This window comes from Croceitalea rosinachiae (assembly GCF_031846445.1).
Classification (GTDB): domain Bacteria; phylum Bacteroidota; class Bacteroidia; order Flavobacteriales; family Flavobacteriaceae; genus Croceitalea; species Croceitalea rosinachiae.
Genome location: NZ_JAVRHR010000001.1, coordinates 346,029 through 403,699, shown reverse-complemented (window position 1 = coordinate 403,699; position 57,671 = coordinate 346,029). Strand labels below are relative to the sequence as shown.

Here is a 57,671-nt window from a genome sequence, read left to right as displayed (position 1 = left end):
AAAGAAAATGAGAAAGTCTGAAGAAAAAGTTTCGGTTTAAAAACCTTGAATCTATATTTTTAAAAGGAGGGCGAAATTCGTCTTCCTTTTTTTATGAATCTTTGATAATGGATTTTAAAACAAATCAAGAATTATTTGATAAAGCTTATGAGAATGGGCTTTATGATAAACTGTTAATCCAAATTCAAAAAGACTTTAATCGTGCCAATATTGAACTTGAATTAAGTAGGCAAATTACTACCCATGAAATCACGCAATTAATTCAAGAGAAACTATATGTTTTACTACTAGAAAAATTTGATGACTACCTCAATGTATTATATGTAATTGACATTCCTGAAAAAAGTTTAAGGAGAATTAAAAGTTCTGATGTGGTTGAGGTTTCAAAAGAGGTTACTTTTTTAATTCTAAACAGAGAATTTCAAAAAGTATGCTACAAAAACCAGTTTGAATAAGGTTTTAGCTCTCAAAAATAAAATCGAATAAATGGCATTAAAGGGTCTATATAAATACTTCGTTCATCATCATAAATGATATCATAACGGAGTCCGACCGTTACATTTCGAGAGGTGTATCCTATGCCCAAAAATAAGGCGGTTGTCCAATAATTTTCCGATATATCTGCACCATCAAGTCCAATATTAGAATTCACTCGCCATTGCTCCAGTTCTGCTGATAACTGTATTTGGGGTATCAGGTTAAAAAAGTTCATAAAACTGCCGCCATAGGCAGTAAAAGTATCGTTATTGAATTTGGTGTAATTAAAATTGAGTCCCAAACCCGTTGCAAAATTTTCATTCACTTGATAAATTCCACTAGGGGATAGAGCTACATTAAACCCTCCATTTGTGAAACCAAGTCCCAAACCACCACCAAAGCGCACATTTTGCCAAAAATCACTTTTAGATAATTGCTGCGAATAGACATTTTGAATACTGCAAAAAACAAGTGACAAAAGGGCTATTGATAAAAAAGATTGACTTTTTGAATTCATCGTAAAAGTTTCAAGGTTTTCAATTACAATATAAGGCGATGTAGGTGATTTGTTGTATTTTTGATTAAATTTTGTCGCACCTTTTGGTAAAGCACAATGATGGATAAATATTCCTTTTTAAACGCTGCACATACCGCCTTTTTTGCGGAATTATACTATAAATACACAAAAAGTCCCGATAGCATTGAGCCTAGTTGGCGTGCTTTTTTTCAAGGTTTCGATTTTGGTCTCGAAAGTTCACTTGATGAGTTGGATATTGATATGCTTTCCAATGGTGAGTCGGTTCTAGCGAATGGTCAACAAATAGCGATTCCTGAATCACTACAAAAAGAATTTCAGGTAGTGCGACTTATTAATGGGTATCGTTCGAGAGGTCATTTGTTTACGCAAACCAATCCTGTAAGAGAAAGAAGGCAATATCACCCTTCGTTAGCTCTAGAAAATTTTGGACTTTCACAAAGCGATTTAGACACTAAATTCGATGCAGGCAGCATTATTGGCATAGGTGCAAGTTCCTTGCGCGATATAGTTAATAATTTAGAAAGAATATATTGTGATGCCATTGGTGTTGAATACATGTACATACGCACACCTGACCGTATTCAATGGATTCAAGATTGGTTGAATATTAATGATAATCATCCTAGCTTTTCTGTTGACGAAAAGAAAAATATTCTTCGAAAATTAAACGAGGCGGTTTCTTTTGAGAGTTTTTTACATACCAAATATGTAGGTCAAAAGAGATTTTCTTTAGAGGGGGGTGAATCTTTGATTCCTGCTTTGGATGTCATCATAGAAAAAGCCGCTGATGCCGGAGTTAAGCAATTTGTAATGGGGATGGCCCACCGTGGTCGATTATCTGTATTGACCAATATTTTTGGTAAATCACCTAAGGATATCTTCAGCGAATTTGACGGTAAAGATTATGAAGAAACCATTTTTGATGGTGATGTAAAATACCATTTGGGTTGGACATCAATGCGCGAGACCGATTCAGGTAAGATGGTCAATATGAACATTGCCCCTAATCCATCACATTTAGAAACGGTAAATGGAATAGTAGAAGGAATTGCAAGGGCAAAACAAGATAATAGCCACCCAGATAATGTATCGGAAGTTTTACCAATTTTGGTGCACGGTGATGCAGCATTTGCCGGTCAGGGCGTGGCCTATGAGATTATTCAAATGGCCCGTCTGGATGGTTATCATACTGGAGGAACCATTCATATTGTAGTAAATAACCAAATTGGTTTTACAACAAACTATTTAGATGCTAGATCGTCTACTTATTGTACGGATGTCGGTAAGGTCACACTTTCGCCCGTGCTGCATGTAAATGCTGATGATGCTGAGGCTGTAGTGCATGCTGCTACCTTTGCTTTGGAATATCGTATGCGTTTTAAACGTGATGTATTTTTAGATTTATTAGGCTATCGTAAGTATGGTCATAATGAAGGAGATGAACCAAAATTCACACAACCTTTATTGTATAAGTCCATATCAAAACATGCAAACCCTAGAGACATTTATGCACAAAAGTTGATTGATCAAGGAATCATTGGCAAAGACTATGTGAAGGAGTTGGAAGTAGAATACAAGAAAAATCTTGAAGAAGATTTGATGGATTCTAGAAAGATAGAAAAGACACGCATTACTCCATTTATGCAAGATGAATGGGAAGGTTTTAAGCAACAGACAGAAGATGCCATGTTGAAACCTATCAACACGTCATATGATATTAAAAAACTCGATAAGGTAGCCACAGAAATTACAAAGCTTCCAGAAGGAAAGAAATTCTTACGCAAGCTGGAGCGATTGGTGCAAGGTCGCAACAAAATGTACTTTGATGACAATCAGCTAGATTGGGCAATGGGCGAACTATTGGCGTATGGTTCACTAATTGAAGAAGGTTTTGATGTTCGCATGACAGGTCAAGATGTAGAACGTGGTACTTTTTCTCATCGCCATGCAGTAATCAAGACTGAGATGCACGAAGAAGAAGTTACCTTGCTGAATCAAATGGGAGATTTGCAGAATGGTAAATTTTATATTTACAATTCACTATTATCGGAGTATGCAGTAATGGCTTTTGATTACGGTTATGCGATGGCAAGCCCTAGTACTTTGACCATTTGGGAAGCGCAATTTGGTGATTTCAGTAATGGGGCACAGATTGTTATAGATCAGTATTTGTCATCAGCTGAAGATAAGTGGAAATTACAAAACGGTCTTGTTCTTTTATTGCCACATGGTTACGAGGGTCAAGGCGCAGAGCATTCTTCCGCTAGAATGGAACGCTATCTGCAACTTTGCGCAAAAGATAATATGTATGTTGCAGATGTGACTACACCGGCGAATATGTTTCATTTGTTGCGACGTCAGATGAAAGCTAAATTTAGAAAACCGCTTGTGGTATTTACACCAAAAAGTTTATTGCGTCATCCTAAAGTGCTTTCTACAAAAGAAGAACTGGCCAATGGTAGTTTTCAAGAGCTGATTGATGATTCAAATGCAAAATTGGATAAGGTCAAAACCTTGGTTTTCTGTACGGGCAAGTTCTATTATGATTTATTGGCCAAGCAAGAAGAATCTAAACGTGAAGATCTAGCTTTAGTACGTTTAGAGCAATTATTTCCGTTACCGGCAAAAGCAATGAGAGATGTAATTAAAAAGTATAGCAATGCTGAGGAAGTGGTTTGGGCGCAAGAAGAACCTAGAAACATGGGGGCTTGGGGTCACTTATTAATGCATTTTGATGAGGCTAAGACCTTTAGGGTCGCTTCAAGAAGGTTTTATGGAGCACCCGCGGCAGGTAGTGCTGTACGCTCCAAAAGAAGGCATGAAGAAGTAATTGAATATGTTTTCGACAAAACCAAAGATAATTTTGTAAGAAGCCGATAATCGGTATTTAAGTAAAGAATAACAAACGCGAATAAAGTTAGAAACGATGATTCTAGAAATGAAAGTCCCGTCACCGGGAGAGTCAATAACTGAAGTTGAGATAGCGGAATGGTTGGTACAAGATGGTGATTATGTGGAAAAAGACCAGGCGATAGCCGAAGTTGATTCTGATAAGGCAACTTTAGAACTTCCTGCTGAAGAAAGCGGAACCATAACTTTAAAAGCTGAAGAGGGTGACGCTGTTGCCGTTGGCGAGGTAGTTTGTTTGATTGATACAAGCGCTGAAAAGCCAAAAGGTGATGCTGCGCGTGCTGCGAAAGAAGAGGTTAAGGAAGAACCTAAAAAAGAAGAGAGCGCCAAACCTATTGAGGCTAAAAAGAAAACATACGCATCGGGAACGCCTTCCCCTGCGGCTAAAAAAATATTAGATGAAAAAGGGGTCGTTCCAGCAACGGTTTCCGGAACAGGGCGTGACGGTCGTATTACTAAAGAAGATGCTGTAAAAGCAGTGCCTTCAATGGGCACACCAACTGGTGGGAATAGAGGGGAATCGCGTTCTAAGCTATCTATGCTTCGTAGAAAAGTTGCTGAAAGATTGGTATCCGCAAAGAATGAAACGGCCATGTTGACCACTTTCAACGAAGCTGATATGTCGGCAATATTTGCATTGCGAAAAGAATACAAAGAAACTTTTAAAGAAAAGCATGGAGTAAGCTTGGGCTTTATGTCATTCTTTACCAAAGCTGTGATTCGTGCTTTGCAGATGTATCCCGCTGTAAATTCCATGATAGATGGCAAAGAGATGATTTCATATGATTTTTGCGATATCAGTATTGCCGTTTCCGGACCTAAAGGTTTAATGGTTCCTGTAATTAGAAATGCGGAGAATTTAACTTTTAGAGGTGTTGAAGCTGAGGTAAAACGCTTAGCTATTCGCGCCCGTGATGGAGAAATTACAGTTGATGAAATGACTGGTGGCACCTTTACCATTTCTAATGGAGGCGTATTTGGTTCTATGCTCTCAACGCCGATTATTAACCCTCCACAAAGCGGTATTTTGGGCATGCACAATATTATTGAAAGACCAATAGTAAAAGATGGTCAAATTGTTGCCGCGCCAATGATGTACCTAGCATTGTCTTATGATCATAGGATCATTGATGGTAAAGAATCAGTGGGGTTCTTGGTGGCCATTAAGGAAGCCCTTGAAAACCCTGAAGAATTATTGATGGATAGTAATGTTGAGAAGGCATTGGAGTTGTAAAGTGAGTTATTAAAAAAGCTTAAGAAGGGTCTGTTTTAAACGGCCCCTTCTTTATTTATTCCTCAAATACAAACACCTCTTGTCGTAGTCAATAACAGCCTTTCCTTTTTTAAGAATATCTGCTCCGATAATACCATCGACGGGTAATGCCTTATGAGCTGTTAATGCTTCATTAACATGAACCAAGTCAAATAAGACTATTTTTTGCTTCTTTTTACTCCAATGACCAAGCTGTACCCTGTTTTTATTAGAAACTAAAGTTTCCATCTCGGTGGCGCCAGCACCTGCAGCTTTAACCTCCGATGCTTCTGAAATTAGATTGAAAAACTCGATTTTGTCTATTCCTATACAAGTGTTTGATGCGCCAGTATCTAAAATGAATCGTCCCGAAACACCATTTATTTTTGCAGAAACTTCAAAATGATTGGTTTCGGTTAGTACCAGGGGAATTCTTGTGAAGTTTTTTGATAAAAGAAACTTTTTTAGTGATTTCATAATTTATTCATTGCTCTCTTGAACGGGTTTAAGCACTATTATTGATAAAGATAAACCTATTTTTGTAGCATGATTATAACCGATACCCATACTCATTTATATAGTGAAGCTTTTGATGAGGATAGGAACGAAGTCATTTCAAAAGCGATTGATTTAGGAATTGAACGATTTTTTATTCCCGCCATTGATTCTACATATACACGGTCTATGTATGATTTGGAAGAAAATTTTCCTGAAAATATATTTTTAATGATGGGCTTGCACCCTACTCATGTGAAAGAAAATTATTTTGAAGAATTAAAGCACGTTAAGGAGCAATTGGCCACTAGAAAGTTTTACGCCATTGGTGAAATCGGAATTGATTTGTATTGGGATAAATCATTTCTAAAACAACAGCAAGAGGCTTTTGTTTATCAAATTCAATTGGCAAAAAAATATAAACTTCCTATTGTAATTCATTGTAGAGATGCTTTTGATGAAATCTTTGAGATTTTAAAGCAAGAAAAGAGCGATGATTTATTTGGAATTTTTCATTGTTTTACTGGAACATTAGAACAAGCTCAGCTAGCAATTTCATACCAGATGAAACTGGGCATTGGGGGGGTGGCTACTTTTAAGAATGGAAAAATAGATCAATTTTTAAGTCAAATTGATTTAAAGCATCTGGTTTTAGAAACTGATTCCCCTTATTTAGCTCCCGTTCCATATCGGGGTAAAAGAAATGAAAGTGCATATATAATTAAGGTTTTAGAAAGATTAGAATCCATATATAGCATGGATACAACATTGATTGCAGAAATCACTACGGAAAACTCGAAACAAGTCTTCGGAATATAAGTTAAGTATAACTATGCAAAAGAAAGCTAATATTCTATTAATCTATACAGGGGGAACCATAGGTATGGTTAAAGATTATGAAACAGGTGCCTTAAAAGCTTTTAATTTTGAAGAATTATTAAGGCATATACCTGAGTTAACCCAGTTAGACTGCAATATTCAAAGTGTATCATTCGATACTCCGATCGATTCTTCTAATATGAATTTGGAGTATTGGGCAGAAATAGTAACTATTATAAAGTCTAATTACGAAAAGCATGATGGCTTTGTAGTACTTCATGGCAGCGATACAATGAGTTACTCAGCCTCTGCTTTAAGTTTTATGTTGGAGAACTTATCTAAGCCAGTAATTTTCACGGGTTCTCAACTACCTATCGGTGATTTGCGGACGGACGCTAAAGAGAATTTAATAACCTCTATCCAAATTGCATCATTACAAGAAAATGGAAGGCCAGTCATTCAAGAAGTTGGATTATATTTTGAATACAAATTGTATCGTGGTAACAGAACTACAAAAATTAATGCGGAGCATTTTGAAGCATTTAATTCTCCGAACCATCCTCCATTGATAGAATCAGGTGTTAATTTGAAAGTGCATTACCCATATTTACTTCAGCTATCAAAGAACAAGTCTAAGCTAAATGTCCACAAAAAGATGGATGAGAATGTAGCTATATTAAAATTATTTCCGGGTATTAGCGAAAGTTTAGTGACCGCTGTATTGCGAACACCTAATTTGAAAGTGTTGATTTTAGAAACCTATGGTGCCGGGAACGCCCCTACAGAAATATGGTTTATTGATTTGTTGGAAAATGCCATAAAAAATGGCTTACATATTATTAATGTGACTCAATGCTCTGGGGGCAGTGTTATTATGGGGCATTATGAAACGAGTAAAAAATTATCACAGATACAATTGATTGATGGTAAAGATATCACAACAGAAGCCGCTTTAACCAAGGCGATGTATCTTCTTGGTAGTAATATTTCAGGCACTTTATTTAAAACGGTATTTGAAACTTCGCTGCGGGGAGAAATGCATTAAATTAACGTGTTAAATTTTATTAACTAATTATTTTTTTGTTTATTGAGCAGCCTAACTATTTAAAAATAGAGAGGTGGCCGAGTGGTCGAAGGCGCACGCCTGGAAAGTGTGTATACACCAAAAGTGTATCGAGGGTTCGAATCCCTTCCTCTCTGCTGTTTTTTTAAATTTGTTAATTGCGAAATTTTTATATCTTTAACATTATTAACTAACTAATTTTAAGTTTGAACACGATGAAAAAAATATCCTTTACTCTGGCTACTGCCGGAATGTTTATTTTAGGTACTAGCACAGCTTCAGCTGCAATGATACAAGATGCACCAGAAGCAAGCAAAGGTTTTACCCAGGTTTTAAAAGAGCAGTTCATTCAAGGTGGGCCAGCATTTATGGGTATCGTATTGTTATGTTTGATTTTAGGCCTAGCAGTTGCTATTGAGCGTATTATATACCTTAATATGGCAAGCACAAATTCAGGTAAATTGAAACAACAAGTCGAAGATGCTTTGGCATCAGGTGGTGTGGAAGCTGCTAAAGAAGTTTGTAGAAATACAAAGGGTCCTGTTGCATCAATTTTTTATCAAGGTCTTGATCGTATCGGTGAAGGGCTAGAATCTGCTGAAAAAGCTGTTGTGGCTTATGGAGGTGTTCAAATGGGCCAATTAGAGAAAAACGTTTCTTGGTTATCTCTGTTTATCGCTATTGCACCGATGCTTGGTTTCATGGGTACGGTAATTGGTATGATTGCTGCCTTCCAAAAGATTGCTGCGGTTGGTAACCTAAGTGCATCACTTATTGCTGGTGATATTCAAGTAGCGTTATTGACAACAGTATTTGGTTTGATTACTGCAATTATTCTTCAAATTTTCTATAACTACATTATTGCTAAGATTGATAGTATTGTGAATGATATGGAAGACTCATCAATCTCTTTGATTGATATGTTGGCTGCCCATAAGAAGTAATTGATAACATTTAAAACTATCGAATCATGCAAAAAATATTAAAGATTGTATTAATTGTTATCGGAGTTATCGCTGCGGCATTGAGTTTTTTCTTCATGCCATCGGGTGATGATCCAGAAGCAATTAATAGTGGATCAATTGATCTAATGTTTTTGTTAACATGGCTATTATTAATAGCTGCCTCAGTATTGGCATTGTTTTTTGGACTTAAAAAAATGATGACTACTCCTGGAGGTCTTAAAAAGGCATTGTTTGCGATTGGAGGTCTTGCTGTATTATTTATAATAGGCTATGCGCTATCTAGCGGTGATGAAGCGCAAGCAGTGGTAGATGTATTTGCAGGTAAGGAAATTCAACCTGAGGTTGGAACCGTCAAGACTATTGGAATGATGTTAAACGTCTTTTTTGGAATGACGTTAGTTGCTGTATTGCTTATGATATGGCCAGGAATTAAGAAATTAATCGGAAGATAAAAACAGATTATTATGCCTAGAAGAAAAGGAGCGCCAGAAGTTAATGCGGGTTCTATGGCAGATATTGCTTTCTTACTACTTATCTTTTTCTTGGTAACTACTACCATAGAAACAGATGCAGGGTTAGATAGAATGCTGCCTCCCATTGAACCACCTGATACAGACGTAGTTATTAAGCAGAAGAATATTTTCACTGTTAATATCAATAAAAATGGCCAACTGCTAGCTGACGAAGCTTTGATGGATATCAAAGATTTGAGAAAAGCTGCGATGGAATTTTTAGATAACGGGGGAGACGGTTCTTGTGATTTTTGTAAAGGAAAAAGGGATGCCAGTTCTTCTGATAACCCTTCAAAGGCAATTATCTCGCTTAAGAACGATAGGGAAACCAAGTATGCAACATATATCACAGTTCAAAACGAATTGGTTGGAGCCTATAATGATTTGAGAAATCGTGAAGCTCAGCGTTTGTACAATCGTGATTTTGTTCAAATGGAATCTGAATATTTGAATCCAGAGACACCAAGTAGTGTTAGAGATGAGCTCAAAGATAAGGTGAAGAGGATTCAAGAGCTTTTCCCACAAAAATTATCTGAGGCAGAAACCTCGACCAGTAACTAATAAAAACGAATTGAATGTCTAAGTTTGCTAAGAAAAAAGATGGTGATTTGCCTGCAGTATCGACTGCCTCATTACCCGATATTGTTTTCATGTTATTGTTTTTCTTTATGACCGTTACGGTAATGAAGGACAGTTCTATTATGGTGGAAAACACACTACCTAATGCTACTGAAATCAAAAAACTAGAAAAAAAGGATAGAGTAATCTATGTATTTGCTGGTAAACCTACACGTGAATACGAAAGTGTTTATGGTACGGAAACTAGAATTCAGTTGAACGATAAGTTTGCTAGTGTTGGTGAGGTCGGATCTTATATTTTGGCTGAGCGTGCTAAAAAGCCTCAAGAAATTCAAAATGTGTTGACAACAGCATTGAAAGTAGATAAAGAGGCCAATATGGGATTAATATCTGATATTAAGCAAGAATTACGAAAGGTAAATGCCTTAAAAGTTAACTATACAACCTTTGAAGGAGATGCCTTCAATAATTTACAGTAGTAAAAGTTAGCTAAAATTATATTTATGGAGCCTTGAACTTTAGTTCAAGGCTTTTTTGTTTGTATTCATAGGACGGTTTACTCATTGAACATACTCGTTTACTCATTCTACCTTGAATTATTGATTTGACCATAGTTACTTGTAATTAGTTATTCACTAGCTATTAAAAGCTTTAAACTACAAACCAATGGCAATAAAAAGGGAAACACCAGAAGTTAATGCCGGTTCCATGGCGGATATTGCATTTTTATTACTCATATTTTTCTTGGTAACGACCACTTTGGAAACTGATGCAGGTCTTAGCAGAAAATTACCTACCACCAATGATCCTTCAAAAATAAAAGAGAGGAATTTATTTAGAGTCAACCTAAATGGTAGTAATCAGCTTTTGGTTGAAGGCCAAGTATTGGACATTAAAGATTTGCGAGAGGAGGCCATAGCCTTTCTAGATAATGGGAGGTTATATTCTGGAGATGGATACTGTTCATACTGCAAGGGCAATAGGGACGACCTCTCCTCGGATAATCCGCAAAAGGCAATCATTTCACTATCCAACACTCGAGAAACCAACTATGGTCATTATATAACAGTTCAAAATGAATTGGTTGGGGCATATAATGCACTGCGCAACCGGGAAGCTATGCGCATATATCGAGTTTCGTATGAAGATTTAATGGCTGATTATGAAGATGGAAAATTGTCACAAGAGGATAAAGCGGTATTTAAAGCAAAAATCGAAAAGATTAGGGAGCTATTTCCCAAAAATTTATCTGAAGCGGAATTAAACTCTAAATAATAGAATGATGTATATAATGCGAAAAAACAAAAACAAATTACCTCAAGTTTCCACGGCCTCTTTACCAGATATTGTTTTCATTCTATTGTTCTTTTTTATGACCGTAACCGTAATGAAAAATAACGCCCTGTTGGTGGAGAATACATTGCCCAACGCCCAAGAAATTGAAAAGTTGGATAAACAAGATAGAGTCATAGATGTTGTTGTTGGCCCGCCGGTTAAAAAATACAAAAGTGTTCTAGGGAGTGAGTCTAGAATTCAGTTAAATGGAAATTTTGCCGGTGTCAACGAGGTAGGATTCCATGTATTCTCTGAACTTAAAAAAATGCCCGAACAGCTTCAAAAAGTAGCGATAGTTTCCCTTAAAATTGATAAAAGAACACAAATGGGTATCGTTAATGATATAAAAGAAGAATTAAAGGAAATAGGTGCTTTGAAGATTAACTATACCACTTTTGAAGGTGATGCTTTAAGTAATTTACCCTAAAACTTGATTTAAATACGGTTGGAGTATAGTCACTACTGGGTTTTGTTTTATTTTTAATCCATGCAAAAGCGTAATGGTATTTTACTTTTTATGGTATGTTCCTCCCTATTGGTAACTAATCTTATACACGGGCAAGACAGCATAGCAGTATCAACAACTATTGATGCCAAGTATTTAGAAGATCAGTTTTATGCTGGAATAGCGTATAATTTTCTGACAGATTTGCCTGAAGATGGTATTCAAAGAAATTTATCTTATAATATTGGGTTTGGTTTTATTAGGGATATACCTATGAATAGAAGTAGAAATTTTGGTTTTGGACTAGGAGTGGGGTATGCCACAAATTCTTACTATAGCAATATTATTGCAGAGGAATCTCTAAATGACATTGTATATCAATTTTCGGTATCTAGCGATGTTTTAAGAAGAAGTAAATTTGAAACTCATGGTATAACATTTCCATTTGAAATACGATGGCGTACATCAAATGCTGTTGATTACAATTTTTGGCGTATTTATACGGGTATTAAAGCAGAATATCTTTTTTCAAGACGTTCAATCTCTAGATTTGAGGGAGATAGAGATGATTTAAATTTTAGCAATAATGATATCTCTGAATGGCAATACGGATTGACCTTGAACTTTGGTTATAATACCTGGAACATTCATTTATATTACAGTTTGAATCCACTTTTAGAAAATTCTGCATTATTAAATGGCGAGCGAATTAGAATAAGACCTTTAAGAGTTGGAGTTATTTTTTACATTTTATAGCCAATACTTAAACATGAAAAGTTGGGAGCATATTCCCACTAAAAAGCCTACCAATAACTCTGCCTTAGAATGCGCTTTCATAAATAAGCGTGAGGTTGCTACTAAACCTGTGCAAACTGTAAAAATTGCGATTGCAAAGGTGATGTTTGTTTCAAAATGTATGCTTAAACCAATCAGAAAAAGCAGAATACTGCCCATTCCTAGAAGGTGAATACTTGCTTTTACTTTTAAGAAGAGAAGGATTAAGAGCGTTACAGAAGAAATTACAAGACCTACAAAAAAGAAATAAAGTTCGTTGATATAATTTTGCGGTATCACTTTATATAAAATCATCATATATAGTATAATACTTATGTATAAAGGGTACTTACGCTCTGCAATACTTGGTGCAAAAATGGAATGAATCATGCCTAGATTCTTAAGAATGAAAAAGAATATAATGGGTATGATTACGGTTAAAATAAAAATAGGTAGAATATTTCCACTCTGTAATTCGAGAGAGCTATACTTAGGTGTCACTATAAAATAAGAGATGGTGCCAACTATTGGTATGAACAGGGGGTGAAATAGATAAGAGAAAGATTTGAAAAAGATTTTCATCAGATCTGTTTTCTTAGTCTGGCTACTGGTATGCCCAATTGCTCTCTATATTTTGCAACTGTCCTACGCGCGATAGGATAACCTTTTTCTTTTAATATTTTTGCTAATTTGTCATCAGTAAGAGGCTTTTTCTTTTCTTCTTCACCAATAACCGTTTCCAATATTTTTTTGATTTCTCTTGTTGAAACATCTTCTCCTTGTTCATTTTTCATAGATTCAGAGAAAAATTCCTTTATCAATTTTGTACCATAGGGTGTATCAACATATTTACTGTTTGCCACCCTAGAAACTGTTGATACATCCATATTGATTTGGTCCGCAATATCTTTAAGAATCATAGGGCGTAGCTTTCGTTCATCACCTGTTAAAAAGTATTCTTTTTGATAATGCATAATAGAATTCATGGTAACAAATAATGTTTGTTGCCTTTGCTTAATGGCGTCAATGAACCATTTAGCAGCATCTAATTTTTGCTTGATGAATAATACAGTGTCTTTTTGTGACTTCGACTTTTCTTTTGAATCTTTATATCCCTGAAGCATGTTATTGTAATCTTTAGATACATGAAGCTCGGGTGCATTACGACCGTTCAAAGTCAGTTCTAACTCTCCGTCTACTATTTTGATAGAAAAATCTGGTACTACATGTTCTATCATTCGCGTATTCCCCGAATATGAACCACCAGGTTTAGGGTTTAATTTTTCAATTTCGTTGATAGCATCTTTCAACTCGTCTTCAGAAATGTTGTGCTTTAAGATTAGTTTTTTGTAATGCTTTTTTGTGAATTGATCAAATGATTTTTTCAAAATTGAAGTGGCAAGTTCAATAGCTGGATGGGTTTCTTTCCGCTGCAATTGAATGATAAGGCACTCATCTAAATTTCTAGCTGCTACTCCGGGCGGATCTAATGACTGGACCACCTTCAAGACTTTTTCTATAACTTCTTCTTCGGTATAGATATTTTGAGTGAAAGCCAAATCATCCATAATATCGGTTAATGGCCTTCTGATGTAACCACTTTCATCCACACTACCTACCAAAAACTCGGCAATAGCCCATTCCTCATCAGTTAAATAAACCGTATTGAGTTGATTTAATAAATATTGATTGAAAGAAATACCTGCAGCATAAGGAACACTTTTTTCATCATCATCAGCACTATAGTTATTAACTTGTGTACGATAATCAGGAACTTCATCATCACTCAAATAATCATCAATGTTTATATCATCAGCGGAAATGGTTTCAGTGTCTCCTAGTTCATCAAAGGCATCTTCGTATGGATCATCTAAAACTTCACTTTCTTCTTTACCACTTTCCAATGCCGGGTTTTCTTCCAATTCTTGTTTCAAACGTTGCTCAAATGCCTGCGTGGGCAATTGTATCAACTTCATCAATTGAATCTGCTGCGGAGAAAGTTTTTGGGAAAGTTTAAATTGTAAGTGTTGTTTTAGCATATAGGTTTATTCCTTATCCTTAAAGTTAAAGAAATCAATTTAAAAGGCAGCGTTTTGAGGTGTTCTAGGAAAAGGGATAACATCACGTATATTTCCCATGCCTGTTGCAAACTGAACCAAGCGTTCAAATCCTAAGCCAAAGCCACTATGTACTGCGGTTCCAAACTTACGTAAATCTAAATACCACCAAAGCTCTTCTTCTTCAATGCCTAAATCTGCCATTTTTTGTTGTAGTACGTCAAGACGTTCTTCGCGCTGTGAACCGCCAACAATTTCACCAATTCCTGGAAAAAGTACATCCATAGCTCGAACTGTCTTTCCATCTTCATTAAGTCTCATATAAAACGCTTTTATGTTGGCAGGGTAATCAAAAAGGATTACTGGACATTTGAAGTGCTTTTCAACCAAAAAGCGTTCATGTTCACTTTGCAAATCGGCACCCCATTCTTCAATCACAAACTCAAACTTCTTTTTCTTGTTTGGTTTGCAGTTTCGTAATATATCGATAGCTTCTGTATACGATACCCTTTTGAAATTATTGTCAGCTACAAATCTGAGTTTTTCTATCAATGGCATTTCACTTCTTTCCGCCTGAGGTTTAGATTTTTCTTCATCCAGCAAACGGTGTTCTAAAAATTTCAGGTCTTCTTCACAGTTATCCAATACATATTGTAGTACCCATTTGATAAAATCTTCAGCCAAGTCCATATTAGCATCAAGATCGTAAAAGGCCATTTCTGGCTCAATCATCCAAAATTCTGCCAAATGACGCGAGGTATTTGAGTTTTCAGCTCTAAATGTTGGGCCAAATGTATATACCTTGCCCAAAGCCATTGCATATGCCTCTGCTTCTAACTGACCAGATACGGTTAAATTGGTTTCCTTGCCAAAAAAATCTTCTTTATAATTTACTTCTCCAGTGTCGGTCAAAGGAGGGGTTTTTGCATCTAAAGCCGTAACCCTGAACATTTCACCTGCCCCTTCTGCATCAGAGCCAGTTATTATTGGGGCATGAAAGTAGTAGAACCCGTTTTTTTGAAAATAGGTATGCACAGCATAAGAAAGTGCCGAACGTAAACGCATTACTGCCGAAAAGGTATTTGTGCGCACTCGCAGGTGAGCTTTTTCTCTTAAGAATTCCAAAGAATGTTTTTTGGGCTGAATGGGATATGTGTCTGCATCAGCAGTGCCGTGAATAAATAAATCATTAACCCGAATTTCAACATTTTGTCCGCGTCCTTGACTTTCAACTAAATTCCCTTTCACTTTTATTGCTGCACCAGTCGAAATTGACTTTATTAGCGAGTCTTCAAATTTTTCAAAATCTACAACACATTGAATGTTATTGATGGTAGAGCCGTCATTTAAGGCAATAAATCGATTACTTCTAAATGTTTTTACCCAACCATTTACTTCAATTTCTTGTTGTAATGGCGCTGTGCTCAATAATTCTTTCACGGAAATACGTTCCATTTTTCTTTCGTCTAAATTAAGAGGCAAAGATAGGTTTTTGTCAAAAAAATAGACTTATCTAAATGCTATTTCCCATTAGCACTTTCGTCTCCTTTGGGTAAGATATCAATCTGGGGTTTTTTAAGCACCGTTTTATTTGCGATACTGCGTTCTAATGACAATAGTAAGGAGGGTAACAAGATTAAATTGGCAAGCATAGCAAATAGTAGCGTTGCAGAAACTAATCCTCCTAATGCCTTGGTTCCGCCAAAACTTGAGATTATAAAGACTGAGAAGCCAAAAAAGAGAACGATTGAAGTATAGAACATACTTACTCCAGTTTCTCTTAAGGCATTATAAACTGATTTTTTGATTTGCCATTTATTCGCCATTAATTCTTGTCGATATTTAGCCAGAAAATGAATGGTGTCATCAACTGAAATTCCGAATGCAATGCTAAATACTAATATGGTTGAAGGTTTTATAGGAACACCTAAAAAACCCATTAGACCTGCTGTAATTACCAAGGGCAGTAGATTGGGTACTAATGATATTATGATCATTCTAAAAGACCTGAAAAGGTAGGCCATAAAAATAGAGATTAGGCCAATGGCAAAAGCTAGTGATAGCAATAGATTCTTAGTCAAATATTTGGTGCCCTTTAAAAACAACAGGGCTTTTCCGGTCATATAAACATTATAACGCTCTGAAGGGAAAATTTTCGCAATTGATTCTTTTAAATCTTCTTCAATTTCTTCCATGCGCGTTGTTTTTACATCTCGCATAAAAGTGGTCATTCTTGCAGTTTGACCTGTAGTATCAACAAAGCTCTGTAATAGATTACCATTTTCCGATGATTTACGGGCAACGTCCATGATAAAAGTATTCTCTTGCGATGTGGGTAATTGGTAATACTTTGGAATTCCGTTATAAAAAGCCTGTTTGGAGTATTTGACCAAGTTTACTGCAGATACTGGTTTAGATAGTTCAGGTGTTTCCTCAATTTCGTTTGATAGTTGGTTCATTCGCCTAAGTGTAGCTGGTTTTAAAACACCATTTTTTTGTTTGGTATCTACAACTACTTCTACTGGCATGATACCATCAAACTCCTCTTCAAAAAAGCGAATGTCTTTAAAGAATTTGGCATCTTTTGGTAAATCTTCAATACGGCTTCCTGTAATCTGAATTTGATAAATACCAATAATACTTGTCACCAAAACTAGTACTGAAGTAATATAAACTGCTATTCTGTGATTGCGCACCACATGTTCCATCCAGCTTACAAAACGGTCAATCCATTTCTTTTTTAAATGTTTCAAATGCTTATCCTGGGGTATAGGCATGAAACTGTACACAATGGGAATAATTAAAAGCGATAATAAGAAAATGCAAAGAATATTGATAGAGGCCACAATACCAAACTCTTTGAGTAAGTCGCTATCCAAAATGATAAAAGTAGCAAAACCAAGAGCTGTAGTGCAATTGGTCATTAATGTAGCATTACCCACTTTTGAAACTACCCTTTGTAAGGACAAGGCTTGGTTGCCATGTTTTTTAACCTCTTGTTGGTATTTGTTTATTAAGAAAATACAATTGGGAATTCCAATTACAATAATCAGTGGTGGAATAAGGGCTGTTAGGATTGTTATTTCATATTGAAAAAGCCCTAATATTCCAAAGGCCCACATAACGCCAATGATAACAACACACATTGAAATAAATGTTGCTCTGAAACTTCGAAAGAAAAAGAAGAAGATAATTGAGGTCACCGCTAAAGCAGCTAATATGAAGTTTCCAATTTCATCAATTATGATTTTGGAATTCCATGTTTTAATGTAGGGCATTCCAGAGACTCTAACATCTAAATCGGTCTCAGTTTCAAAATTATCAATCAGATTTTCTAGGTCATTCAATATAAATTCATTTCGCACCGAAGTGTTCAAAATATCCTTGTCCATGTAAATGACAGTTCGTATAGTACCACTCTCCTTATTGAAAATTAAATTTTCGTAAAAGGGCATGTTCTCAAATAAATGATTCTTGATTTGTACTATCTCTTCTTTTGTATTCGGGACAGATTTTATTAGAGGCCGCAGTACGAACTCTTGTCTTTCATTATCTTTTACAAGTTCTTGAAGATTATCTGTTGAGATTACAAAATCAATTTCTGGAACTGCTTGAAATTGTTTACTTAGTTTATTCCAACGGTTAAAATTTTCAGGTGAAAACAATAAGCTGTCCCTAACGGCAAGAACTATAGCATTATCTTCTTGACCAAATAAATCTACAAAAGCATTGTATTGAATGGTCTCTGGGTGGTCATCTGGTAATACGTTAGCTTCTGTATTCGAAAATCGCATATGTTTCCACTGAAAACCGAGAAAAACGGTAGCAGCTAAAACAAGAAGGAGGATAAGTATTCTGTTTCTGAGGATAATACGAGCAAGTCCTGCCCAAAATCCTTGAAAAAGTTCTTTTAACATTTTCGTGTTCTTGCGTGCAAAGGTAGAAAATGATTGGTAGTGTACCTAAATAATGAAAGTGTAAAGGAACTAGACTTTCATTATTTCCGCTTCTTTAACATCAAAAACTGAATCTACATTTTTAATGTACTTGTCGGTAAGTTCTTGCACATCTACTTCGGCATTTCCCAAAAGGTCTTCAGAAAGTTCTAGTTTCTTCAACTCTTTGTTGGCATCTTGTCTAGCACTTCGAATACTAACTTTAGCATCTTCCGCCTCGGCTTTTGCTTGTTTCACCAAATCGCGTCGACGTTCTTCTGTCAAAGGAGGTACATTAATAATGACCATTTCACCATTGTTCATCGGATTGAATCCAATATTGGCATTCATAATGGCTGTTTCTATATCGTGAAGAATACTTTTTTCCCACGGCTGAACTGATATGGTACGTGCATCGGGAGTATTGATATTGGCAACTTGAGATAAGGGTGTTGGTGAACCGTAATACTCTACTTTAACTGTAGAGAGCATCATGGGGCTAGCTTTGCCCGCTCTAATTTTTATAAAAGCTTTTTCTAGATGCATCATTGCCGCATCCATGCTTTCTTGGGTTGTATCAAGTACAAATGTTACTTCTTCGTTCATGTGTAAAATTTCAATTTTAGAATCAACTACTATGCCAGTACTAATTATTGACCACCGTACCAATATTTTCTCCTGATACTAGTTTCATGAGATTTCCTCTCGTGTTCATATCAAAAACAACTATAGGTAATTCATTTTCTTGACTCAATGTAAAGGCGGTCGTGTCCATTACTTTAAGTCCTTTTGTTAAAACATCCTCAAATGAAATGCTATCAAATTTAGTCGCGTTCTTATCTTTTTCAGGATCAGCAGTATAAATACCATCTACCCGAGTACCTTTTAAAATGACATCTGCTTTAATTTCGATAGCTCTTAAAACTGCTGCAGAGTCAGTTGTGAAGTACGGATTACCTGTGCCGCCACCAAAAATGACCACTCTTCCCTTTTCTAAGTGTCGCATCGCCCTTCTTCTGATAAAAGGTTCGGCCACTTCGTTTATTTTAATGGCGGACTGCACCCTTGTTTCTACACCTGCAATTTCTAAAGCACTTTGTAAGGCTAGACTATTAATTACCGTGGCAAGCATACCCATATGGTCACCTTGCACTCTGTCCATACCTTCACTTGCCCCTTTAAGACCTCTGAAAATATTACCGCCACCAATTACTATGGCAATTTGAACCCCTTTTTCGATAACAGCTTTAATATCTTCAGCATATTCTGTTAGCCTATTGGCATCTATACCATATTGCTGCTCGCCCATTAAAGCCTCACCGCTAAGTTTTAAAAGAATTCTTTTGTATTGCATCTAGGTTTTTTTGAAGTCCGAACAAAAATAATCAAAATTATTTTTGAGCTAATGCAATGATTACAGCTAAGTTTTTCTAAAAAGAATAAAAAAAGCAATACATTTTGTAACTTTTTTTAAAACAAACAGTATACCCTTTTGACAACTAAATAGCAATGCACGAACTAACCGATAATGCACTTATGCTCAAAGTTAAATCTGGCGATTTAAATAAGATGGGGCTATTGTATGAAAGACATAAGAAAAGGATGTTTGGCTTTTTTTACAATATGAATGGCGATGCTATGACGAGTGAAGATTTGGTTCAAAATGTATTTGTAAGAATGCTGAAATACAAGCATACTTATACAGGAGAAGGGTCTTTTTTGGCGTGGATGTTTAGAACAGCTCGTAATGTTAATAATGATCATTTTAAAAAAAATAAGCAAAACTATAATCAGTACGATATCGCTTCAGTGGAATACAAGCTCGAAGCTGAAGATACTATAGGAAGGGTTTCAGACAAAAAAGATAATATCAATTACTTAAAAATAGCGCTTCAAAAACTGTCACCTGAAAAACGAGAAGTTTTGGTTTTAAGTAAGTTGAAAGAAATGAAGTTCAGTGAAATCGGAGCTGTGATGGGTTGCTCAGAAGGAGCCGCAAAGGTTAAAGCTCATCGCGCTTTAAAAGATTTAAAACTGGTTTTTCATCAAATGCAAATTAGATAGAAAATGGATAGTAAAAGATTTGAAATATTAGCAATGGAGTTCTTGAAAGGGGAAATTAATCAGGAAGATAGAGTTCTTTTTGAAACTTTTTTAAGTAAAAACCCTACTTACAGCTCCGATTTTGATATGCTTCAGTCTTCTTGGTCAGATTTGGATTCTATGGAAATTTTTGAACCGTCTGAAGAAATGGATAAACACTTTTTTCAAATGTTGAGTTCAGAAGTTAAGAAAAAAGAAAAATCAAATTGGGGTGAAAAATTACAAAATGCACTATCAAGCATTTTTAAGCCTCAATTGGCATATGGAGTACTTGTATTGGTAATTGGTCTAACTGCGGGTTATTTTTTGAAACAAGACAATCTTAATCAGGCTATTGCGCCAAAAATAGCTTCAACTAATGAAACCGAGCAAGTTCGTGAAAGATTGGTGCTTACTTTATTGAAACAACCCTCGGCCAATAAGAGGTTAGAAGGTGTAAGTGAAGCTAATAAACTCGGAAATGTGGATGAAACCGTTATCAGGGCTTTATTGAAAACCCTGAATAACGATGAGAATGTAAATGTGCGATTGGCAGCAATAGAATCATTAACAAATTATATTGATAACCCTATAGTAAGACGGGGGTTGATACAGTCCATACCAAATCAAAAGTCACCAATTGTGCAAGTAACCTTGGCTAATCTAATGTTAGCTTTAGAAGAGAAAAAGTCTATCGAGCCTTTTAAGCAACTTTTAAAGGAAAAGGAATTGGATACTACAGTTAAGAAGAAAATAGAGAATACCATAGAAGCAATTATATAGGGTTTATTCATTAACTGCCCTAATTGGCGCAATCAAATTACGAACGGTTGGCTTAATCGGCCAAATAAATTTTAGAAATCATGAGAAAAACAATTATTTGCCTAGCTCTGACCGCAATCTTTCTTCCAAAGAAAGCTGAGGCTCAAAAAAAGAGCTTTAAGGAAGTCATTGAAAAGGAAGTTTCTTTTACATCTTCTTCCTCTGAAAATACCTTAGTCATTCAAAATATTTTTGGGCCGATTGAAGTTGAGGGATATTCTGGAAGTAAGGTGTCAATAGAAGTGGAGAGAGCGGTTTTTGCTGATAATACTGTCGATTTAGAATTAGGGAAAAAAGAACTTCAGATTAAAATTCTGGAATTGGAAAATAGAATAGTTCTACATCCGGACGCACCTTATATTTCCTATAATGAAAAGGGATTGAAATTTGATTGGTGCAATAATAATGAAGAACCGGTTTATGAGCATAAACTGAGCTTTAGGGTTAAGGTACCCAAAGGTATAAATCTAGATGTGGCAACTGTTAATGAAGGAGATATTAGCATAACCAATACTCAAGGTGACAAACTAAAAGTGAACAATATCAATGGTGGAATCGATTTGGTAAATGTTCAGGGGCAAACTAATGTGCATTGCATTAATGGAGGGGTTAATATTTCTTATACAAAGAATCCAGGTCTAGCTTCAAAGTACTATTCCTTAAATGGGGATATTAATGTCACCTATCAAGAATCACTATCTGCCGATGTTTCCTTTAAAAGTATGAATGGTGAACTGTACACAGACTTTGATATTGCTAAACAATTTAATAGAACCAATAAAGAATCCAATCCTAAAGGAAAGGCAAAATATAAATATGAATCTACCCCAGTAGTTCAAATTGGAAGTGGGGGAGTTGATTTTAAGTTTGAAACTTTAAACGGTAATGTATTCATCAAAAAAATATAACATCATGAAATTATTTAAATCAATTATTATAACAGCTATCATGTTATTAAGTGTCAATGCAATGGCACAGGAAGAAAGTGTCGATTTGTTTTCTGTGCCTTTGAGCAATCCAAACCAGCCAGGTAAACTGATTGTTAATCAATTAACAGGTTCTATTGATGTAGTCGCCTATGAAGGAAAAGAGGTGGTCGTTAAAGCCGTAATTGGGCAAGATGACGATTGTGATAGCTGCCATAAAAAAGGATCAAATAGTAATGGCATGAAGAAGATCTCCAATGCTAGCCTCAACATTGGTGCTGAAGAAAAGGATAATGTTATAGAAATTGAGAATGAACTCTGGAATAGAAAAACTGATTTGTCCATTAAGGTACCAAAAAACTTTTCTTTAAAATTGTCTACTGTTAATCATGGTGACATAAATGTTTCTGGTGTAAATGGAGATATGGAAATTAGTAATGTCAATGGAGAAATCACTTTGGAAAAAGTAAGCGGTTCTGCAAGTGTTGATACTACAAATGGTGAAGTAAAAGTGAGCTTTGAAAACATCACTAGTGATTCAGATATGGCTTTTAGCAGTTTTAACGGTAATGTTGAAGTTACTTTTCCAAGTTCTTTAAGAGCAAATGTAAAAGCGAAGTCAGATATGGGAGATGTTTATACCGATTTTGATATGGCTGTCGCTAAGAATGAACCAGAAGTGGAGAAAGGTAGTTCATCAGGTAAGTACAAGGTTAAGATAGAACAGTGGGTTAAGGGCACTATAAATGGAGGAGGACCTGAAATGTTATTTAAGACCTTTAACGGAGATATTATGATTAAATCGAAACAGAACTGATAGTTATCAGTTTAAATTTATTTTAATTTTGAGAACAAAGCACTACAAACTTGTAGTGCTTTTAGTATTTTTTGTAACAAATTGGGATGAACGTTGTCAATTATATTAGATTCTACCTCGTTTTTATGCGGTAATAGAATCCCTGTATTTTAACCAATTATTAGAATGAAACTACTCGCCGACTTTATAATAGTATCTGGATTTGTAGTTACGATTATAATTTTGGTGATGTTGACTACTTCTAAAAAAAGAGAGCTTCCTAAGGGGATATTAATTGTTCTTTTGGGTCTTAGCGCCATGATTTTACTTACTCTCTATGCGCACTTACATCAAATTCATGCGCTTTTTGCTTTTACCCTTCTTTTTGAAGATGGTGCTGGTTTGCTAATAGGCCCCCTGGTCTTTTTATATATAGAATCCATTTTTAATCAGGAAGAAAATCTTATTCTTAAACGTTGGCTACATTTTGTGCCTTTTATTACTTATTGGATAGTTGTAAGTCTTCCCAAGACCATAGCGATTTATTATGGCGAAGAAATTTTTGAGTATGTTGGGTTATTTCGAAATGCTTATGTGGCTCTTGCCAAGAATATTTTTGTACTAATCTATATTTTTTTCTCAATTAGATTGTTTTTAAAATACAAAGAGTTAATGAAGTCTAATTATTCGACTTTTACGAATGACAACTATGGTTGGCTGAAAAAGCTTTTGATGGCATTTCTCATTGTCTTTCTCTTTGATATGGTTGTTATAACAGTTTATATCATTTTCAAACCATCTTTTGAGTGGGATTTGGGAATTATTTCTGTAATGTTTTTGTCCTTCGTAATATTTTATTTGGGATATCATGGTCTTAAGCAATCCATTGTTCATTTCCCGGAATTTTTGATCAAAAGCGAAGAAGTAAAGGGAAATGGCAAACGACAATTACAAAAATTGATGTTGTCATCACAAGAATTGGAAACCATTAAGGACAAGCTTAACGCCAGAATTTCTGAAGAAAAACCGTACCTGCAACAAGAACTGACTTTGAATGATTTAGCAGACCTTGTTGGTATTTCAGACAAAAATCTTTCATTATACCTTAACCATTCTTTAAACACTTCATTTTATGACTTTGTCAACAAGTGTAGGGTTGAAGAGGTAAAGGAAAAACTGAAACAAGAGGAGTATAAAAAGTACTCCCTCTTGGGGATGGCATTTGCCTCAGGGTTTAATTCTAAAAGTAGTTTTTATCGGGCCTTTAAAAAAGAAACAGGTATTTCTCCAACCGAGTTCAAAAAGAAAATTCCCTCTTAAAATAGTCCCAGTAATTTTATTGGCACTTACAGCTTTGGCTAATATTATAAATTGGTCTTAAATCACAATAAAATTTAAAAAGCTGAAAATGCAAATTAAAGTTTTGATTTTTGCCTGTTTTGTTTTTCTGTGCACAATGGTAAAAGGTCAGGTCGATTCGATTATCGCGATTCCTTTGGACAAATCTGTATTATCCGGGGTGGGGTTAAAAAAACTTAGTTTAAAAGATGAACCAGAGAAGGAATTTTATCAAAAAAGACTATATCACGGAGACGATATAAGCATCTATGTTGTTTCTACAGAAGCTTGGAACAATGATTTCAGAAATTTTTGGCTTGATGAGTTTGTATATATGTTTCATGGACAAGCAGTAGTCAAGCCACAAAAGGGCAAAGTGCAACTATTTAATTCGGGTGACTATTTCTTTGCACCAAAAGGATATACGGGTGAATGGGAAATAAAAACGGGAAACAACCTTCATTATGAGCTTTCTGTAATATCTACAACTAGAGCTGACTCAACACTTATCTCCGAAAACATTGAACATAAGCTGTTTGAAAAGTCAGTGCTCTCTGGGGTTCATATTCAATTAAATGATAATGGTAAGTATACAGAGATTCTAAAAAAAGGAGTGGAATTAACGGTCATGCTAAAGGCGGAAAGACCGTCTAAATGGCAAATAGAACCGGCCAAGGAAATGTTGATTCAACTCTTGTCTGGTCAAGTGACTATAGAAACCCTTGCAGGAACAGAAACAACCTTTTTTACCGGAGATTTTTTTATTGTCCCAAATGGTTTAGAAGGAATTTGGAAATCTGACGGACATGGACTTATTAAATATTTAACAATAGAGAAAACTAGGTTGCCGTAATCTGTTCTCACTATTTTATTAAATAAATATATTATATAGAAGGATATATGCAAGCAAATTAAATTAAGCAAAGAAAATGATAAAGAAAATAGTACTTGCTCTAATTGTAGGATGTTCATATAGAATTGCTTTAGGTCAAAATTTGGATTTTACTTTAGTAAAGCCAGAAAGGGTTGGATTATACCCGGATAGTTTGCAAGTAATGAACAAGCATTTTCACAAACTCGTCGATGAAGGAAAACTAGCAGGCATACAAACAGCTATCCTAAGAAAGGGCAATTTAGTTCATTTCAATAGTTACGGATATTCCAATATTGAAGAAAAAATGCTTCTCGATGAAAGAAGTATTTTTAGAATATTCTCAATGACAAAACCGATAGTTTCGGTTGCGTTAATGCAATTATATGAGCAAGATAAGTTTGAACTACAAGACCCACTTTATAAATTTATTCCAGAGTTTAAAGCCATGAATAGATATTCGGATTCTGGTTTCGTTAAAGTGGATAATCCAATCCGAATAATTGATCTTTTAAGGCATACTTCCGGGTTTAATTATGGCAGGGGTCACAATGAAGAGCTTAACCAAAAATACGCTGCTGCAAATCTTGAATCTTCAAGAACGAATAAGGAGTTTGTACTAAAGCTAAGTAAACTTCCTTTGCTTTTTGAGCCCGGCACCGATTGGCAATATGGATATTCCACAAATATTTGCGGATACCTAATTGAGGTGCTTTCAGGTAAAGACCTGAACACCTATCTAAAGGATAATATACTGCATCCTTTGAATATGCATGATACCCATTTTGAATTACCTAAAACTAAAATTGACTGTTTTACCGTAGGTTATGGTTGGAGCGAAACCATTGGTTTATATGTAGTCCAAAATCAACGGACTAATCCATACACCAGTGAGGTAACCTTATTTAATGGGGGCGGTGGGTTGGTTTCAACAACGTATGATTATCTGAGGTTCTGTCAGATGCTTTTGAATAAAGGGAAATTAAATGGATATCGAATCTTAAAAAAGGAAACTATAGACCTGATGTTTAAAGATCACTTGCAAGAAATAAAAAGGTTTCAACCAAGACCAAGACTTCCTTATGGAGAATATGGATTCGGTTTAGGGTTTGCAATAAGAGGTAAAAATGAAAACAATCTAGAACGAGTTTACGGTTGGGGAGGTGCCGCTGGAACATATTTCAAAATTGATTTAGAAAACGAATTGGCATATGTAATGATGGTTCAATTATCGCCTTATCGACAGTTGGGTTTAAGACAATTAATTCAAAATTATATTGAATTATCTATTCAACAATAGAGTTCTTGCTCTTTTTAAGTTGTTAAATGATTAAAATTTTATTGGAAGTTGGCAGAGTTAATTAGCTGATTAACAATCAAAAAACCAATATGTTGATAAATCAATTCATTGTAATAGTATTAGAAAACAGTTAAAAACTAAAATGAAAAAGAATAAATTTTGGACACCAGACAGAATTGTAACCCTGACCGCGATGTTTATCAGCCTATTCACTCTCGTTGTTTTCGTAAGACAGACGAGTATTATTGAAAAACAGAGCAGGTTGTCCGTCATGCCCTATTTAATTATGGAAACTGGGTATAATCCTGAGGATGATTTAATCACGCTGACATTGAACAATTATGGTGTAGGACCAGCGATAATAGAAGGGATGAAAATATTCTATAATGGAAATACCTATGAAACGGATTTTGCAAATTTTCTACAAACTGGGATCTTTGAGAAAGATAGTGTAGCTGTATTGGCAAGTGCAAGTATAGACGAAGGTTTAGCTATTCCTGCTGGTGCAGAACGTATTGCAATCAAATTTGGGGGTTCTGGTGATAGGTATATCAAAACTGAGAAGTTTCTGCGAAAACTCGAAAGAAATGAATTTGACTATGAAATCGTATATCGTTCCATATATAATGATTTTTGGCGTATTGGAATGGTAGATGACATTCCTGAAGTAGCAGATTGATTAAAGATTCATCTATTCAATCGACTTAATAGAGTGAATATTCTTTGAAGTAGGTTGAATGGAAGAATATAGTTCAAGTTCGTTTTAATTAATTTTTTAAACCAAAATTGATATGATTTCCAAAAGAGCGCCCCTTATGTTTTTCATTTTATTGAACTTAACAAGAATAAATTTTCTTACAGCTCAGCTAGAAATTGATGAGGTTGCTCCAATTATTGAAAGAAACCTTCTGCTTGAAGACCTTGAAATTCTGAAAACGAATTTAGAAATAGCACAACCACAGCTTTACCAATATACCTCCAAGAAAGAAATGGACGTTTTTTTTGAAGAGTTTAAAAATGGGGTAACAGATAATATGAACAGTCTAGAGTTTTTTCGTTTGATAGCACCTCTTTCAAACAAAATAAGAAATGGGCATACAATATTGGTTCCATCGTCAAAGTGGGAAGATTTTGTGGTTAACAAGGCAGGTTTATTGCCATTGGACCTATATTTTTATGAAAACGAGATGTACGTATTGCATAACCTGTCAAGCCAAAATGATATAAAGGAAGGTGCACTATTAAAATCAATTAATGGGCAGCCTACTATGGAAATTTTTAATTATTTGGTTCATAGATGGTTTAAAGATGGCTACAACCAAACACGACCGAGAGAAATAGTTCAAGAAGAATTTAGACTGTTGTACGCTCACTTCTTTAAACTCGTTAAGTCGTATAGTGTTAAGGTCATCAATCCTGATGGGGCAGAGCTTACAATCGATATTAAAGCAATTCAAGAGCCAGAGTTTAAGCGCAGGCTAAAGCAGCGTTATGATAAAGAATTTGTACCGTGGTGGCGTCGAAATGCAGAACCAAATTCCTTTGAACTCAAAAATGGAACAGCATATCTGAAAGTGGGTTTGTTTAGTAGCGGATTTAAAAGTGACAAAGGACAACGTTTTAATAAATTTATAAAAAATACTTTTGAGACTATAGAGCAAAAAAACATTCAGAATCTTATTCTTGACTTAAGAGGAAATCAAGGAGGTGACGTAAAACCTCAATTAGAGTTATTGAGACATCTTGTAAAAACCCCATTTCATTTATATAAAGATGTATTCGCTATCACGAGATCACTACCTAATCCTGAACTTTATGAATTCGATATTTTGTCCCGTGCTGAATTTAAGAACGATTTTCTTAACGAAAAAGTTGCAAATAGATATCCTATGAAAAAAAGACCTGGTTTTTCAAATGAACCCCAACATCCTTCAGAAAATCTTTTTGAAGGTAATCTCTATGTATTGATTGATGGATGGTCATTTTCGGCAACTGGAGAGGTAGCCGGTCTCATAAAAGAGCATCGAAAAGATGCTGTTTTTGTGGGTGAAGAAACCGGAGGAAATCCGGTTACCAATATTAGTGGAATACAGACCTTTATGACGCTCCCCAATTCAAAAAACCGCATTTTGATTTGTCTGGTAAACTACACCACCCATGTTTCTTATGAAAACGATGGTTATGGTATTAAGCCTGACCATGAGATTAGAAATTCAGTGTTTGACATTTTGAATGAAAATGATATGGTTTTAAAGAAAGTAAGTCAACTTATTTCTGAATCTGAAAATAAATAACACTGGCTTTATTAATATAAAAGGTTTTGTTTTACCTGTTTTAGTGCTTTTAAAAGTAGTATGTAACAAAAAAGCCCTAACCGATGAGTTGGGGCTTTTTCGTTTGAAAAAATATTTTATCCCAAAGCAACCCTTGAGAAACCAGTAACCTCTAAACTAGAATCAACTGATTTTACATATTGCGCAACACTCTGCTTACTATCTTTGATAAAAGCTTGGTTTATTAAAGTATTGTCTTTGAAGAAACGCTTTAATTTGCCCTTTGCAATATTATCCAACATAGCTTCTGGTTTTCCTTCTTGGCGCAATTGATCTTTGGCAATCTCAATCTCCTTGTCAATTACAGATTGATCAACACCTTCTTCATTAAGAGCTACCGGATTCATAGCAGCAGCCTGCATTGCCACATCTTTTGCAGCGATAGCAGCACCGTCAACATCGGCAGAAAGACCTACTAAAGTTGCGATTTTATTTCCAGCATGTATATATGAACCAACGAAAGGTGCGTTCAAAGTTTCAAAACCACCTATTTCGATTTTTTCTCCGATAACCCCTGTTTGTTCCGTAAGCTTTTCGGCAACAGTCATACCATTGTATGGAGCTGCTAAAAATGCATCTTTGTTATCAAAACCAAGTGCCAATTCAGCCAATTCATTCGCTAATGTTACAAAAGAGTCGTTTTTGGCAACAAAGTCAGTTTCGCAGTTTAAAGAAATGATAACTCCGTTTGAATTATCTGAATTTACTTTAGCAATTGCGGCGCCTTCAGAAGAGTCTCTGTCAGCTCTTTTAGCAGCAACCTTTTGACCCTTTTTGCGAAGAATCTCGATGGCTTTGTCAAAATCACCATCGGCTTCAACCAATGCTTTTTTACAATCCATCATTCCTGCTCCGGTGGTTTTTCTTAATCTATTTACTTCAGCGGCTGTGATATTTGCCATTTGTTTATGTATTTAAAATTTATATAAAGTAAAACACAAAGCCTGTGTTTTGTTTTATGTGAAGGTTAAATTATTCTTCAGAATCTTCAATTCCGCCTTTGGTATTGTCTTGCCATTCTTTTAGTTCATCCCATTTACCATCAGCAGCCATTTGAGCTTGTTTTGGCCAAGAAGCAGGTTCAAGATGTGCCAATCTTGGGCTGGCATCTGTTAAAATGGTTTTAATAGCGTCAGGTTTAGATTTAGCCAAATCGGCATAGGTGGCAATGCCAGCTACGACAAGTGCTTCGGCAGCCTTAGGGCCAATACCTTCAACCTTGGTTAAGTCATCAGCTTTTGCTTTTTTAGCTGTAGTTTTTTTTGGCTCTTCTTCAGCTTTCTTTTCAACAGCTGGAGTAGCTTTTTCTTCAACAACTTTTTCAGTCTTAGCTACAGGCTCAGTTTTCTTTTCAGCTGGTGCCGCTTTAGCGGTTTCAGCTTTTGGTTCTTGCTTGTCAGCTTTTCTTTCGGCTAACCCTTCCGCAACAGCTTCAGTAACAGATGTCAATATTGCTTCTATTGATTTACCCGCATCATCATTTGAAGGAATCACATAATCAATAGGTCTTGGGTCAGAATTGGTATCAACCATTGCAAAAATTGGAATGTTCAATTTTTGTGCTTCTTTAACTGCAATGTGCTCACGCATGGTGTCTACAATGAAAATTGCACCTGGTAATCTTGTCATTTCAGAAATAGAGCCAAGGTTCTTTTCCAATTTCGCTCTAAGACGGTCTACTTGAAGGCGCTCTTTCTTTGAAAGTGTGTTAAAAGTTCCGTCTTTCTTCATTCTATCGATAGCAGCCATTTTTTTAACTGCTTTTCTAATAGTCACAAAGTTCGTCAACATACCACCTGGCCATCTTTCAGTGATGTATGGCATGTTTACGTTGGATACTTTTTCAGCAACAATATCTTTTGCTTGCTTTTTAGTGGCTACAAAAAGAATTTTTCTTCCTGAACCCGCAATTTTCTTCAAAGCTTCATTAGCCTCTTGTAATTTTGCTGCAGTCTTGTATAGATTGATAACGTGAATACCGTTTCGCTCCATGTAGATATAAGGAGCCATGTTCGGATTCCACTTTCGTGTTAGGTGTCCAAAATGCACACCGGCATTTAATAAGTTTTTTACTTCAATGTTACTTGCCATTTTTCTGTAATTAGTTTACGTTCCGTTGAGATAGCAATGAATCGGTGGTCAGTACAAAATACTTCGCCCTATTCATTTAGATGCTAAACTAAATTCCAAAAAAGTCATTTGAACCTTTTTTGGAACAACGACAACTTTTGATTAAAATTTAATCCTGATCAAAATATTCAATCAGGATTTTCAATGAACTTTGTCTAAAATCAATCTAGACTTATATAATAAATGCGATCGCTCGCCAACAATTTTTAACGCTTGGAGAATTGGAATTTCTTACGAGCTTTTTTCTGACCGAATTTTTTACGCTCAACCATTCTTGGGTCTCTGGTAAGAAGACCTTCTGGCTTCAAAACAGTTCTGTTTTCTTCGTTAATTTCACACATTACCCTCGCTAAAGCTAATCTTACTGCTTCTGCTTGACCAGTTATGCCACCACCATATACATTCACCTTAACGTCATAATTGCCATCAGTTTCAGTAAGAGTAAATGGTTGCTTTACTTTATATTGTAAGGTTGCAGTAGTGAAATACTCTTCTAACGGTTTTTTGTTGACAGTAATGTTTCCTTTTCCTTCAGAAACATAAACTCTTGCTACTGCTGTTTTTCTTCTTCCTATTTTATGAACCACTTCCATTATTTGTAGTCATTTAAATTAATAGCTTTTGGCTTTTGGGCCTCCTGGCCGTGTTCCGAACCTGCGTAAACTTTTAAGTTTCTAAACAAATCGGCTCCTAATCTGTTTTTTGGCAACATGCCTTTTACAGACTTTTCAACAATGCGTTCAGGATGTTTTTCTAATAAGCTGGCCGCAGAAGTAGAACGCTGACCGCCTGGATAACCAGTATAACGTGAATAAGTTTTATCTGCCCATTTGTTTCCGGTCAATTGAACTTTTTCTGCATTGATAACAATAACGTTATCACCACAATCAACATGAGGAGTGTAATTGGTTTTATATTTGCCTCTTAAAATTTTAGCAACTTTCGAAGCCATTCTCCCTAGAGTCTGTCCTTCAGCATCAACCAATAACCATTCTTTCTGAACAGTAGCTTTATTGGCTGAAATAGTCTTGTAACTTAATGTATCCACTTCTTGAAATATTATCGATTTTCAAACTATTCCCGATAAACGGGGTGCAAATGTACAATTATTAGATTGAATTGCAAATGGTTATTGATTAATATTTTTATGATTTTAATGGGTTAAGATAAGTGATTTGTTAAATGGGGTTTCAGGAGTTAAAAAAATCTTAAAAATCTTGGTAGAGTGTAACTACCGGGATTTTCATAAGTCCTTAAGGAGTATCAATCAAAAAACGAATCATGAATGAGAAATCCAACCCTCTTTCTTTCGACAATTCTATTATCATTTTTAACTAGTGCTCAAGAAACTTCGGAAGTACGAGGAACTGTTCAGGAACCGGATACAACAGAAATAGTCCCAAAAAAGATTTATGTGACTAATGATATTGGGGGAGAAGAAGCTCCATCAATTGATGGTTTACTTAACGATAAGGTTTGGGATAGGGTAGAATGGACTGGAGATTACGTTGAAAATCAGCCAGATGAGAATACGCCTCCTAGTTACCAAACAAAGTTCAAGATTGTATATGATAGTAAGAACTTATATATAGGTGTGCGTTGCTATGACGCCGAACCTGATAAAATTATAAAAAGGCTGTCTAGAAGAGATGGCTTTGAAGGGGATTGGGTTGAATTTAATATTGACAGTTACCATGACAAACGCACCGCTTTTTCATTCACTGTGACAGCGGCGGGGGTAAAAGGGGATGAGTTTGTTTCAAATAATGGCAGTAATTGGGATGGTAGTTGGAACCCTATCTGGTATACTAAGTCAAATATCGATGACGAAGGATGGACAGCAGAGTTGCGAATACCGTTAAGTCAATTAAAATTTAGTAGTTCTAATAACCAGGTATGGGGCTTACAATCTACTAGACGGTTTTTTAGAGCTGAAGAAAGATCGTTATGGCAGCGTAAACCAATTGACCAACCAGGTTGGGTGAGTGAGTTTGGTGAGTTACATGGGTTAAAAAATATTGAGCCTCAAAAACAATTAGAGATTCAACCTTATACAGTTGCAAGTGGAGAAACTTATGAAGCAGAAGAGGGTAATCCATTTAGGGATGGTAACGATACGGATATTGCGTTTGGCTTGGATGCTAAAATCGGCATTACCAATGATTTGACATTAGACTTAACGGTGAATCCTGATTTTGGCCAGGTTGAAGCAGACCCATCGGCAATTGCACTAGATGGATTTCAGATATTCTTTAGGGAACAGCGTCCATTTTTTGTAGAGAATAAAAATATTTTTGATTTTAATGTTTCTCAATCAGAGGCAGGAAACACCTTTGGTTCTGATAATGTTTTTTATTCTCGCAGAATTGGGAGAAGTCCGCAAGGCTTTCCTGACACAGAGGATGGGGAGTTTGTTGATATTCCTGATAACACACAAATTATTGGAGCTGCAAAATTCAGTGGTAAAACTAAGGATGGTTGGGCAATTGGGGTATTGGAGAGCGTTACTGCAAAAAAATATGCGACTATAGATAACAATGGGGATCGTAGAAAAGAAGTGGTAGAACCCTTGACCAATTATTTTGTAGGTCGAGCACAAAAAGATTTTAATGACCGCAATTCCTACATCGGGGGAGTTTTTACAGCGACCAATCGTGATAATTTAACCGATGAGTTGGATTTTCTGCATAAATCTGCCTACACTGGTGGATTAGATTTTAAGCATCAATGGAACAACCGTGATTGGTACTTTGGGGGTAATGTTATTTTGAGTCATGTTCAGGGTAGTGAAGAGGCTATTCAAAATACACAAGAATCTATAACAAGATTATTTCAAAGAGTGGATGCCGACCATGTTGAAGTTGATCAAAATAGAACTTCTTTGACTGGATCCGGAGGTAACCTTCAAATAGGAAAAATTGGAAATGGGCATTGGCGTTTTGAGAGCGGGGGCACTTGGCGCTCGCCAGAATTGGAGCTCAACGATATTGGTTTTCAACGTCAAGCAGATGATATTCGTCATTATACTTGGGTTGGTTATCAAACACTAAAACCAGATAGTACCTTTAGAAGGGTTGGAATAAACTATAATCATTGGAGTGCCTGGGGCTTTGCGGGGAACCTCAACGAGCTTCGTTTCAATACCAATTCTTGGCAAAACTGGGCCAATAACTGGTTCTCAAATTTTGGATTTAATTATGCCCCAGTTAGGTATTCAAATTTTGCATTGCGAGGTGGGCCAAGATTACGTTTAACACCAGAAGTTACATTTTGGAATGGCATCGGGACTGATGGTCGTAAGAAAATGCGATTTAATTTATTCCATAACGGCAGAAGAACATTAGATAACTCTATTAGGCGTTATTTTGTAAGAGTCGGTTTTCGGTACCAGCCTATTGATGCCCTTCGCATTTCGGTCTTTCCTGAGTACAGCATTAATAATGATAAACTACAGTATATAGATAATATAGAAACAAATAATGGTATACGTTATCTAAATGGGCAAATAGAACAACGTACATTGAGTATGTCTGTTCGCTTTAATTTCAACATCAACCCTAATTTAACGGTTCAGTATTGGGGGCAACCTTTTATATCAAGAGGGCGTTACTCTAACTTTAAGCATGTGACCAACGCTACTGCCAAAAGGTTCGATGATAGATTTTTACAATACAATGCCAATCAAGTAGCTTTTGCAGAGGATACCTACTCTATCGATGAGAATCTAGATGGAAATACTGATTTTAGTTTTGAAAATCCTGATTTTTCCTTTGTGCAATTCCGTTCTAATTTGGTTGTACGATGGGAGTATATTCCTGGATCAGAAATTTTCTTGGTATGGTCACAAGATGTGTCCCAATCAGGGAACCCATCTGATGGATTGCTTACAGGTTTGAACGATAATATCTTTGGGCAGACGCCTCAGAACATCTTTTTATTGAAGGCTACGTATCGCTTTGTTCTCTAATATTTTTATCAGAACTCTTTTTATGTTTAATATATAGGCATTCATTAACTAAATAAGGTTTAGGATTGTGAGTAAAAATTATATTTATTATACTAAGACGACAAGTTCAATAGTTATTAACGCTTAAGCTTATTTTTTCTTCCTATATTCAAGTATCGATTATTATAAATCTTCAGTCGTAGTTTGTTTTAATAATTATATATCCTAGATGATTTCTATGCAAATCAAACTATATAATTGCATTAAGTATGTGAAAAAGAAAAGTTTTGCTCTTAAGAGATATATACATTGTCTTTTATGTTTTTTTCTATTTGCATGCACAGAACCTGTGAGCCCTGAATTCGAGTTTGAGAGTGGGCTAATCTATGTCGATGCTTTCGTTTCGAATTTGCCAGGCTCTTCGTTCGTAAATATTGCTGAGTCCAATTTTATTTTCAATCGGTATCAAAATGAATTTATTGAAAATGCCAGGGTAGTTCTCAAAAATATTGAAACTGGTACTGAAGTTGTATTTGTAGAAGAGGACGAAAGTTATTTGCCAGAAAACGATTTTTCTGTTCAAACCGGAGAATCTTGGGAGCTTGACATTCTTCTACCAGATGGAAGACAATATAAATCATTACCAGAGACTATAGATGCTGGTTCGATTCCAATATCAGAGATTAAAACCACCTATGACCCAGAGTTTATGTTTAGTGTTTCAGAAGATGACTTTGTGCCTGGTCATTCAATATCATTCACTTTTGATGACCCTCCTCAAGAGGACAATTTTTATTTTTGGAGATACCGTTCGTTTGAAGAACTAATTACATGTGAAATCTGTGAAGGTGGATTGTTTAGAGATGGAGAATGCATATCTTATGGAGCATATATTGCTGAATTTGGACCATGTATAGATGAAACTGTGGTTAAACCATTCAACACGTATACCTGTTCTACCGATTGTTGGAAGATACGTTTTAATGAGAATATCAAGATTTTTTCCGATGAATTTAGTAATGGCAACAAGATAAACAATCTACCTGTTGCTGATATTTTATTATTTACTAAGAATGATATTTTGGTAGAGATTCAACAATACTCAATATCCGCTGAAGGTTATAGATATTTTAAAATATTAAAAGACATTGTTGATAATAATGGCAATTTTAATGCTACACCCCCGGCAGCGCTGTTGGGTAATATGTTTAACCCAAATAATGGCGAAGAGTATGTGTTAGGGAGGTTTACTGCAGCATTTGCATCAACCGCATCAGTTTTTATAGATAGAACAAATATTTTAGAAAAGTCTTTAGAAGAAACCTTAATTGATACTGAAAATGCGGAATTATTTTTTGGAAACGGTTTAAAGGTAATATCAACAACTCCTTGTGTTGAGAGCCAATTTAGGACAGGAACTCGTCCAGAAGGATGGATTGATTGATGACATTATGGAATAGTTTTATGTAAACAGATTTTATACAAAAATGATTGAAAAAGGGGTCCAATTTAGTTTTCTTTTGGTACTATTGAATTTCAATTTTCTTCTAGGACAATCCGAAGAATACAGATTGTCATTTAAAATTTTGAGCGCGTCAACAGGGATTCCAATAAATAATGCAAATATTTTTTTAAGTCCTTGCAATTGTGGGGGTGCTACAGATGAAAATGGATTGTTTTTCATAGATCTACCAAAAAATAAGTACAGTATTACAATTACTTTTATAGGTTTTGCAGATGAATCTATCGAGGTAGAATTAGAGAAAAATACCCTCTTAGATATAAAGTTATACGAGAAAGAAGAACGCTTATCTGAAGTTATTGTCAGGGCAAAGAAGTTGAATGAAAATATAACTACGCCCCAAATGGGCGTTTTGCGGTTAAAGAATCAAGAGTTGAAAAAGATTCCCACTGCTCTTGGAGAACTTGATGTACTTCGTGCATTAACTTTGTTACCTGGTGTCAATAATGCTGGTGAAATTAGCAATGGACTTTCGGTAAGAGGCGGTTCTTTAGACCAAAATTTGTTTTTATTTGACTATGCTCCTGTATTCAACCCAACTCATTTGTTTGGTCTTTTTTCGGTTTTTACACCAGATGTCATATCCTCTATAGATTTGTATCGGTCAAACATTCCTGCACGTTATGGGGGTAGAACTACATCTGTACTTGACATAAAAGTAAAAAACCCATATGTCAACAAGTTTAAGCTTACCGGTGGCATAGGCATGGTTTCCAGCCGATTCAATATTGAAGCCCCCTTAATAGAAGATAAGCTAATGGTAGTGGCCGGAGGCAGGGCTGGTTTTACTGATTTTTTGCTGCCTATTTTTTCGGAACGTCTTGATAACACAGAAGCTGATTTTTACGATGCTACCCTAAAATTATTATATCTGCCAACTGAGAAAGACCAAATTTCATTAACAGGTTTTTACACTAAAGATTTTTATAAGCTGGACTTAATTTCAAGAATTGAGAATATCAATGCGGAGAACAACCAATATGATTTTCAAACCTTAAATGGAACCATAAATTGGCTGCATTCTTTTAATCAAAGTATAACTTTGCGCAATATAGTCGTTGCGGGCAATTATGATGCGGATAATATTTTTCCTGAAATTGACATACCAAATGAAATAAAGTTTAAGTCCTCAATTAAATATTCAAGTTTTATTTCTGAATTCTCCAATCAGGTTAATGATGTGTTTGATTATTATGTAGGCATTCAGGCTAATCGTTATAAGATAGAACCAGGGCAATTAGATCCTGGTACCGGAAACTCCGTATTGCCCGTAGAACTTGATACTGAAATAAGTAATGAATTTTCAGGCTATGCAAATCTTAATTGGCAACCATTAGATTTTTTGACATTATCTACTGGTTTTCGATACACTTATTATTTGCTTCAGGGCCCATTTACACTAAATGATTATGAAACCGCAACAGGAAACGTATTGAATACTGAATTTTTTGAAGACGGAGAGAAAGTCAATGAGTATAATCGAATAGAACCTAGATTGGGAATAAATATACTTCTAGATGAAAATACATCTATCAAGATGAGTTACGCAAGACTAAACCAATATTTACAAAATATATACAATAGTACGACGCCATTGCCCACATCAAGATGGAAGGCTGCAGATCCAAATATATTGCCACAAACAAGCGATGCATTTGGCGTAGGGATTTATAAAAATTTTCATGAAAATGCTATTGAAGTAGGATTAGAAGGATATTATAGGATATCTGAGAATAATTTAACTTATAGACCAGGGGCAGATTTTTTCTTGGAACAATTCGTGGATAGAGAAGTTGTTCAAATCCCAGGAAAGGCGTATGGTATCGAATTTAGTTTAAAAAAACCTAATGGTAAAGTAAACGGATGGCTTAACTATACTTGGTCAAAAAGTCTTTTACGCACAGAAAGTGAAGATTTGAGCGATAGAATCAATAATAATCAATGGTTTGAGTCTGATTTTGATATACCTCATACACTTAATGCTACTATTAATTTTGAAGGAAGTGAATACAATACCTTGAGTTTTAATTTTGTAGGGCAAACGGGTAGGCCGTTAACAGTACCCAATGGAACTATTGAATTAAGTGATGGAATAGATGTGCCAATTTTTCTTGAAAGAAATAATTCGCGTTTGCCCCTATATCATCGTCTTGATTTGTCATGGAATATTCATTTTAGTAAGAGTAAAGAAAATAAAAGGTGGTTGAATGATTGGACATTTACGGTATATAACCTATACGGTCGTAAAAACCCTTTGAACAGATTCTACACACAACGCAATGGTTCACAAAACAGTGATGTTTTTCTTGATAGTCCTTTAGGTTCTTTTGAACTTTATATTTTAAATTCCCCATTATTTTCTTTAACCTATAATTTTACGTTTCAGTAGTAAATTATAATTAAATGGATCTATTAGTCCTGAAAGTTGCATAATATTTTCGTTTGTAAGAAGAACCTTATTTTTACACTATGTAAGAAATTTTCTCGTTACTAATCCTATATACCCCAAAATTCAGAGTTATGAAACTTAGATTGAGTTTATTGTTTGTAATTTGTGTTTTAGTTTTCTCTTGTTCCACGGATAATGATGGAGATATCATGGAAACTGACCAAACTGGAATGGAAGATGACGGTATGGTCGATGATGCTATGGATGATATGGATTCTAATGATGACGGCTCGGATGATGATATGTCTTCAGGTGTTGATTTAGTAGGTTTATGGGTTCTTACAGAATTGAGAATTGATGAAACAGTTGATGACGATGATTTAGATTTTGCTAGTGATATTCTAGACTTTTTAGTTGCTGGTGAATGTGATTTAATTACCTTCAATTTTAAAGATGATGGTACAGTAGATTCTGAAAGTAAGGCAAACTTTATTGAAGTTGGGTTGGGTGCTGACGGACTCGAAATTCCATGCCCCGAACAAAGTGATCTTGAAACTACGTTGTGGTCCTTGGACGGCGATCAGTTAACATTTATCAATGATATGCAAGAAGAAGAGACTATAACCATTGTGTTAGAAGATGAGGTGACCTTAATAATTGCAGGTCAAGATATTGATGAAAATAATTATGTTGGTGCTGATGCTGTTTTTACTAAGGTAGTTGAATAAGTTTAAAAAATGAACAGATAAAAATAAAGCCCGAATTAATCGGGCTTTATTTTTTCCAAAGCTTGTATCAATGCATGATTGGCCTCTTGATTTCCAACAGTGATTCTAACCTTACCAGGGGCACCAAATTGTGAAACTGGTCTTACCATAATACCTTGTTCCATTAATTTATTGGCGAATTCTATTTCAGGCAGTGGAGGATCAACAATAAAGAAATTTCCTTGAGTTGGCCAATACGTGATACCTAGTTTGTCAAACTCTGAGGATAAATATGCTCTACCTTCCTTAACAGTTTTTACAGTTTCTTCTACAAAACCTTTATCATTTAATGCGCCAATTGCTGCCTCAATGGATGTAATTGGCAGCAAAAAGGGTTTGTGTATTTGTCTTATATAATTGGCAATTGTTGAGGTGGTATAACAATATCCAATGCGTTGCCCGGCTAAACCGTAGGTTTTTGAAAAGCTATTAATGGCAATTATATTGTGACCTGCTTTTACATAAGGTAATGCAGTTATATAGTCTTCAGCATCTGCGAAATGCCGATAGACTTCATCAAAAACAACTATTACATTTTTTGGAATTCGAGATAAAAAATCATCTAAAACAGATCTAGGAATATAAGTTCCTGTTGGATTATTAGGACTTGTTAAAAAAATGATCTTGGTTTTGTCGGTTATGGCATTAAGAATTCCTTCTGTATCTAAATGATAATTAGGATTGGTAAGAGGAATATCAATTAGCTTCGCTCCATACCATCTTGAAAAAACCGAGTAAGGAAGAAAACAGGGGTTTGAGTAAATGACCTCGTCATTTTCATTAATAAAAGCTCGTAGTAACATATCAATTAGCTCCGAACCGCTATTTCCGCAAATGAACTGGTCTGCAGCTAATTGACCATCAAAATCTTGTACTAATGCTTCACGCAATCGAATATCAGTTTGGTCAGGATACAAGTCTATATTTTCCGCAGCTTTTTTTATAGCGGCCACTGCTTTAGGGGAAGCTCCTAAAGGATTTTCATTTGAAGAGAGTTTGTATAGTTTTTTATTGGAAGCAGGAATGTTTTTCCCACCCTTATATACTTCTTTTGGCTCTAGGCACGATTTGAAAATAGATTCAATCTTGCTCATGGTTATAAATTCTCAGCATATAATAAAATGATGATGGCTTTTACAGTGTCTCCTTCTTCTAAAATACGTTGTGCTAACCAATGCAATTGTTTTTTGTGTTCGGCGGTATTAGCACTTACTTTTTTAGCGAGCATTCTTAGTTCATCATCTTCGGCAATTGCTTCAATAGCTGATTGAGAAGGCAAGGCTTCTAAATTTCCTAATCGGCCTAAATTATTTCCGGTAAGTATTTCACTTTCTTGAATACCTTTTGGTAGTGCATCAATACCAATGCCTTTGGTACGAATAGGCTTCGGTATTTCAAATAAGGAATCTCCATTGGAGCGCGTGTACCAACTTCCACCCATACGGCCAACTAAGTCTAATTTTTTAGTATCTAATTGATTATCTGTGTAATAGTATTGGTTAATATGGATTTTTTCCACGTTACACAGAATAAGATTTCCAGCACCAGGGGTATCGGCCAATTCGATTATCTCTGTGACCGAACATTCAAAAGCAACAGGTGCCTCACCAACTCTTGGGGGCGTTACAATTTCACTCGCAACTTCAGTAAACCCAGCTTTTACGAATTCATTAACTCCCTTTTCATAGGCAGTACTTGATAACGACATTTGCTCCACCATTGCATGATTTACAATATTTATAACCACTTCAGGTACTTCTTTTACATTCTTATGCGAATGCTTTAAAGAATTATCATGACCACTTCGAGCAGGTGAAAAAACCAATATTGGAGGATTGGAGCTGAATACATTAAAATAACTGAACGGACTTAAATTTACATTTCCGGCCTTATCAATAGTACTTGCAAAGCATATTGGCCTTGGCGCCACAGCAGTTAAGAGAATACTGTGTAACTCTGGCTGTGAAATTTGGGTTGGATCTATTGTCTTTATCATTTGGCAGGAAGTATTTTTGCTGAAACTTCACCAAATCCAACTCTTTTTCCATCTTTTTCAGCAAAGCCTCTCATAGTAACAGTATCACCATCATTAATAAATTTACGCTCGCTGCCATCTTTCATTTTTAACGGTTTGCTTCCCATCCATGCTAATTCTAACATAGAGCCATAAGAGTTTTCATCTTTACCTGAAATGGTGCCTGAACCATATAAATCACCAATATTGATATTACAACCATTGACCGTATGATGTGCTAACTGTTGTACCATGTTCCAATACATATATTTAAAATTAGAACGGCAAACCGTCTGTTCATCGCTTCCTTCAGGAGTAATGCCTACTTCTAAATTGATATCATAGTTTTTATTACCTTGATATTTTAAATAGGGAAGAACTTCAGGTTCTTGTTTTGGCCCTGAAACAGTAAAAGGTTCTAAAGCTTCTAGAGTTACTATCCAAGGAGAAATGTGGGAGGCGAAATTCTTTGCTAAGAAAGGTCCTAGTGGCACGTATTCCCATTTTTGAATATCGCGGGCCGACCAATCATTGAATAAAACCAATCCGAATATATAATCATCTGCTTGTTCTGTCGAAATTGTATCTCCCAGATTTGTGTTCTTTCCTGTGATAAAGCCCATTTCCAATTCAAAATCTACGCGTTGCGAGGGTCCAAAAATTGGTTGCTTTGAGTCATTGGGAATCGTTTGCCCCTTTGGTCTATGAACAGGTACTCCACTGACAACGATTGAACTTGCTCTACCATGGTACCCCACAGGAATATGTTTCCAATTTGGTAGTAAAGCATTTTCTGGGTCACGAAACATTTTACCAACATTAGTGGCATGCTCTATACTTGAATAGAAATCGGTGTAATCACCAACATAAACGGGCATATGCATTTGAGCATCGGACTGTTTTACAAAAAGTTCAGGTTTTCCTGCAAGAACAGAATGCTCATTTTCTAACCAAAGTTGAATATCACGTCGTACCTTTTTAGTAATACTTTTTCCAAGGGAAATAAAGTCATTTAAGGTCTCTTTTTCAAAAACTGCAGTATTGAAATCAAAGACATCTAATTCCGCAACAGCTGCCAAATCTAAAATATGGTCTCCAATAGCAACTCCAGCTCGTGGACTTCTTTCTTCTGTAGAGAATATTCCAAAGGGAATATTATGTATTGAAAAATCTGAGTTTTCTGGTATGTTTATTATCATTAAAGTTTAAGGTTTTATTCTATCCAAGATTTGTAATATTTGCCATCATCAATTTTCATAGCATTTTCAGTCAATTGCAATGGTTTAAAAGTGTCAATCATAACGGCTAATTCCTCAGTTTCTTTTTTGCCAATACTTGCTTCGTAAGTTCCTGGGTGCGGACCATGTGGAATTCCAGCAGGATGCAAAGAAATATAACCAGGGCCAATACCTGTTCTGCTCATAAAATCCCCGTCAACGTAGTATAACATTTCATCAGAGTCAATATTGCTGTGGTTATATGGTGCAGGGATTGACTTTGGATGGTAATCATACAATCGCGGACAAAACGAGCAAATCACAAAAGCACTAGTTTCGAAAGTTTGATGCATGGGTGGCGGCTGGTGCACGCGACCCGTTATGGGTTCAAAATTATGTATTGAAAATGCATATGGATAGTTGTAACCATCCCACCCTACGACGTCAAATGGATGGGAAGCGTATACCAAGTGATGAAGCATTCCTTGTTTTTTGATTTTCATTACAAACTCGCCTTTTTCATCATGGGTTTGTAAATCTTGTGGTAGTTTATAATCGCGCTCGCAAAAAGGAGAGTGTTCCAATAATTGACCAAACCAATTTCGGTAACGTTTAGGTGTATAAATAGGATGGAATGACTCCGCGTATAAAATACGATTATCCTCAGTATCAAATTCAACTTGATAAATCATTCCACGTGGAATAATCAAATAATCACCATATTCAAAAGGAATATTACCCAAAAATGTTTTGAGGGTTCCAGTACCTTTATGAATAAATAACATCTCATCGGCGTCAGAATTCTTATAAAAATAAGAAGTCATTGATTTTTTAGGTGCTGCCAATCCAATATGAATGTCATTATTCACTAACATTGACTCTCTCGACTCTAGAAAATCGTCTTTTGGTACCACATCAAAACCAATTAATTTTCTAGATTTAATATGTTTGGCCTCCGCTATTTTAGGATTTACATCAATTGCCTCTGTAATTTCCTTTACTTGGGTTGGACGATGGACATGATATAGCAAAGATGACATGCCATCAAAACCAATTGTGCCAAATAGCTGCTCATAATATAAACTACCATCGGGTTTGGTGAATTGGGTATGTCGCTTCTGTGGGAATTGCCCGAGTTTATGATAAATCGGCATTTTTTTTTAGTTTTTGAATTAGGAGTTATGAGTAAAACGATGTACGGCAAACTCTGTACTTATTACTCTGAACTCTAAACTTGATTAATGCAAAGTACCTCTTAACTCTTGCTCTAGCTCAATAGCTTCAAAGAGTGCTTTAAAGTTACCTTTTCCAAACGATTGTGCGCCTTTTCTTTGAATAATTTCGAAGAACATAGTGGGTCTTGGTTCAATAGGTCTAGTAAAAATCTGAAGTAAATACCCCTCATCATCACGGTCAACCAAAATCCCTAGCTCTTTTAATGGAGCAATATCTTCATCAATTTTACCAACTCGATCAGTAACTGCATCATAATAGGTATCGGGAATAGTTAAAAACTCAATACCACGGCTTTTTAAATCTCGAACGGTTTGTATAATATCATCTGTGGCAACTGCGATATGCTGTACACCCTCACCTTCGTAAAAATCTAAATACTCTTCTACTTGAGATTTTTTTGCACCTTCGGCTGGCTCATTAATAGGGAATTTTATCCTTCCATTGCCATTACTCATTACCTTACTCATAAGAGCAGTATACTCGGTGGAAATATCATTATCGTCAAAAGATAGAATATTGACGAAACCCATTACCTTTTCGTAAAAATCCACCCAATAATTCATACGATCCCAACCTACGTTACCAACCATATGGTCAACATATTTGAGTCCCGTTGGAGTGGGGTTAAAATCAGGTGTTTCCCAAGCTTCATAACCAGGTAGAAAAGTGCCCTTGTAGTCTTTTCGTTCTACAAAAATATGAACTGTTTCTCCGTAAGTGTAAATACCTGCTCGAACTACTTTTCCGTTCTCATCTTCTTCAGAAATAGGTTCCATATATGATTTTGCGCCTTTAGAAACTGCGGTTTCATAAGCATAAGTTGCATCATCTACCCAAAGGGCTACAACTTTTACACCATCGCCATGTTTGTCAATATGTTTGCCAATTTCTGTGCCGCTTTTAAGAGGAGAAGTTAACACCAGTCGAATTTTATCTTGAATGACAACATAACTTTCGCGGTCTTTTAAACCGGTTTGCAAACCAGCATAGGCAAAAGATTGAAAACCAAATGCAGTTTTATAAAAATGGGCTGCTTGCTTTGAATTGCCCACATACAACTCCAAATAATCTGTGCCATTGATGGGCATAAAATCTTTTGCATTATCATGTAATTTGGGCAAAATAATCGTTTCCATTTTATGTGATTTTAAATCGTTTTGATAATTATTGTTGTTAATGCAACAAAAATAAGTATTTTTGGAATACCAAAGAGTGTTTAAATTAAATTTGAAACAAAAAAATGTCATTTCGAGCGGATGCGAGAAATCTAAAATTGAGATTTCTCAATCGCTTAGCTCATTTCTAAATGACAATAATTGGCTATGCTTCATCAAATTGACGAAATTTCTGGAATAGGGTTGCACTTAGACTTAGTATTAAGAAAAGTGCAAGATGCTTATTTACGAAAGTTTCAAGAGTTGCAGTTGGATCTTACCATAGAGCAGTGGGTTATACTATATCGTATTTATCAAATGGGAGAGGACGCTTCGCAGTCAGATATTGTAAAATCTAATTTTAGGAATAGGGCGACTACGTCTAGAGTAATCGGTAAACTAGAAAATAAAAGTTGGATTACTAAAACGCGATTTGAAGGCGATTTAAAACGATTTAAGTTAGAGCTTACGTTTGAAGGAAAAGAAATCATTGCTTTGATTGAACCCAATGCTAATCTACTTAGAAGCCAGGCTATTAAGGGTTTGGATGTTTTAGAATTTGAGGTTTTTTTAAAAGTTCTGGATCAAATTGGCGAAAACTACTCGGATATCTAAGTGAGCCTTAGTTAAAAGATGCTATCTTACTTCTTTGATATCCTAGGCGATGTGCCCTGGCTTCAAGCCTTTTTAAGCTATCAATTTTAATAGGTTTGCTATATATTTTCCAACTCGTTGAAGTTTTATTCTTTTCGTCTATAAAACGATAGCCTACTGATGCTCCATTTGTGGCGCAATTTATTTTGAGTAAGCCATTTAAATATTCAAAATTTGGTTTCTGAGTTTTAGGCTGAATTCCTTGAGGCCAAAAAGACTCAATTAATTCTTGTTCAGTTCTTAGTCCTTTGTCATTTATGTTTGTTACCCATGTTTCCAAGACTTTTTTCAATTCAGAAAGTTTGGTTTTGTGATCGGCACTCTCCGCCAGATTATTTAATTCAAAGGGGTCATTAATGATATCGTATAGTTCTTCTTTAGGTTTTGGTTGATGAAACCATAAAGCCTGCTCTGGTGTAAGTTGATGGTTCTCTTTAAGAAATAATAACTCTTGCATAATCGGCATCTGCTTTCTATAGGCCACGTCTGTGTATAAAGGTTTACTTGGTTCATAGTTCTTAATATATTTGAACTGTTTATCACGTACAGAGCGGATTTTATCTGAAAACTCATCAAACCGGTCAGCCGCTCCAAAAACATATTGTGGCTCTTCTTCCCGAATATAACTCCCTAAAAAAGCAGTACCCTGCATGTGTTTTGGTAAATTAATTTTAACCAAAGAGAGCATGGTCGGGGCCAAATCAATAAAGCTGATCATTCGGTCATCACGCTGTCCTGCAAATTCTGCGCTTGGAAACCTTATAATCATTGGAACTTTAGTACCGCTATCATAGAGCATACGTTTTTGCCTTGGTAATGGTCCTCCATGATCCGTATACCAAACGACAATGGTACTATCTAGCAAGCCATCTTCTTCTAGTTCGTAAAGTATTTTGCCAACCTTAGTATCCATCTCTAAGATGTTTGAATACATTCTTCGAACATCTTTTCTTCCGATTTTTGTATCCGGTAAATAAGGTGGAACAGGCACTTCTAAATCTTTATCTACCAAGAGGGAATCTTTTGCTTTCGCCCAAATTTGTGATTCGTGGGTAACTCCAATATTAAATATCGAAAAAAAGGGCTTGTTTTTTGGTCGGTTTCGCCAATGCCCTGTTTTACTGCTTTCGTCCCATGAAGTCATTGTTCTTACAAACTGGTAATCTTCTTTACTGTTATTCGTACAATAATAACCTGAGGCACGAAGGTATTCTGTAAACATTTTGACTTCTGCTGGAGGAACTGCTTCGTAGGGAATATTTCCATCAGGTAATGCTTTATACGAATTAATGGCCTCTTTAGTCATGGAATCATTAAACCACGGCCCCGTGCGCATATGGCTCGCACCAATACTATTGGCATACATTCCTGTGATAATAGCTGCTCTGGCTGGTGCGCATACCGGATGGGGGCTAAAGAAATTATCATAGCATACCCCTTCTTTTGCTAATCTATTAAGTGTTGGTGTAACGATGGAACTATCTCCAAAAGCTGGAACATTTGGGCTTTGGTCTTCCGCGACTATCCATAAAATATTTGGTTGAAACTCGAGCTGAGGGTTACGTATTTTAGAAATTTTATTTTGGGACAATGTCCTGTCCGCTTTTTTACATCCAGAGAGGGCCAAGACTACGAATAAAAAGAGCAAAAAATGTTTCAAAACGTTTTTAATAAATATAAGAAAACTTAAAATGTTAGCCCATCATTTTAAATGAGGCTTTGACCCAATTCTAAACATAATTATCTTAAGGACTTCTTAAAAATTAGACTTTGGGGTAAAATAGCATAGAAATCGGAAAAATATGTTGTTTTAAGAGGGTTCTGATTAGTAGAATTTTGTATAGTAATTAATTGAAAATTATTTCAATATGAAAAAGTTAAAACATTACCCAAGTGTTTGGCAGGCTGCTCCATTTTCAATGGAAATGTTTGCGCATTTTGAACAAGAAGCAAGATTGAGAAATCAAGAGAATCAAATAGAAAGACAAAAGATAAAAAAAGAGAGAAAACCAAAGTTTAGGTTAGCCTTTGGTTGGTAACAAAAAACGAACAATTGTATATGAAAGGCACCTGGTAAGGTGCCTTTTTTGATTTTAATGTGCCTCTAGCCAATTTTCGCCAACCCCAACTTCAACATCTAAAGGAACGGCCATTTTATAAGCGTTTTCCATTTCAGACTTGATAAGGTGTTTCATTTCTTCTAATTCGGGCTTGTAGCAATCAAAAACCAGTTCATCATGTACTTGTAGTAACATTTTGGTTTTATAATCACCCTCAGCTAATTTTTTATGGATGTTTATCATTGCAATTTTAATGATATCCGCAGCACTTCCTTGTATGGGGGCGTTTACAGCGTTTCGTTCTGCTGCCCCACGTACCACTTGGTTTCCTGCATTGATATCCTTTAAATATCTACGACGCCCTAAAACGGTCTGAACATAACCATTATCACGAGCAAAATCTACTTGCTCGCTCATATAGTTACGAAGCTTTGGATATGTTTTGTAATAGGTTTCAATAAGCTCCTTGGATTCCGCTCGGGTTAAATCGGTTTGATTGCTCAATCCAAAGGCCGAAACACCATAAATGATTCCGAAATTCACCGTTTTTGCATTGCTCCGTTGCTCTCGTGTAACTTCTTCTATAGGCACATTAAATACTTTTGAAGCAGTAGAAGCATGAATGTCCATTCCGTTTTTAAATGCCTCAATCATGGTATCTTCTTCGCTTAAGGCTGCAATGATCCGCAATTCTATTTGAGAATAATCAGCCGCCAATAATACATAATTTTCATCTCGCGGTACAAATGCTTTTCTAACCTGTCGCCCGCGTTCGGTTCGTATTGGGATGTTTTGCAAATTGGGATTGTTACTGCTCAATCTGCCTGTAGCTGCAACGGTTTGCATATAATCGGTATGTACACGACCAGATTTAGTCTCAATCTGCTCTGGCAAGGCATCAACATAAGTGCTTTTAAGTTTTGTAAGACCACGATAGTTCAGAACATTTTGAATGATATCATGATCTTTGGCCAAATAAGACAGCACATCTTCCGCGGTGGAATATTGTCCTGTTTTTGTCTTTTTGGGTTTATCTACGAGCTTCATTTTATCAAAAAGAATTTCACCTAATTGTTTTGGAGAACCAATGTTGAAAGTTGTACCTGCGGCATCATAAATACCCTGTTCAAGGTTTTTAATATCGCTTTCTAAATCTTCCGAAAGGGAGTTTAGAAACTCTTTATCCAGGTTTATTCCTTCAGTTTCCATGTCTGCTAAAACGCGTAGTAAAGGCACTTCAATATCTTCAAACAATTTCTCTGTTTTTGCTTCAGCAAGTTCTGGTCTAAAATGTTTTGCCAGTTGCCAGGTTACATCAGCGTCTTCAACGGCATATTCCGTTTGTTTTTCTAATGGAACATCGCGAATACTCAATTGGTTCTTTCCTTTTTTGCCAATAAGTTCAGTTATAGAAACTGGGGTATAATTCAAGTATGTTTCTGATAGTACATCCATATTATGGCGCATATCTGGGTTGATAAGATAATGTGCCAACATGGTATCAAAAAGTTTGCCTTTTACCAGAATGCCATGATTCTGCATGACCTTGACGTCATACTTTAGGTTTTGACCAATTTTTTCTATGGTTTCTGATGCAAAGAAGGGGCGGAGCAGTTCAATCAATTCGGTTGCCTTATCTTTTTCTTCCGGAAAAGGGATATAAAAACCCTTTCCAGCTTCCCAACTAAAAGCAATACCGACCAGTTCTGCTTTCAAAGGATTTATGGAAGTGGTTTCTGTATCAAAACAGACCGATGATTGTTGCATCAGTTTTTTGAGAAATAATTCTGTTGCCAAGCCTGGTTGAATAAGCTGATAGAAATGTGAAACTTCGCCGATTTTATTTCTACTATTTACATCTTTAATCGTTGAAGGAGCCTCAGAAGGGTCACCGCCAAATAACGAGAATTGGCCGCTACCGGCCGCACTAGATTCTTTCTTCGGAGCTTGTCTAACAGTTTCTTCTGATGAAACCTCAACTTCTTCAGAAAATATTTTGATAAACTGTTCTTTTAATCTTCTAAATTCAAGTTCTTCAAAAATCTCTTGAACTTTAGCAGAATCTGGCTCACACATTTCATAATCATCGGCTTTAAAAGTAACATCACAATCTAGCTTGATTTCTGCTAGCTTTCGTGATAACCGGCCCAGCTCAGCATTTTCTTCTACCTTTTCTTTCATTTTTCCCTTAAGCTGGTCGGTATTGGCTAAAAGTCCTTCCATATCGCCAAATTGCTCCAAGAATTTTTTGGCAGTTTTATCGCCAACCCCTGGTAGTCCAGGAATATTATCACTGGCATCACCCATCATGCCTAAATAGTCAATTACTTGCTCAGGTCGCTCTACGCCAAAGCGTTTTTGGATTTCGGGAATACCCCATATTTCAATACCATTACCCATACGAGCAGGGCGATACATGAAAATATTTTCTGAGACCAATTGTCCAAAATCTTTGTCAGGGGTCACCATAAAGACCTTGTAATTTTCTTTTTCGGCCTGTTTTGCAATCGTGCCAATTAAATCATCCGCTTCGTAGCCAGGCAATTCTACAATTGGAATTTTTAATGCCTTTAAAATGTCTTGAATATAAGGCACTGCAATTTTTATGGCATCAGGTGTTTCGTCTCTATTGGCTTTATACTCCTCAAAAAGCTCCGTGCGCTCCACACTACCTCCTTTGTCAAAAGCTACAGCTAAATAATCTGGATTCTCACGCTTGATGACATCAAAAAGAGAATTTACAAAACCCATGATGGCACTTGTATCCATGCCTTTAGAATTGATTCGAGGATTTTTTATCAACGCATAATAACCACGAAAAATTAAAGCATAGGCGTCAAGAAGAAAAAGTCTTTTTTGGTCAGGCATTATCTAAAAATTTGAAATAAAAATAGGGTTATGAAAGGTAGGAATTTGATTCTATATTATCATGTCCTTTTTCAGAATATACACGATAACTAAACCCTGGATGGATACAATACCCGCCAGTTTCTCCATTTTTATTGATTGCGATATATCCCACTTGAATATCTTTATAATTGGGGTCATTTTTGATGATACGATTGACTGCCTCTTTACAAGCCTCTTGTGGCGATCGACCCTGCCGAATCAATTCTACAACCAAAAAACTACCCACTGTTTTAACAATTTCTTCTCCTTGGCCTGTTGCCGTAGCGCCTCCAATTTCATTGTCCACAAAAAGACCAGAGCCAATAACTGGAGAATCACCGACACGTCCAGCCATTTTATAGGCCATTCCACTGGTTGTGCAGGCGCCAGAAATATCTCCATTTTCATCAATTGCCAACATGCCAATAGTATCATGATTTTCAATATTGATAACAGGAGCATACTTAGCTTCTTTTTTCCATTCCAGCCACTCAGTTTTTGATTTTTCGGTCAATAGATTTTCTTTGGGAAAACCTTTTTCATAAGCAAACTGCTCCGCTCCTTTTCCTGCCAGCATCACATGAGGAGTGTCTTCCATTACCTTACGAGCTACTGAAACGGCATGAGTGATATTTTGCATGTAAACAACGGCGCCACAATTTCCTTTGGAGTCCATAATACAGGCATCTAAGGTAACGTTGCCATCACGGTCTGGTCGTCCACCTTTACCTACGGATTGGTTATTGACATCCGCTTCTTCCATTTTGACGCCAGCTTCCACGGCATCAAGGGCGTTTCCGCCTTTTTCTAAAACCTGCCATGCTTTGGCAGTAGAATTGGGAACATTCCACGTGGCAATTACAATTGGTTTTAATGAGGCTTGAACAATAGTGCTAACCTCTTTTCTATCTTCTGTTTTACATGAAGTGAGAACAGGAGCTGAAAGAAGCCCTACCGTAGTAAGTCCCGATTTTTTGAGGAAATTTCGTCTTTGCATGGATGGGTTGTTTAATTTTAATCTAGATTAAATATAATAATATGCTTCTTGAAGTTTGTTGTAATTCACTAGAATCTGCGCTGAACGCCGAAAAGGCCGGTGCTGATCGAATTGAACTATGTTCTGAATTGGGTGTTGGCGGTATAACCCCTTCATATGGTTTAATTAAATTGGTAAAACAAAGATTAGAAATTCCAATACATGTTTTGCTTCGACCCCGTAGCGGCCATTTTACCTATTCAGATACTGAGTTTGAAGTTTTACTTAGCAATATTGAGGTTTGTAAAGAAATAGGAATTGATGGGATTGTTTCTGGAGCACTAAATGCAAATAATCTTTTGGATATACATAAGACAAGACAATTGGTTGAAAAAACAAAGTCATTCCATTTTACATTTCACCGGGCTTTCGACTGGATTCCTAATCAGCAAAAAGCCCTAGAAATGTTAGAGGAAATAGGGGTAGATACGATACTTACATCAGGTGCCCAGCTAACCGCTGAAAAAGGATTGGAGCACTTAAAAGAATTAAATGATTGGTCGACTTCCGTTACGATAATGCCTGGAAGTGGGGTTAACTTTGAAAATGTAATGAATTTTAAAGAAGCAGGTTTTAAAGCTATACATTGCTCGGGGACCACATTTACGAATGAAGTCGCTATTCAAGATAAAATTTCTATGAATTCTCAAAGGCATTTGGTAGAAAATGAAATAGCCGTAACAAATGATCGTATTGTTCGTCAGATAGTTCAAGTAATTAAATGATGATGATAAGTAAAAATTACTTGTCACTTTAAACAAATACCTTTACAAAAAATTAGTTATGGCTCGGTTTCTCACCATTCTTTCTATTCTGTATATCATCTTAGCAATTTATGGTTTTCAGGGCTACAAAACCTTATTTAAGAGCTCTTGGGTTCAAATTTTATATGCTGTTCTATTCTTTTCTGCATGGATAAACTTGGTCATCAGGGTACTTAATTATGCGCCAGGTGATGGAGTGCGAGGGGCCATTTCAATTGCTGGAGGTATATTTTTTTCATTCTTTCTGCTAGCACTGTTTTTAGGTTTTTTCTTGTTATTAGAAGACGTGGTGAGACTTTTTACTTTAGGATATCATAAAGTAGTAGGTCTATCTGAAAGCAATACTAAATACTTTCCTTCAAGAAGGAAATTTATTAGTGCTATTGGATTGGGCATAGCGGCCCTGCCCTTTGGTGCCTTGCTGTATGGAATGTATAAGGGAAAATACAATTATAAGGTGCTCAAATATGAGTTGGAATTTGATGACTTGCCAGAGGCCTTTAATGGTTATCAAATAACACAAATCTCCGATGTGCACAGCGGTAGTTTTGACAATCACGAAAAAGTAACCTATGGTATTGATTTGGTTAATAAGCAACAAAGTGATGTCATTTTGTTTACTGGAGATTTAGTCAATGATAAGGCTATTGAAATGGAGCCTTGGAAAGGTGTTTTCTCCAAATTAGAGGCTAAGGATGGTGTTTTCTCTATATTAGGAAATCATGATTATGGCGATTACACGCAGTGGGAAAGTGAAGCAGCAAAAGCACAGAATCTGATTGATTTAAAAAACTTGCAAAAAGAGATTGGCTTTGACTTGATTCTTGATTCGCATCGTTATTTGGAGCGTAATGGGCAGAAAATTGCCTTGGTTGGAGTTGAAAATTGGGGTAGAGGGGGTTTTAAAAAAGCTGGAGACCTAGAACGTGCAAAAGTCGGGATTGCAAAAGAAGACTTTAAAATTTTAATGAGTCACGACCCATCGCATTGGGAAGATGTCGTTGTCAATGATGATTACCATTTTCATTTGACTTTAAGTGGGCATACACATGGGATGCAGTTTGGGGTAGAAATTCCTGGATGGATTAAATGGAGTCCTGTAAAATGGCGTTATAAATATTGGGCAGGAATTTATAAAGAAATGGACCAATACATAAACGTTAACCGCGGGTTTGGTTTTATAGGTTATCCGGGACGTGTTGGAATCTGGCCAGAAATTTCAGTCATTACCTTAAAAAAGAAAGGTTTAACGTGAATTTAACCCAAATCAGTTGTGTAAAGGCTTGACTTGATGTATTACTTTAACATTTTTTCTTACTTTTGACATGTAAAATAACCTATTTACAATGTCGAAATTTGGCGAACTTATTGACTTAACCATTCCAGTATTGTTAGACTTCTATGCGGACTGGAACGAACAATCAACTTCAATGCATGCTGTGTTAAGAGATGTAGCCGCAGCACTTGGCGACAAAGGCAAGGTCATTAAAATTGATGTTGACAAAAACAAAGAGCTTTCTCAAGCCCTGCGAATCAAGGGCTTGCCTACCCTAATGATTTACAAAAAAGGAGAAATGGTTTGGCGTCAAAGCGGAGAGCAAGATGCTAATACCTTAATCGGTATTCTTAACGAATATACCTAGTATTTGGCTCCCATCCAGATAATGTGATTTATCACTTTTGATAATTATTACCCTGAAACTGGTTTTTATTCTTCGACGAATAAACTGTCTTCAACAACAGGAACCGTGTCTAAAGGCATACTATCTAGCGACACAGAATCGTGAAGGTCAGGATCAATAACATTTGGTTCACTCAAATATTCTCGATCTTCTTCACCGATAAAGTTGGAGAATTTATCTATGTATTCATTGAATATTAGGGTTTCCTTTTCGGCTAGTTCACGATCTTCATTGCGAATTAAAATATCTATGTTTCTGCGATAGGCTTCCATATCGCCCAAAATAGCTTCAATTTGTTCATATTGTTCATCCCTTGGCACACCTGAATAGTATAATAAGCGCTCTTGATATACTCTTTTGAGCTTTTCAAAAAGTTCGCGTGCTTTCTGTTGCTCGCCAACTTTATAATAACCATCTACATAGGGCTCAACAAAAGTATAAAAGCCGTAATGTTCAAAAGGCATATGGGTCATAACAATTTCAATAATATTCTTTGCTTTGTCGATTTCTTCTTCTTTAATGAGTTGTTCCATTAATCGTGCTAGGTTTCCTCTAAACGATAAGCCTTGTGAACGTGTTTGGGTATCATGGTAAATGTCAGAACTTGAAGAATTTCCCCATTCCCATTTTTTGACAATGTCATACATTAAATCTGAATCAATACGTCCCATTTCGTAAGGGCTCTCATTTTCAGTTTTAATAGGCACTAATTTATAAACCAAACCATCGAGCTGCAGATATTCTTTCATCCAAATATATTCTGCCTTGTCAAAACTTCCCCCTGAAAAATAGATAGGCCGTTTCCAATCGTTATTAGCAATAACATCCAACATTAATATTCGGTTTTTTGGAAGGGCACTTTCCGGTAGGTCAATATCAATATAATCTAAAATCAGATCAGCATCCTCTGGTTTTACCAATCCACTTTCCAAAACATTTTTCTTATTAACTGGGATTCGAATTTTATTCGTAGGATAATAGACTATTTCTTGTGTACTTGAAGGATATGCACTGATATCACGACCTTGTTTTTCAAATAAGTGTTTGAACTTGGTCTGTGGTTTATCACTTCCAATCCAATTCATAAAGTCTTTAATGTTCCAACGACTTTCAGTGATACCTTGATAGTAAACAGCGTCCCTTGAACCATATCGGTAATTGTCGTGTATAAGTTGTGAAGGAATAGCCTCACTTTCATATGCTTTTCGCTTCATTTGATCAATATACCAATCTGTAGCAAAAAGACTGGTGTTAACGATGCGCACATCAGTACGATGACCTTCAATATCTTGTGCATACCATAATGGAAAAGTATCATTATCACCAATAGTAAATAAAATGGCTCCAACATCTTCTTGACAAGAATCTAAATAAGCTTTAGCGGTTGATTTTGCAGTGAAGCGCCCAGAGCGGTCATGATCATCCCAGTTTTGGAAAGCCATTAATAAAGGCACGGCAGCCAAACATAGCACTGTAACAATAGGTGCTGCCAGTTTGGGTTTCAATAGTTTTTTGACTTCCTCAAAGAGTCCGTAAACACCAAGACCTATCCAAATAGCAAAAATGTAAAAAGAACCGACCAAAGAATAATCGCGTTCGCGAGGCTGAAAAATATAAGGATTAGTGTAAAATTGAATTGCAAAACCAGTAAACATAAAAAAGACGAAAAGTGCCCAGAACTGTTTAGGATTTTTTGAAATTTGGAACAAAATTCCGATGATACCCAATAGCAATGGTAAAAAGAAATAGGTGTTTCTTGCTTTATTGTTCAAAACGTCGCTAGGTAAGTTATCTTGACTGCCCAAACGGAGCGCATCAATAGCTTTAATACCACTTAACCAATGACCGTTCTTATCATAGCGACCTTGTAAATCATTTTGTCTGCCGACAAAATTCCACATAAAGTAACGCATGTACATATACCCAAATTGAAACTCAAACAAGTACTTTAGGTTTTGACCTAATGTTGGCGGTTCTATATTGATATAATCACCAAAACTTCGCAAGAACTCCATGTATTGTTCGGTATCAATCTCACCAGCTGAATCTAGCTGTTTAAATTGGTTTACGGCATCCCGAAGCTCATTGTTAGAAATATATTCCGCTTTTATCTTAAATTCTAACCGACCAAAATAGCGCATATAGTTTTCGGCATGCTGTTCGCTCCACAGTCGGGGCAAAATACCTACATGCTTCTTGTTTGGGCCTTGCATCGCGTCCTTATAATTATTGACTACAACGTACTTGCCTAACTTTTCGTCTTTTTCATATTTTGGTTTGTCATCAATATCATCACCTGGTCCTGCAAACGTATTTGAGAAGTAAGCGCCATAGAACGGACTTTCAACGCCCGGGTATTGTTCTCTGTTGTAATAGGCCAATAAGGAACGTGCATCTTCAGGATTGTTCTCATTGACCACGGTCTGGGAATTGGCGCGAATGGGTAGCATGAGCCAAGAAGAAAAACCAAGGATTAAAAACATAAAACATAAGACTAGGGTATTGGCCGTGTGATACTTATTTTTTCTTGTATAACGAAGTGCAAAATAAAAAACGGCAATAAATATCAGCCCCATAATAATAGAGCCTGAGTTAAATGGAAAACCTAGCTGATTGATAAAGAATACCTCGCTCCAACCAAAAAGTTTGAGCACATAGGTTAGAGAGAACTTGTATACCAACATTAGGATGCCAATGACTAAAGCATTAGCAATTAGAAAGTTCTTTACGGTAGTTTTTTTATACTTTTTGAAGTAATACAACAATCCAATGGAGGGTATGGCCAAAAAGCCCATAAATTGAATACCGAAGGTCAAGCCAACTACAAAGCAAATAAGCAGCAACCATTTGTTGCCTCTGGGTTCGTCTAAATTGTCAACCCATTTGAGTCCCATCCAAAGTAGTAGCGCCATAATCAAACTTGCCATGGCATATACTTCGGTTTCAACAGCATTGAACCAAAAACTATCGGAAAAGGTAAAGGCCATTGTACCAACAAGTCCTGAACCAAATATGGCGATAGCTTTACTATTTGAAATAGTAGATTTTGAAGAAATGAGTTTTGTGGAAAGGTTGGTAATCGTCCAAAACATGAACAGAATGGTAAAGGCACTTGAGACTACGGATACCGTATTGACCATTCTTGCTATTTGAGTATTGTCAAAAGCGAACATAGAAAAGAATGCCCCTATCATTTGTAGCAATGGGGCCCCTGGTGGGTGACCGACCTGCAGTTTTGCTGATGTGGTAATGTATTCACCGGCATCCCAAAAACTGCCTGTAGGTTCAACGGTAATTAAATAGATAATCAATGCAATGGAAAAAGCTGACCAACCAAAAATGGTGTCCCATTTTTCAAAGTTTTTTGCAAACATCAAATACGTGCTTTACTGATTGGGGCGAATTTACCAAATAAAACAGAGAAGCATACCCATTTTTTAAAAACCTTTAACAGCGTTTGCCTATAGTTTTTGACTATGATTATGGCAAAATTTATTGGGTGATACAAAAGTTTGTTTTAAATTTGCACCTCCTAAAACGGAATGTTAATTTTGTTCTAGTTTAAATTGGCCCATGGTGTAATTGGC

General features: G+C 36.0%; 52 protein-coding genes and 2 tRNA genes (2 of these 54 cut by a window edge). 33 read left to right on the top strand and 21 right to left on the bottom strand.

From position 1 onward, the window contains the following. Both galE and RM706_RS01795 read left to right on the top strand, forming a co-directional pair. A protein-coding gene (gene galE / locus RM706_RS01800) for a UDP-glucose 4-epimerase GalE (protein ID WP_311349308.1) crosses the window boundary here: on the top strand, positions 1–40 show its 3' portion. The gene continues 1,001 nt to the left of window position 1, outside the view; 40 of the gene's 1,041 nt are visible here — the last part of the coding sequence; the start codon falls outside the window, past its left edge; its stop codon occupies positions 38–40. Positions 41–107: 67 nt separating this feature from the next. Further along, positions 108–455, top strand: coding sequence for a hypothetical protein (locus RM706_RS01795; RefSeq protein ID WP_311349307.1), 348 nt, complete (start codon positions 108–110; stop codon positions 453–455). Between the two features lie 11 nt (positions 456–466). Here the strand turns inward: RM706_RS01795 and RM706_RS01790 are convergent, their stop codons facing one another. Beyond that, positions 467–994 (bottom strand): alpha-ketoglutarate decarboxylase, encoded by a 528-nt coding sequence (locus tag RM706_RS01790; RefSeq protein WP_311349306.1) that lies wholly within the window; start codon positions 992–994, stop codon positions 467–469. A 99-nt stretch (positions 995–1,093) separates the two neighbouring features. On the opposite strand from RM706_RS01790, the gene RM706_RS01785 reads away from it, so the two are divergent. Both RM706_RS01785 and odhB read left to right on the top strand, forming a co-directional pair. Next, the gene (locus RM706_RS01785) at positions 1,094–3,895 is read left to right on the top strand and encodes a 2-oxoglutarate dehydrogenase E1 component (RefSeq protein ID WP_311349305.1); all 2,802 of its coding nucleotides are present in this window, start codon (positions 1,094–1,096) and stop codon (positions 3,893–3,895) included. Between the two features lie 46 nt (positions 3,896–3,941). Continuing rightward, positions 3,942–5,159 carry a 2-oxoglutarate dehydrogenase complex dihydrolipoyllysine-residue succinyltransferase gene (gene odhB / locus RM706_RS01780; protein ID WP_311349304.1) on the top strand — a complete coding sequence of 406 codons (1,218 nt, stop codon included), beginning with the start codon at positions 3,942–3,944 and terminating at the stop codon, positions 5,157–5,159. Positions 5,160–5,210: 51 nt separating this feature from the next. Here odhB and RM706_RS01775 read toward each other — a convergent pair whose 3' ends face one another. Continuing rightward, the gene (locus tag RM706_RS01775) at positions 5,211–5,654 is read right to left on the bottom strand and encodes a retropepsin-like aspartic protease family protein (protein ID WP_311349303.1); all 444 of its coding nucleotides are present in this window, start codon (positions 5,652–5,654) and stop codon (positions 5,211–5,213) included. A 69-nt stretch (positions 5,655–5,723) separates the two neighbouring features. On the opposite strand from RM706_RS01775, the gene RM706_RS01770 reads away from it, so the two are divergent. The 10 genes from RM706_RS01770 (at position 5,724) to RM706_RS01725 (ending at position 12,146) form a co-directional block, all read left to right on the top strand. Beyond that, positions 5,724–6,491, top strand: coding sequence for a TatD family hydrolase (locus RM706_RS01770; RefSeq protein ID WP_311349302.1), 768 nt, complete (start codon positions 5,724–5,726; stop codon positions 6,489–6,491). 13 nt (positions 6,492–6,504) lie between these two features. Beyond that, the gene (locus tag RM706_RS01765; protein WP_311349301.1) at positions 6,505–7,536 is read left to right on the top strand and encodes an asparaginase; all 1,032 of its coding nucleotides are present in this window, start codon (positions 6,505–6,507) and stop codon (positions 7,534–7,536) included. 67 nt (positions 7,537–7,603) lie between these two features. Next, a tRNA-Ser gene (locus RM706_RS01760) sits at positions 7,604–7,691 on the top strand. A gap of 78 nt (positions 7,692–7,769) precedes the next feature. Further along, on the top strand, positions 7,770–8,498 hold the full coding sequence (locus tag RM706_RS01755) for a MotA/TolQ/ExbB proton channel family protein (protein WP_311349300.1): 729 nt from the start codon (positions 7,770–7,772) through the stop codon (positions 8,496–8,498). Between the two features lie 26 nt (positions 8,499–8,524). Beyond that, the gene (locus RM706_RS01750) at positions 8,525–8,971 is read left to right on the top strand and encodes a hypothetical protein (protein WP_311349299.1); all 447 of its coding nucleotides are present in this window, start codon (positions 8,525–8,527) and stop codon (positions 8,969–8,971) included. A 12-nt stretch (positions 8,972–8,983) separates the two neighbouring features. Beyond that, positions 8,984–9,592 carry an ExbD/TolR family protein gene (locus RM706_RS01745; RefSeq protein WP_311349298.1) on the top strand — a complete coding sequence of 203 codons (609 nt, stop codon included), beginning with the start codon at positions 8,984–8,986 and terminating at the stop codon, positions 9,590–9,592. Between the two features lie 14 nt (positions 9,593–9,606). Beyond that, positions 9,607–10,089 (top strand): ExbD/TolR family protein, encoded by a 483-nt coding sequence (locus RM706_RS01740; RefSeq protein WP_311349297.1) that lies wholly within the window; start codon positions 9,607–9,609, stop codon positions 10,087–10,089. Between the two features lie 187 nt (positions 10,090–10,276). Continuing rightward, the gene (locus RM706_RS01735; RefSeq protein ID WP_311349296.1) at positions 10,277–10,885 is read left to right on the top strand and encodes an ExbD/TolR family protein; all 609 of its coding nucleotides are present in this window, start codon (positions 10,277–10,279) and stop codon (positions 10,883–10,885) included. A gap of 16 nt (positions 10,886–10,901) precedes the next feature. After that, positions 10,902–11,372 carry an ExbD/TolR family protein gene (locus RM706_RS01730; RefSeq protein ID WP_311349295.1) on the top strand — a complete coding sequence of 157 codons (471 nt, stop codon included), beginning with the start codon at positions 10,902–10,904 and terminating at the stop codon, positions 11,370–11,372. Between the two features lie 60 nt (positions 11,373–11,432). Beyond that, positions 11,433–12,146, top strand: a complete 714-nt coding sequence (locus RM706_RS01725) for a porin family protein (RefSeq protein WP_311349294.1) — start codon at positions 11,433–11,435, stop codon at positions 12,144–12,146. Here the strand turns inward: RM706_RS01725 and RM706_RS01720 are convergent. The 6 genes from RM706_RS01720 to pyrH all read right to left on the bottom strand — a co-directional run bounded on the left by RM706_RS01720 (position 12,141) and on the right by pyrH (position 19,510). Beyond that, the gene (locus RM706_RS01720) at positions 12,141–12,746 is read right to left on the bottom strand and encodes a hypothetical protein (RefSeq protein WP_311349293.1); all 606 of its coding nucleotides are present in this window, start codon (positions 12,744–12,746) and stop codon (positions 12,141–12,143) included. The genes RM706_RS01725 and RM706_RS01720 overlap by 6 nt on opposite strands. Next, complete coding sequence (gene rpoN, locus RM706_RS01715) at positions 12,746–14,203, bottom strand: RNA polymerase factor sigma-54 (RefSeq protein ID WP_311349292.1); 1,458 nt, start codon at positions 14,201–14,203, stop codon at positions 12,746–12,748. The genes RM706_RS01720 and rpoN overlap by 1 nt, the downstream gene beginning before the upstream one ends. Positions 14,204–14,242: 39 nt before the next feature. Further along, positions 14,243–15,676, bottom strand: a complete 1,434-nt coding sequence (asnS, locus tag RM706_RS01710; RefSeq protein WP_311349291.1) for an asparagine--tRNA ligase — start codon at positions 15,674–15,676, stop codon at positions 14,243–14,245. A 65-nt stretch (positions 15,677–15,741) separates the two neighbouring features. Continuing rightward, positions 15,742–18,138: an efflux RND transporter permease subunit gene (locus tag RM706_RS01705; RefSeq protein ID WP_311349290.1), complete on the bottom strand. Its 2,397-nt coding sequence runs from the start codon at positions 18,136–18,138 to the stop codon at positions 15,742–15,744. A gap of 69 nt (positions 18,139–18,207) precedes the next feature. Further along, positions 18,208–18,762 (bottom strand): ribosome recycling factor, encoded by a 555-nt coding sequence (frr, locus tag RM706_RS01700; protein ID WP_311349289.1) that lies wholly within the window; start codon positions 18,760–18,762, stop codon positions 18,208–18,210. Positions 18,763–18,802: 40 nt separating this feature from the next. Next, entirely contained in the window at positions 18,803–19,510 is a 708-nt protein-coding gene (gene pyrH, locus RM706_RS01695; RefSeq protein WP_311349288.1) for a UMP kinase, read from the bottom strand. Between the two features lie 155 nt (positions 19,511–19,665). Between pyrH and RM706_RS01690 the strand changes: the two genes are divergently transcribed. The 9 genes from RM706_RS01690 to RM706_RS01650 all read left to right on the top strand — a co-directional run bounded on the left by RM706_RS01690 (position 19,666) and on the right by RM706_RS01650 (position 28,585). After that, complete coding sequence (locus RM706_RS01690; protein ID WP_311349287.1) at positions 19,666–20,220, top strand: RNA polymerase sigma factor; 555 nt, start codon at positions 19,666–19,668, stop codon at positions 20,218–20,220. A 3-nt stretch (positions 20,221–20,223) separates the two neighbouring features. Continuing rightward, positions 20,224–21,021: a HEAT repeat domain-containing protein gene (locus tag RM706_RS01685; RefSeq protein ID WP_311349286.1), complete on the top strand. Its 798-nt coding sequence runs from the start codon at positions 20,224–20,226 to the stop codon at positions 21,019–21,021. Between the two features lie 80 nt (positions 21,022–21,101). Then, positions 21,102–21,968 (top strand): DUF4097 family beta strand repeat-containing protein, encoded by an 867-nt coding sequence (locus RM706_RS01680; RefSeq protein WP_311349285.1) that lies wholly within the window; start codon positions 21,102–21,104, stop codon positions 21,966–21,968. A gap of 4 nt (positions 21,969–21,972) precedes the next feature. Further along, entirely contained in the window at positions 21,973–22,803 is an 831-nt protein-coding gene (locus tag RM706_RS01675) for a DUF4097 family beta strand repeat-containing protein (RefSeq protein ID WP_311349284.1), read from the top strand. Between the two features lie 165 nt (positions 22,804–22,968). Continuing rightward, the gene (locus tag RM706_RS01670; protein ID WP_311349283.1) at positions 22,969–24,102 is read left to right on the top strand and encodes a helix-turn-helix domain-containing protein; all 1,134 of its coding nucleotides are present in this window, start codon (positions 22,969–22,971) and stop codon (positions 24,100–24,102) included. Between the two features lie 88 nt (positions 24,103–24,190). After that, positions 24,191–24,973 (top strand): cupin domain-containing protein, encoded by a 783-nt coding sequence (locus tag RM706_RS01665; RefSeq protein WP_311349282.1) that lies wholly within the window; start codon positions 24,191–24,193, stop codon positions 24,971–24,973. A gap of 76 nt (positions 24,974–25,049) precedes the next feature. Continuing rightward, a complete protein-coding gene (locus RM706_RS01660) occupies positions 25,050–26,291 on the top strand; it encodes a serine hydrolase domain-containing protein (protein ID WP_311349281.1) in 1,242 nt (413 codons plus the stop codon). A 142-nt stretch (positions 26,292–26,433) separates the two neighbouring features. After that, the gene (locus RM706_RS01655; protein ID WP_311349280.1) at positions 26,434–26,970 is read left to right on the top strand and encodes a hypothetical protein; all 537 of its coding nucleotides are present in this window, start codon (positions 26,434–26,436) and stop codon (positions 26,968–26,970) included. A 112-nt stretch (positions 26,971–27,082) separates the two neighbouring features. Next, a complete protein-coding gene (locus RM706_RS01650; protein ID WP_311349279.1) occupies positions 27,083–28,585 on the top strand; it encodes a S41 family peptidase in 1,503 nt (500 codons plus the stop codon). A gap of 116 nt (positions 28,586–28,701) precedes the next feature. Here the strand turns inward: RM706_RS01650 and tsf are convergent, their stop codons facing one another. From tsf to rplM, 4 genes are all read right to left on the bottom strand, one after another. Beyond that, complete coding sequence (tsf, locus tag RM706_RS01645; protein WP_311349278.1) at positions 28,702–29,526, bottom strand: translation elongation factor Ts; 825 nt, start codon at positions 29,524–29,526, stop codon at positions 28,702–28,704. A 70-nt stretch (positions 29,527–29,596) separates the two neighbouring features. Then, a complete protein-coding gene (rpsB, locus tag RM706_RS01640; RefSeq protein ID WP_311349277.1) occupies positions 29,597–30,715 on the bottom strand; it encodes a 30S ribosomal protein S2 in 1,119 nt (372 codons plus the stop codon). A gap of 245 nt (positions 30,716–30,960) precedes the next feature. After that, the gene (gene rpsI, locus RM706_RS01635) at positions 30,961–31,347 is read right to left on the bottom strand and encodes a 30S ribosomal protein S9 (RefSeq protein WP_311349276.1); all 387 of its coding nucleotides are present in this window, start codon (positions 31,345–31,347) and stop codon (positions 30,961–30,963) included. Continuing rightward, positions 31,347–31,802: a 50S ribosomal protein L13 gene (gene rplM, locus RM706_RS01630; protein WP_311349275.1), complete on the bottom strand. Its 456-nt coding sequence runs from the start codon at positions 31,800–31,802 to the stop codon at positions 31,347–31,349. Before rplM ends, rpsI begins: the two co-directional genes overlap by 1 nt. A gap of 237 nt (positions 31,803–32,039) precedes the next feature. Between rplM and RM706_RS01625 the strand changes: the two genes are divergently transcribed. From RM706_RS01625 to RM706_RS01610, 4 genes are all read left to right on the top strand, one after another. Then, positions 32,040–34,721 (top strand): DUF5916 domain-containing protein, encoded by a 2,682-nt coding sequence (locus RM706_RS01625; protein ID WP_311349274.1) that lies wholly within the window; start codon positions 32,040–32,042, stop codon positions 34,719–34,721. A gap of 328 nt (positions 34,722–35,049) precedes the next feature. Next, positions 35,050–36,144: a DUF4249 domain-containing protein gene (locus RM706_RS01620; RefSeq protein ID WP_311349273.1), complete on the top strand. Its 1,095-nt coding sequence runs from the start codon at positions 35,050–35,052 to the stop codon at positions 36,142–36,144. Positions 36,145–36,187: 43 nt separating this feature from the next. Next, the gene (locus tag RM706_RS01615) at positions 36,188–38,611 is read left to right on the top strand and encodes a TonB-dependent receptor (protein WP_311349272.1); all 2,424 of its coding nucleotides are present in this window, start codon (positions 36,188–36,190) and stop codon (positions 38,609–38,611) included. A gap of 131 nt (positions 38,612–38,742) precedes the next feature. Beyond that, positions 38,743–39,339, top strand: coding sequence for a hypothetical protein (locus RM706_RS01610; RefSeq protein ID WP_311349271.1), 597 nt, complete (start codon positions 38,743–38,745; stop codon positions 39,337–39,339). 35 nt (positions 39,340–39,374) lie between these two features. On the opposite strand, the gene hisC is transcribed toward RM706_RS01610, so the two are convergent. The 5 genes from hisC to hppD form a co-directional block, all read right to left on the bottom strand. Then, positions 39,375–40,472 carry a histidinol-phosphate transaminase gene (gene hisC, locus RM706_RS01605; protein WP_311349270.1) on the bottom strand — a complete coding sequence of 366 codons (1,098 nt, stop codon included), beginning with the start codon at positions 40,470–40,472 and terminating at the stop codon, positions 39,375–39,377. A gap of 2 nt (positions 40,473–40,474) precedes the next feature. After that, positions 40,475–41,374 (bottom strand): flavin reductase family protein, encoded by a 900-nt coding sequence (locus tag RM706_RS01600; protein WP_311349269.1) that lies wholly within the window; start codon positions 41,372–41,374, stop codon positions 40,475–40,477. Continuing rightward, on the bottom strand, positions 41,371–42,591 hold the full coding sequence (fahA, locus tag RM706_RS01595; protein WP_311349268.1) for a fumarylacetoacetase: 1,221 nt from the start codon (positions 42,589–42,591) through the stop codon (positions 41,371–41,373). The genes RM706_RS01600 and fahA overlap by 4 nt, the downstream gene beginning before the upstream one ends. Before the next feature lie 14 nt (positions 42,592–42,605). After that, positions 42,606–43,763: a homogentisate 1,2-dioxygenase gene (locus RM706_RS01590; protein WP_311349267.1), complete on the bottom strand. Its 1,158-nt coding sequence runs from the start codon at positions 43,761–43,763 to the stop codon at positions 42,606–42,608. Between the two features lie 84 nt (positions 43,764–43,847). Next, the gene (hppD, locus tag RM706_RS01585; RefSeq protein WP_311349266.1) at positions 43,848–44,981 is read right to left on the bottom strand and encodes a 4-hydroxyphenylpyruvate dioxygenase; all 1,134 of its coding nucleotides are present in this window, start codon (positions 44,979–44,981) and stop codon (positions 43,848–43,850) included. Between the two features lie 186 nt (positions 44,982–45,167). On the opposite strand from hppD, the gene RM706_RS01580 reads away from it, so the two are divergent. Beyond that, entirely contained in the window at positions 45,168–45,614 is a 447-nt protein-coding gene (locus tag RM706_RS01580; RefSeq protein ID WP_311349265.1) for a MarR family winged helix-turn-helix transcriptional regulator, read from the top strand. A 7-nt stretch (positions 45,615–45,621) separates the two neighbouring features. On the opposite strand, the gene RM706_RS01575 is transcribed toward RM706_RS01580, so the two are convergent. Further along, complete coding sequence (locus RM706_RS01575; protein WP_311349264.1) at positions 45,622–47,313, bottom strand: sulfatase family protein; 1,692 nt, start codon at positions 47,311–47,313, stop codon at positions 45,622–45,624. A gap of 208 nt (positions 47,314–47,521) precedes the next feature. Here RM706_RS01575 and RM706_RS01570 point away from each other — a divergent pair, with 208 nt between their 5' ends. Further along, the gene (locus RM706_RS01570) at positions 47,522–47,692 is read left to right on the top strand and encodes a hypothetical protein (protein ID WP_311349263.1); all 171 of its coding nucleotides are present in this window, start codon (positions 47,522–47,524) and stop codon (positions 47,690–47,692) included. 54 nt (positions 47,693–47,746) lie between these two features. Here RM706_RS01570 and polA read toward each other — a convergent pair whose 3' ends face one another. Together polA and RM706_RS01560 are read right to left on the bottom strand one after the other, a co-directional pair. Next, complete coding sequence (gene polA / locus RM706_RS01565; RefSeq protein ID WP_311349262.1) at positions 47,747–50,581, bottom strand: DNA polymerase I; 2,835 nt, start codon at positions 50,579–50,581, stop codon at positions 47,747–47,749. 28 nt (positions 50,582–50,609) lie between these two features. Further along, entirely contained in the window at positions 50,610–51,599 is a 990-nt protein-coding gene (locus RM706_RS01560; RefSeq protein WP_311349261.1) for an isoaspartyl peptidase/L-asparaginase family protein, read from the bottom strand. 41 nt (positions 51,600–51,640) lie between these two features. Between RM706_RS01560 and RM706_RS01555 the strand changes: the two genes are divergently transcribed. From RM706_RS01555 to RM706_RS01545, 3 genes are all read left to right on the top strand, one after another. Further along, on the top strand, positions 51,641–52,363 hold the full coding sequence (locus RM706_RS01555; protein ID WP_311349260.1) for a copper homeostasis protein CutC: 723 nt from the start codon (positions 51,641–51,643) through the stop codon (positions 52,361–52,363). A gap of 58 nt (positions 52,364–52,421) precedes the next feature. After that, positions 52,422–53,657, top strand: a complete 1,236-nt coding sequence (locus tag RM706_RS01550; protein ID WP_311349259.1) for a metallophosphoesterase — start codon at positions 52,422–52,424, stop codon at positions 53,655–53,657. 91 nt (positions 53,658–53,748) lie between these two features. Then, the gene (locus tag RM706_RS01545) at positions 53,749–54,045 is read left to right on the top strand and encodes a thioredoxin family protein (RefSeq protein WP_311349258.1); all 297 of its coding nucleotides are present in this window, start codon (positions 53,749–53,751) and stop codon (positions 54,043–54,045) included. A 65-nt stretch (positions 54,046–54,110) separates the two neighbouring features. Here RM706_RS01545 and RM706_RS01540 read toward each other — a convergent pair whose 3' ends face one another. Further along, positions 54,111–57,458, bottom strand: coding sequence for a glycosyltransferase family 117 protein (locus RM706_RS01540; protein WP_311349257.1), 3,348 nt, complete (start codon positions 57,456–57,458; stop codon positions 54,111–54,113). Positions 57,459–57,651: 193 nt separating this feature from the next. On the opposite strand from RM706_RS01540, the gene RM706_RS01535 reads away from it, so the two are divergent. Then, positions 57,652–57,671 (top strand) — tRNA-Gln (locus RM706_RS01535) (it continues 52 nt past the right edge of the window).

Coding starts and splice junctions, on each gene's coding strand:
- RM706_RS01795 (WP_311349307.1), top strand. CDS start 108: ATGGATTTTAAAACAAATCAAGAATTATTTGATAAAGCTTATGAGAAT.
- RM706_RS01790 (WP_311349306.1), bottom strand. CDS start 994: ATGAATTCAAAAAGTCAATCTTTTTTATCAATAGCCCTTTTGTCACTT.
- RM706_RS01785 (WP_311349305.1), top strand. CDS start 1,094: ATGGATAAATATTCCTTTTTAAACGCTGCACATACCGCCTTTTTTGCG.
- odhB (WP_311349304.1), top strand. CDS start 3,942: ATGATTCTAGAAATGAAAGTCCCGTCACCGGGAGAGTCAATAACTGAA.
- RM706_RS01775 (WP_311349303.1), bottom strand. CDS start 5,654: ATGAAATCACTAAAAAAGTTTCTTTTATCAAAAAACTTCACAAGAATT.
- RM706_RS01770 (WP_311349302.1), top strand. CDS start 5,724: ATGATTATAACCGATACCCATACTCATTTATATAGTGAAGCTTTTGAT.
- RM706_RS01765 (WP_311349301.1), top strand. CDS start 6,505: ATGCAAAAGAAAGCTAATATTCTATTAATCTATACAGGGGGAACCATA.
- RM706_RS01755 (WP_311349300.1), top strand. CDS start 7,770: ATGAAAAAAATATCCTTTACTCTGGCTACTGCCGGAATGTTTATTTTA.
- RM706_RS01750 (WP_311349299.1), top strand. CDS start 8,525: ATGCAAAAAATATTAAAGATTGTATTAATTGTTATCGGAGTTATCGCT.
- RM706_RS01745 (WP_311349298.1), top strand. CDS start 8,984: ATGCCTAGAAGAAAAGGAGCGCCAGAAGTTAATGCGGGTTCTATGGCA.
- RM706_RS01740 (WP_311349297.1), top strand. CDS start 9,607: ATGTCTAAGTTTGCTAAGAAAAAAGATGGTGATTTGCCTGCAGTATCG.
- RM706_RS01735 (WP_311349296.1), top strand. CDS start 10,277: ATGGCAATAAAAAGGGAAACACCAGAAGTTAATGCCGGTTCCATGGCG.
- RM706_RS01730 (WP_311349295.1), top strand. CDS start 10,902: ATGCGAAAAAACAAAAACAAATTACCTCAAGTTTCCACGGCCTCTTTA.
- RM706_RS01725 (WP_311349294.1), top strand. CDS start 11,433: ATGCAAAAGCGTAATGGTATTTTACTTTTTATGGTATGTTCCTCCCTA.
- RM706_RS01720 (WP_311349293.1), bottom strand. CDS start 12,746: ATGAAAATCTTTTTCAAATCTTTCTCTTATCTATTTCACCCCCTGTTC.
- rpoN (WP_311349292.1), bottom strand. CDS start 14,203: ATGCTAAAACAACACTTACAATTTAAACTTTCCCAAAAACTTTCTCCG.
- asnS (WP_311349291.1), bottom strand. CDS start 15,676: ATGGAACGTATTTCCGTGAAAGAATTATTGAGCACAGCGCCATTACAA.
- RM706_RS01705 (WP_311349290.1), bottom strand. CDS start 18,138: ATGTTAAAAGAACTTTTTCAAGGATTTTGGGCAGGACTTGCTCGTATT.
- frr (WP_311349289.1), bottom strand. CDS start 18,762: ATGAACGAAGAAGTAACATTTGTACTTGATACAACCCAAGAAAGCATG.
- pyrH (WP_311349288.1), bottom strand. CDS start 19,510: ATGCAATACAAAAGAATTCTTTTAAAACTTAGCGGTGAGGCTTTAATG.
- RM706_RS01690 (WP_311349287.1), top strand. CDS start 19,666: ATGCACGAACTAACCGATAATGCACTTATGCTCAAAGTTAAATCTGGC.
- RM706_RS01685 (WP_311349286.1), top strand. CDS start 20,224: ATGGATAGTAAAAGATTTGAAATATTAGCAATGGAGTTCTTGAAAGGG.
- RM706_RS01680 (WP_311349285.1), top strand. CDS start 21,102: ATGAGAAAAACAATTATTTGCCTAGCTCTGACCGCAATCTTTCTTCCA.
- RM706_RS01675 (WP_311349284.1), top strand. CDS start 21,973: ATGAAATTATTTAAATCAATTATTATAACAGCTATCATGTTATTAAGT.
- RM706_RS01670 (WP_311349283.1), top strand. CDS start 22,969: ATGAAACTACTCGCCGACTTTATAATAGTATCTGGATTTGTAGTTACG.
- RM706_RS01665 (WP_311349282.1), top strand. CDS start 24,191: ATGCAAATTAAAGTTTTGATTTTTGCCTGTTTTGTTTTTCTGTGCACA.
- RM706_RS01660 (WP_311349281.1), top strand. CDS start 25,050: ATGATAAAGAAAATAGTACTTGCTCTAATTGTAGGATGTTCATATAGA.
- RM706_RS01655 (WP_311349280.1), top strand. CDS start 26,434: ATGAAAAAGAATAAATTTTGGACACCAGACAGAATTGTAACCCTGACC.
- RM706_RS01650 (WP_311349279.1), top strand. CDS start 27,083: ATGATTTCCAAAAGAGCGCCCCTTATGTTTTTCATTTTATTGAACTTA.
- tsf (WP_311349278.1), bottom strand. CDS start 29,526: ATGGCAAATATCACAGCCGCTGAAGTAAATAGATTAAGAAAAACCACC.
- rpsB (WP_311349277.1), bottom strand. CDS start 30,715: ATGGCAAGTAACATTGAAGTAAAAAACTTATTAAATGCCGGTGTGCAT.
- rpsI (WP_311349276.1), bottom strand. CDS start 31,347: ATGGAAGTGGTTCATAAAATAGGAAGAAGAAAAACAGCAGTAGCAAGA.
- RM706_RS01625 (WP_311349274.1), top strand. CDS start 32,040: ATGAGAAATCCAACCCTCTTTCTTTCGACAATTCTATTATCATTTTTA.
- RM706_RS01615 (WP_311349272.1), top strand. CDS start 36,188: ATGATTGAAAAAGGGGTCCAATTTAGTTTTCTTTTGGTACTATTGAAT.
- RM706_RS01610 (WP_311349271.1), top strand. CDS start 38,743: ATGAAACTTAGATTGAGTTTATTGTTTGTAATTTGTGTTTTAGTTTTC.
- hisC (WP_311349270.1), bottom strand. CDS start 40,472: ATGAGCAAGATTGAATCTATTTTCAAATCGTGCCTAGAGCCAAAAGAA.
- RM706_RS01600 (WP_311349269.1), bottom strand. CDS start 41,374: ATGATAAAGACAATAGATCCAACCCAAATTTCACAGCCAGAGTTACAC.
- fahA (WP_311349268.1), bottom strand. CDS start 42,591: ATGATAATAAACATACCAGAAAACTCAGATTTTTCAATACATAATATT.
- RM706_RS01590 (WP_311349267.1), bottom strand. CDS start 43,763: ATGCCGATTTATCATAAACTCGGGCAATTCCCACAGAAGCGACATACC.
- hppD (WP_311349266.1), bottom strand. CDS start 44,981: ATGGAAACGATTATTTTGCCCAAATTACATGATAATGCAAAAGATTTT.
- RM706_RS01580 (WP_311349265.1), top strand. CDS start 45,168: ATGCTTCATCAAATTGACGAAATTTCTGGAATAGGGTTGCACTTAGAC.
- RM706_RS01570 (WP_311349263.1), top strand. CDS start 47,522: ATGAAAAAGTTAAAACATTACCCAAGTGTTTGGCAGGCTGCTCCATTT.
- polA (WP_311349262.1), bottom strand. CDS start 50,581: ATGCCTGACCAAAAAAGACTTTTTCTTCTTGACGCCTATGCTTTAATT.
- RM706_RS01560 (WP_311349261.1), bottom strand. CDS start 51,599: ATGCAAAGACGAAATTTCCTCAAAAAATCGGGACTTACTACGGTAGGG.
- RM706_RS01555 (WP_311349260.1), top strand. CDS start 51,641: ATGCTTCTTGAAGTTTGTTGTAATTCACTAGAATCTGCGCTGAACGCC.
- RM706_RS01550 (WP_311349259.1), top strand. CDS start 52,422: ATGGCTCGGTTTCTCACCATTCTTTCTATTCTGTATATCATCTTAGCA.
- RM706_RS01545 (WP_311349258.1), top strand. CDS start 53,749: ATGTCGAAATTTGGCGAACTTATTGACTTAACCATTCCAGTATTGTTA.
- RM706_RS01540 (WP_311349257.1), bottom strand. CDS start 57,458: ATGTTTGCAAAAAACTTTGAAAAATGGGACACCATTTTTGGTTGGTCA.